Genomic DNA, 40,573 nt, shown 5'->3' with positions numbered 1-40,573 from the left:
GAAGTCCAGGGAAAAGTCAAGGTGGTGGAGATAGCTTATGTCGGAACCCATGAAAAAGCCCCATACTGATGAAGAAATAATCACGCTGAATTTGCGTGTTCGACGCAGTATTGCAGGCAAGATTAAACAATATGCTCAGTTTTTGGAAGACGAGGACAAGCCTGCCTATTCTGTAGCTGATGTTTTTCCTGAATATATGGACAAAAACCCCCAGATAGCTCTTCGGGCCTACAGAACCAGAGAGAGTTTGACGCAGAAGGAGCTGTCGCTTAAGACCGGAATTCCCCAGCATCAGACAAGTGAGATGGAAAACGGCAAAAGAGGGATTGGTAAAGAACGAGCCCGCAAGCTTGCCCAGGCCCTGAGTGTTTCTGATTATCGGTATTTCCTGTAACCTTGACTAGGACAAACAGCTTATGAAAAAAACCCTCATCACCGGCATAACAGTCCAGGACTGAGCATACCTGGCAGAACTGCTCCTGCACAAGAACTACACAGTCCACGGCATCAAGCGCAGGGCCTCAAGCTTCAACACTGACCGTGTGGACCACCTGTACCAGGATCCACACACTGAAAACAGAAACTTCATCCTGCACTACGGCGACCTGACAGACGCTACAAATCTGATCCGGATAATCCAGCAGGTGCAGCCGGACGAGATCTACAATCTGGCAGCCCAGAGCCATGTGCAGGCTTCCTTTGAGACTGCCGAATAAACCGCCAATGCCGATGCCCTGGGTACGCTTAGAATACTGGAAGCAATCAGACTTTTGGGCCTGACAGACAAGACCAGGTTCTACCAGGCCTCAACATCAGAGCTGTTCGGCAAGGCCGTGGAGACTCCCCAGACCGAGAAAACCCCTTTTTATCCAAGAAGCCCTTACGCAGCAGCCAAGCTCTATGCCTACTGGATTACGGTTAATTACCGGGAAGCTTATGGCATGTATGCCTGCAACGGGATTCTCTTTAACCACGAATCACCCATTAGAGGCGAGACCTTTGTAACCCGCAAGATTACCCGGGCAGCCGCCAGAATAGCCCTGGGCCTTCAGGGTACGCTTTATCTGGGTAACCTGGATGCCAAAAGAGACTGGGGCCATGCCCGGGACTTCGTGCGCATGCAGTGGCTGATGCTGCAGCAGGATGAGCCGGAGGATTTTGTAATAGCTACGGGAGAGCAGCACAGCGTGCGGGACTTCTGCGAACTGGCCTTTGCAGAGCTTGGGATTAAGCTCAACTGGGATGGGCAGGGCGTAAATGAAATGGGAAAGGATGAGCAGGGAAGAGTGCGGGTTCATGTCGATCCCCGCTATTTCAGACCTACAGAAGTGCAGTCCCTGCTTGGAGGCCCGGCCAAAGTCAGGGAAAAGCTTGGCTGGACCCCGGAGATATCCTTTCAGGACATGGTAAAAGAGATGGTTCTTCATGACCTAAGCCTTGCCAGGCGGGATAAGCTGTGCAATGACCACGGGTATGAAGTCTACGATTCGCATGAATAGAAACAACCTTTACTTCAGGCCCGGCGTTCAATAAGATAGCCTTATCTGAATTTAGGAGGCTACTTCAATGAGCATACGTCTGGAACTCGACAACGATCTGCAGGATGCCCTGCGCATACCCCCGGAAGAACAGGAAAGCAGGCTTCGCCGGGAACTATCCTTACGGCTTTATGAAAAAGGGCTTCTTTCTCTGGGAAAAGCCCGCCACATGGCTGGCATGGATAAGTGGGAATTTCTTTTGCTCCTGTCCCGGGAAGGCATACCCAGGCAGTACGATACAAAAGAGCTGGATCGAGACCTGTCTACCTTGGATTCTCTTCCATGAAGGCCATATCCAATTCGTCTGTTCTCATAGGGCTTAGCTCCATCGGCAGGTTAAGCATTTTGCACAACAGGTTTCCGCAAGGAATAATTGTTCCTTGGGCAGTCTGGGAGGAAGTGGTTGAAACCGGCCATGGTTTGCCTGGTGCTCAAGAGGTCGCCCGTGCAGAGTGGATTACCACCCAGCAGGTACAAAATAAGGTTTTCAGTCTTTCACTTCAGGTATCTCTTGACCGCGGAGAAGCTGAAGTTATTGCTCTGAATCAGGAAATCAACGCTGATATTTTACTGCTGGATGAAAAAAGTGCTCGAAGTATCGCTGTAAGACTGCAGTACACAGTTTTAGGCACAGTTGGTGTTTTGATCTGGGCCAAAAGAAACTCCCTGTTATCAAATCTATCCCAGGAACTGGATTTATTGCAACAAAAAGGTGGCTTTCGTCTCAGCAAGGATGTCTATGAACTTGCAATCCAAAAGGCAGGTGAGTAGTGATCAAAGATAGCCCGATGCTTATTGCTGGCATATCCGGTGCCATTATGGGGAATCATTTCCACTTAGTGGCCCGGATGCACCCTGATGATGAGATTTCCAATTCAGATGTCATCAAGAGGTGGCAGGACTATTACGGTGACAAGGTCGAGATACCTGCTGACCGGATGGCTGAGGTCAAGAAGAGGCTTTGCAGCCTTGGTGCCTATGCGAAGGACATCAAGCAGAACTTTACCCGGTTAAATGCCGCGTTAAATGCCGCGTAGCGGCCCCCGCACACCATCCTCCCTACCCCTTCATAGTACCTCATCATATATTTCCTCTCTCTATTTTTTTTGCTAAACCCATTGTCTGTGCGGGGATTTAACCGGGTGAACCCGGTTAAATGCTGCGGTAGCAGCACCCCGCACATCACCCTCCTTACACTTCATGTAATTCCTCATCATATGTAACCTCCTTCTATTTTTAGCTATCTCATTTTTGGTGCGGGGGATTTAACCGGGTGAACCAGGTATTACAACAAAAAGCACAGACGTCAGGGATTCTTCTGGGGTGGGCGTTTTAAAAGCATGATTGTACGGGCATATCTGGGCAATATTTTGGCTGAAAACCTGTATGCCCATGCTCTCCCCATATTTTTCTCTGAAAACCATTTCAGCTTCCAAACCCCCCTCTGGCGTAAGGGGTTATTTCCTCCCAGGTTAGGGGGCAATCCAAAAATTGGTTTAATCATAGATGGGGGTTGTTAGAACTTGGCCCCCCGCCCTTGAATTCAAAGCGGATATGGGGGAGGGGGTAGTAATGGGTATTGAGGGTATTGGACAGGGAAGGCTCAAAGCACTATCGTGAAACACGATGGTGGGAGTAATGGGCATGGTGGATATTAGACAGGGGACAGAGTGAGTACATTGGGCAGATTTTTTCTGATGAGTACATAGTGAGTACATGGCTTGAAAAGAGTAAGGGCTTACACCAAGATCGATGTAAGCCCTTGAAATTTATGGTGCCGAGGGACGGAATCGAACCGCCCACACGGGGATTTTCAGTCCCCTGCTCTACCGACTGAGCTACCTCGGCTTGTCCCCTTAAAGAAATAATTATTTATCTGAGACTGTTATTTTTTGCAAGTCTTTTTTTCCAAAATTTCAAATTTACTTTTATCCCGGCTCAGGTTATATAGCCTCATTAAGTTGTTCAAGCGTTCGAATTCAAGTCCTATCAGTTCAAGGTACGGGCTTGCAGGTCACCTTTTATCCGGAAAACACAATTGAGAAGGAGTGTGCAATGGTTTCCATAATCTGGCTTGGGTTATGTTATCTTCTGGGTTCGTTACCCTTTGGCGTCCTTGTGGCTACTAATTTCTGCCGGATTGACCCCCGGTATCAGGGCAGCAAAAACGTTGGGGCAACCAATGTGGCCAGGCTCTGCGGTTTCAGGTACGGAATCACGGTCCTTGTGCTTGACCTGCTCAAGGGCTTTATTCCGGTGTGGGTCGCCATGCAGTTTTCCACGTCTGTTATCTTTATCTCTCTGACCGCCCTGGCAGTAATAATCGGGCATATGTATTCGGTTTTTCTCTACGGCAAGGGAGGAAAAGGTGTGGCTACGACTGTGGGCGTGTTCCTGGCCCTTTCAACCACGGTTACTGCCTGGGCGTTGGGCATCTGCCTGGCCATCGTCTACCTGACCGGTTACGTCGCCCTGGGCTCACTGGCCCTGGTAACCGCAGCTCCGGTTCTGTTTCTGCTCACCGGCAACTTCGGCTATATCCTGGTATCGCTTATAATCATGGCCCTTGTTTTCTGGAGACATGAGGAAAATATCCACAGGGTGCTTACCGGACAGGAAAACAGCTGGCGTTGCAGCTCCTCCGAAGCAACAGTAAACTGATATTCTTTTTTTGATTACTACCTGTCAGGGGTCTGCCCGGAATCTAAGCAGACCCCTGACAGGCAGCTGTTTCCAAAATCCTGGTAGTCCATAGCCGTTCAGGGGTCCCATCACAGCAGGTTCTGGAAATCATCCTCCGCCCGGACGCCTGCCAGCCCCGGCAAAACCATTCAGATTGAGATTGACCCGCCGAAAACTTTTAATAGCAGCCAGAAAAGGTCTCCTGGATTGTATGTCGTAAAAATGGTAACGCTGGAAAAATTACCGGGAACAGGAGAAATTTGGGGGAATTATTGAGATGTCGGGGGTGGATGGCATGTCCTTTGAGTGGAGTACGAATGAGGCACTGGAACTGGCTGAAGGCTATGTGGAAGAGACCGGGCATCATGTCTTTTTGACCGGCAAGGCGGGTACCGGCAAGACTACTTTTTTGAAAAAGCTGCAGGAGACTTCCAGCAAAAGGATGATCACCACTGCCCCCACCGGGGTGGCGGCCCTGAATGCCGGTGGAGTTACTCTGCACTCCTTCTTTCAGTTGCCATTCGGGCCTTTTGTGCCTGGAAGCGAGGCCTTTGAGCGGGACCAGCAGCGCCGGTTCAGAATAAGCAGGGAGAAAAAGAATATCATCCAGAGCCTGGATCTCCTGGTAATTGATGAAATCAGCATGGTCCGGGCAGACCTGTTAGATGCCGTGGATGCGGCCCTTAGACGTCACCGCCGCAGTGATAAGCCCTTTGGCGGAGTGCAGCTGCTTATGATCGGCGATCTGCACCAGCTTTCCCCTGTGGCCAGGTCCCATGAATGGGAGCTTCTGCAGGGCTGTTACAATTCAGTCTATTTTTTCGACAGTCACGCCCTGTCCAGAACCAGGTTCATCAGTATTGAGCTTGAGCACATTTACCGGCAGTCTGATGACAGCTTTATCCGGATCTTAAACCAGGTAAGGGACAACAGGCTGGAACCGGAATCCATCCAGGCGCTTAATACCCGCTATGATCCGGACTTTGTCCCGGACACGGAGCAGGGCTACATTACCCTTACCTCCCACAACAAAAAGGCCGAAAATATCAATAAGTGCAGGCTGGAGGAACTTCCGGGACAGGAGTACCTGTTTTCCGCTAAAATATCGGGCGATTTTCCGGAACAGATATATCCAACAGCTGCTTCTCTTGTGCTCAAAAAAGGGGCCCAGGTCATGTTTGTGCGCAATGATCCAGGCCCGGAAAAACTCTACTACAATGGCAAGATCGGCAGGATCACCTCCATTTCCCGGGATGAAATTCAGGTTCTTTGTCCAGGGGAACCGGAACCGGTCAAAGTGGAACCGCTGACCTGGGAAAACATCAAGTATACCATAAATGAGGATACCAGGGAAATCCAGGAAGAGGTGGCAGGTTCATTTACTCAGCACCCCCTGAAGCCGGCCTGGGCCATAACCATCCATAAGAGCCAGGGATTGACCTTTGAGCGGGCCATCATAGATGTGCAGAATGTCTTCACCCACGGCCAGGTCTATGTGGCCCTGAGCCGCTGCAAAACCATGGAGGGAATGGTCCTTGGCTCGCCGCTTGCCGCCCGGGGGGTGGGCATGGATGAGGCTATCCTCGGCTTTGACCGCGAGATCAGACAGAATCCCCCCGGCAAAGAGCATCTGGATCAGGCCAGGGTCGCTTACCAGCAGCAGTTGCTGCTTGAATGTTTCGATATGGGTCGGCTTGAGAGCCGGCTGCAGTATCTGTTGAGTCTGTTCAAGGACAACAGCCGCCTGGTCCGGATTACAGGTGGTTGTGATATCAAGGAACTGGAAGGCCTTGCAGGTGAGGTCATTGAGGTAAGCCGGGTCTTTTTGCGGGAGCTTGGCGGTATTTTCAGCCCGGAGCGGCTGCCGGAATCTGACAGTTATATTCAGGAAAGGGTTCGCAAGGGATCCCGGTGGTTTCAGGGCAGGCTGGAAAACCTGGCCGGGCCCCTGGGGGATACCGGGGTGGAAACTGATAATGCTGAAGTAAAAAAGAGGATCGTCAATGCCCTGAACAACCTGCAAAAGGATCTGGCCGTCAAGCTGGCCGGGATTAAAAGCTGTGAGCAGGGCTTTTCTTCAGCCGGGTACCTGCAGGCAGTGGCCAGGGCGGAAGTGGAGTTTACACCCCGGAGCAGGAAAAAGCCTGAGGCTTCGGAGTGGACTGAATCGGACATCGCCCACCCAGAGCTTTTCCAGGCCTTGAAAAAATGGCGTCAGGCCAAAGCCAGGGAGCAAAATCTTGCCCCGTATCAGATACTGCATCAACGGGTGGCTGTCCAGATTGCAGTCACTCTGCCAGCGACCCGGGCCGAGCTGAAGAAGATACGCGGGGTGGGGGAAAAGACCATTGCCAGGTTTGGACAGGAACTTTTGGATATGGTCGCAGATTATCGCCGCAAACACGGCATAGAGAAGGTGGTCCTGCCGGAGAAGCCCGGTTCGCAGTCAAAAGAGCAGCCCAGCAAAAAGATTCAGGCAGGGGATACCAGGCAGGTGACCCTGGACCTGTTCAGACAGGGCCAGAGCCCGGACAGTATTGCCGAAAACAGGGGCCTGACCCGGTCCACCATAGACACCCATCTGGCCTACCTGATCCATCAGCAAGAACTGCGCATTGACGAGCTTCTTTCTTTTGAACTGCAAAAAAGTATTGAACAGGCCATTTCAGAGGTTCAGGGAAACTCCCTCAAGGACATAAAAGAAAAACTGGGTGATGAGGTCAACTACGGACAGATAAAAATGGTTCTGGCCCACCAGGGAACATTTATCCGTTGATGGCGGAAAACAGCCCAATATTAACCCTTGCAGTCTAAGCAGGTTTGCCATAGGTTCGATACATGCAAAAATCACCTCTCCCCAACGCAAAGCCCCTTCATGACGCAGCCCGGTACTGGGGAGCCGATCTGGTGGCTGTGGCGGACACATCACGTCTGGAAGGCATCGAAACGGATCCTTCGGATCTCCTGCAGGGTTACCCCCGGGCAGTCTCCATAGCAGTGCACCTGGCAGACGGGATCATGGACCACATCACCAGCAGGCCCACGCCGCTCTATGCCAGGCATTACCAGAACGTCAACGCCCTTCTTGATCATATTGCCATCCGCATCTCAGGCCTGCTGCAGTCCTGGGGTGGAAAGGCCCTGCCTGTCCCGGCCAGCCATATCCTGAGTGAAGAACGCTTTACAGCTGCCATATCGCACAAGGCCGTGGCCATTCAGGCGGGACTGGGCTGGCAGGGCAAACCTACGATTCTGGTTACTCCTCAGTTCGGCCCCAGGGTGCGCCTGACAACCGTGCTCACAGACCTGGTCCTGCCTGCGGGTAAGCCCATCAAGAATAAATGCGCCAAGTGCACTTACTGTGTGGAGGCCTGCCCTGCCGGGGCGATTAAAAATGCTTCTACGGCTTTGCACTATGACTTGCGTTCAGAGGCCCTTGATCTTGATGCCTGCGTTGGACAGCTCCGCAGCAATGAGCAGGAAAAGCACATCCCTCCATATCTCTGCGGCGTATGTGTCTCGGCCTGCCCGTGGGGCAGACCCAAAGGATCTGAAAAGCGCTGAGGGAAGAACCTATCAGGGGTTCAGGGTTGCTTCTTCTCAAGCAGAAACTCTCCTGCCCTGTACTCCGACCAGTAGATGTTCTCTCTGTTTGGAAGGTGAAAGCCCACATGCCCGCCGTACTCAGGGATTTCCAGAAAAAGATGATCATTTTTCGAGGCCTGTTCCAGGGGAAAACAGGAAGGAGTCAGAAAGGGATCGTCCCCGGCCTGGACCAAAAGGCTTGGAACACGGATGTTTTTCAAAAACTGCAGGCAGGACGCCCTGGCATAGTAGTCTTCCGCGTCCCGGAACCCGTTCAGGGGCGCTGTGTAACGGTTGTCGAAATCGTGAAAACTCCATGTAATATTCAGGCCCTTTGCATCAAAAATCCCGGGGAACATCTTTGCCTTCAGACGTATCTTCGCCCTGAGACTGCGCATGAAATGCATGACATAAATGCGGCTTACGGTTGAGTCCAGCCTGGCAGATGATGCGGATAAATCGCATGGCACGGAAAAGGAGCAGGCTGCCCGGACCTGGCAAGGGACCTGCCCGGGATCTTCGCCCAGATACTTGAGCAGTTGATTGCCTCCCATGCTGAAACCCACAAGGAAAACATTTTCATATCCCTGCCTGATTACATGGTGGATTACCGTGTCCAGGTCATCAGTCACGCCACTGTGATACAGGCGGGGCAGACGGTTGGGAGTGCCCGAACAGCCCCGGAAATTCATGCACACCGCGTCCATTCCCAGCCGGGTAAGATGTCTGGCCATGCCCAGAGGATATTTTTTGCGCGAATTTCCTTCCAGGCCATGACTTATGACCACGGCCGTCCTTTTATCTGAGCGCCGGCTCATATGCCAGTCAATATCCAGGAAATCCCCATCCGGAGTGTCTATTCTTTCCCGGTCAGGATCAGTGTGCGGTACAGGGCGAAACAGGGCGGGATATACAGTGTGGACATGGCCGTTTCTAAACAGGTGAACAGGTGTGTATCCGGGGCTTGGCAAAACTGGCATTATTTTATGGATAAGCTGTTAAACAGCTACAGCGTCTCTGATAATTGTAAAATCCAGCGTAACTATTCAGGGGGTGCCAGCAATCGCCACCGGGAATAGACTTGAAGCGTACTCCCCAGCCGTGAGCGGCAGAGCCGCCCGCCTGTCCCGTGAAACAAACGTAGTTTCAGCGTAGCTGGTTTCACTGGGATGTGCAACGAAGTTGCCCGTGCCAAAAAAATCTTCTTAGGCACGGGAAGCCTTCAGGCTTCTCACGGGTGCTCCGCACACACGGTTTTGAAGAATAAAAGATCCCCAGCAAGGCATTACCCGCCTGGAAGACAGGCAAATTGGCATATCTCCCCCCTGAAGAGTTACAATCCAGCTTTCCCAGCGGTCCTTTTTGAGTCCTCTCAGAGGCATCAATTATCTCTATGGATACAATTTTGCCATCTTTGCCGTAATCAATAACAACTCCGTTAATCTCTAAAGAATCCACAATGGGCTCCCCAGGGAGGAATTCTATATTCATCAGATCGTACTTTGAATCATAATCAATCTTCATACTGTTGTTCCTCTCAATATCTGGAGACCTGGGACGTAAAACAGCCTGTAATCACTGAAAGTTGATTGTCCTCTTCCTCGTATAGCAACCTGAGTAGATAACTACTGTCATCAAAAAAATATTTGCGTTGAGCTACAGCTCAACCCTTTGTCCTCTCAACCATTTGATCAGGTTTTTGTATAGTTTAAAAAACCATACTCTCTTCAACACCACGTTGGGCAAGCTTTTTTCGGGCAACAGGGATAATGGTAATGAGTAAAAGGCTCGCTGGACATGGACATCTCCTTCTCTCATATTTTATAAGCCAGACTCAAGCAGCATGCAAGGCCTTTCTTTCCCTGCGTCCAAAGCAGCGAAACAGGGAACCGAAAACAGTTCCTGATCCTTTATTCCGTAATGACCAAGCCACCCTTAATTTTGGCCTCAAGGAATGGAACGAGCTGGACCCCCAGGAGATTGTCCGCAAATACCAATTCCTGCATCCCTCAATTCCATCCAACTCTTGTACCCCTTAATCAAACTCCCGGCACACCCCTTGCATAAAAACCCCACAAAAAGTTCAAAGCCAAATAGCAACAACGCAAGGAGAAGCCCATGTTCAACGAATCCCCTTCAGCCGGACGCGGCCACGATCCTGAAGAACTCCTGGCCCAGGCCAGGCAGGCCTTGGACAACGAAGACTGGTCCACCGCCGTCAAGGTTTTGAACAGCATCCTATTACGCCACAAAAAAAACACTCCGCACGAGGCATATATACTGCTGTCCAGGGCCCTGCGCGGCCAGGACAAGCTGGACAGGGCGGAAAAAATTATCCAGCAGGGCCTTACAGGCTACCCGGACAGCATCAGCATGCTCACCGAGTATGCTGACATCGCCAGGATCAGGGAGGACTGGGCCGAGACCAAGGCCCGCCTGGACGTACTCAAGCAAAAAATTGACGCCCTCAAGGCCGCCTCGGCCCGGGCCTCTACCCCGCAACCTTCTCCTTCCAGTGAGCCTGAAGCTCAGCATCAGGAACAGCATCAGCCACAGACAGAACCGGAAATTTCTGCCCGGACCCGGACCAAGAAAATCATGTGGCTCTCCCCCATGTGCGCCCTGGACCGCCGCAGCGGAGCCGCCTGCCAGATGCGCTCCGTGCTCTGCACCCTGGCCGGAGCCGGATGGGACGCCTACGCCGTGAACATGACCCTGTGCGACGGCCAGGAGGAATACCCAGTGGGCAGCATCATCGGAGACAAGCGGGCTGTTCCGGAAAATTACGGCAAGGTGTTCAAGATCAAGCGTGACGGGGTCAAGCACAACATCTTCTATACCAGAAGCAGCTACGGCAAGAACCTGACCAAAGAGGAAGCCAGGGATTTTTTCCAGCACGCCAAAAGGGCCCTGGAGCAGATAAAGCCGGACGTGGTTTTGACCTACGGCAGTTCCAGCCTGTGCAAAGAACTCATCAAGGTGGCCCGGAAAAACTGCACAACCCTTATCTTTTACCTGGCCAACCCCAGCTACGATGACCCCGAACTTTTCCGTCCCTTTGACCAGGTTTTGGTGCCTTCGCAGTTTCAAAGCGATTATTACCAGGAAAAGATCGGCATCAAAAGCTCTGTCCTGCGCACCATGATCCCCGAGGGCAGCCAGATAAGCCCCCAGGAAGTTTTGTCCACCCAGGCCCCGCAGATGCGCAGGAAAGGATTTATCACCATGATCAACCCCTCCATGGCCAAGGGGGCCACCCTGTTCGCCAGGCTGGTGAGCACGGCCCTGCGCGAGCGTCCGGACCTGCTTTTCCTGGCCGTGGAAAGCCGCATGAGCAGTGATCAGTGGGCCGAAGCAGGTATCGACCTGGCCGGCATGAAAAATATCTGGTGGATCCCCAACCAGGAGGACGTGCGCACCATCTATGCCCGCACATCCATTCTGCTTTTTCCCTCCTTCTGGAACGAGGCCTCGGGCCGCAGCATCGCCGAGGCCCAGCTGGGCGGTATCCCTGTCCTGGCCTCCAACCACGCCGGCATGCCCGAGCAGCTGAACGGCGGAGGTTTTCTTTTTGATATCCCGGAAAAGTACCGCCAGAAATACAGCCGGGTGCCCTCCGAGGCCGAAGTCCGGCCCTGGCTGGACACCATATACCGGCTCATGGACGATGATGAGTTCTACCGGGACTCCACCAGGCGCGCCCTGGAATGCGGGGCCATGTTCCACCGCGATGTAATGCAAAAGGACATAATCCAGCGCTTCGAGTCCTTTGCCGACGGCGAAAACCTGCTCCCGCCCCTGGAGCCGGGACAGAAAACCCCGGCCCACACCCCTGTGCAAAGAGGGGAAAAACTCTCCCGCAACGCACCCTGCCCCTGCGGCTCCGGCAAAAAAGCCAAGAAGTGCTGCGGAGTGGAGACGGATAACCAGGGTAAGGCAACCGGTGCAGAACAAAAAGCTCCCCGGCAGCAGCTGGACCCACCGACCCCGGATCAGATCGTAAACAGCTCAGCCAACCGCCGACCTGAGCCAGAAGAAATAAGCCGGGAAATGCAGGAAATAAAAGAAGCCCTGGGATACAACCCGGATTTAACCGCCCCGGTCACTTTCAATGAAAAGATGGCCCGGCGCAGGCTCCTGGGCGAGGTCACGGACGCCGAAACTTTGCAGGACAGGTGGCAGGTGCGCCGGTGGGTGCAGGACCGCGCAGACGAAAGCGTCCTGCCTGAGGTTTACCAGGCTGTTTCCAGTGCAGACCAGATCAGCTGGGATGAACTGCCTGAAAGCTTTGCCATAAAGACCAGCTTCAACAACCAGGTACGCCTTATCCCGGACAAAAGCCGCATAAACCCCCGGGATGTAGAAAAGCTCTGCAGGCAGTGGTTAAACGGCCACGCAAAGACTGACGGAGAAACTCCTGGCAGGGCTGTGCAGCCGGTGGTCATGTTCACCGGGCTTTACCTGGACAGCCACGCCATGCTGCCCAGGTCATACGGATTTTTCGTATTCCACGGACAGTGCCGCTTCATCCAGGTGGATCACCCCTTTCCAGAGCCAAAGCGCACCCTTTACTCTCCGGACTGGGAGATTCTGCCCCTGTGCCTGGACCTGCCCCAGGGACCGGTTCAGGACAAACCGGAAAATCTACAGGAAATGATAGACCTGGCCCAGAAGCTTGGCCAGGGTTATGACTTCATGCGCGTGGACCTGTATTCTGTGCAGGGCAGGGTCTTTTTCGAGGCCGTGGACCTCTTCCCCGGGGAAGCCAGACAGCGCTTTTTCCGCCCCCGCGACCCGGACAGCACCTACGAACCTGACCAGTGGGCAGGAGCATTCTGGGAATAAGATTTGTTGGCACTCGAAGCCTTCAGGCACCCCTCTTCATCCGTGAGCGTCAAAGCCGCCCGACTGAATGGTTACGTGATGATCTACTAAGACGTTAGCAGGAGTCCCGTCAGAGGCCACAGACCACTCCACTCCACACATCAATATACAGGCCCGGAGTCCCGCACAAAGAGACAGGGGGTTAAGGGTTGTCCTGCTCCTGTTTCGGACGTCTGGATACTTAGTGTCCTCTGGGACCCCAGAAAGAAAAAGGGGTTAAGATTTTTACCTTAACCCCTTGAAATTTGTGGTGCGCCCGGCAGGATTCGAACCTGCGACCTACTGATTCGTAGTCAGGCACTCTATCCAGCTGAGCTACGGGCGCGCAAAGAAGAAAATATAAGTACTTTCAGGTAAACAAGTCAAGTTTTATTTTTTATTGTTCTCAGGAAAACCAAGATCCAGGTCAGGAAACTCTATCTCCTCTTCCACTCTCGCTCTCTGGCCGGTCCTGTTGTGGCCAGACGTTTCCGGATCATCCGCTTCCAGCTCCTTGCCCAGATCAAGGCTGAACTCTGTATCATCCCCTTTTGTCTCCCGGCTTTCAAAATCCATGGAAGAATGTTCCTCTTCATCTGACCGGCCGGATATTTCCATCCTGGAACCATCCAGAGCACCATCCCCGTAAAATTCTGCTTCTTGGGATTCATCTTCCTGACTGGAAAAATTCCAGGAATCACCCGGGGCCTGCACCCACTCTACATTGAAAATCCTGCGCTCTGCGGCCCAGTCGTAACCGCACTTGGGGCAGTGGTCCAAGTGATCAAAAGAGGTATAACTGCATTTGGTGCAAAACATTGGGTACCTCCTTTACCTGACTGAAGCACTGAATATATCAGCTGTTGTTTCCATCACCGCCCTTTCTTTTGGCCATTTCCTCTTCCCGTAAGGCCCGGCGAAGAACTTTGCCCACTATGGTCTTGGGCAGTTCCTCCCGGAATTCTATCTGCTTGGGCACCTTGAAACTGGCCAGCTTCTGCTTGCAGAAGGAGACAATATCCGCCCTGGTTAGCTCTTGGCCCTCTTTTGGCACCACGAACGCCTTGACCACCTCACCCCTGGTGGAATTGGGAATGCCCACAGTCACAGCTTCCTTAACACCTGGATGTTCGTAAAGAACTTCATCTATCTCCCTTGGATACACATTGTAACCTCCGGTGATGATCAGGTCTTTCTTGCGGTCTACTATATAAAAATAACCCTCTTCATCCATATAGGCAATATCCCCGGTATAAAGCCAGCCGTCCCGCAGGGTCTGGGCGGTTTCCTCCTGCTGATTCCAGTATCCCTTCATTACCTGAGGGCCTTTTACAATGAGCTCTCCGGTTTCATTGGAGGAAAGAGGTCCTTCTCCGCTGTCCATGTCTACAATGGCTGCATCGGTATCCGGAAAAGGCAGCCCTATGGAACCGATTTTGCGCTTGCCCCGCAGTGGATTGAAATGAGTGATGGGTGAAGCTTCGGTCAGGCCGTAGCCCTCGATGATCTCGGCCCCGGTGGTCTTGTTGAACTTCTCGATTGACTCTCTCGGTATGGGCGCGGACCCGGAAATGCAGTAGTCAATGGAGGACAGGTCATAACTGTCAATGTCCTTTTGCTGCAAAAGCGCCTGGAAAACAGCCGGAGCAGAGGGAAAAATGGTGGGTTTGATTTTGTGGATGGCCTTCAGGACATCCCTGGGGACAAACCTGGGGTACGGGGCCAGGGTGGCACCGATGGCCGTGGCGAAATTGACGCATACTGTCAGGCCGTAAATATGAAAATAGGGAAGCAGACCCAGTACAGTGTGCTCCCCCAGCTGTATATTGTGCAGCATGGACATGGCCTGGCGTACATTGGCGGCCAGGTTGTAATGGGTCAGCATGACCCCCTTGGACATCCCTGTGGTACCCCCTGTATACTGCAGTACAGCCAGGTCCTGCCTGGGCTCCGGAGTATATTTCAAAAAAACTTCACCCTTCTGGATAAGTGATGTCCAGGGAAGAATCTTTTCTTCATCATAAGGGATGTCGACTGCTTTTTTCTCCCGGTGCATCTTGAAACGATAAAGCCAGGTCAGCGGAAAACGCAGACAATCCGGGATGCTGGTCACAAAAACGCGCTCCAGGCCGAGCCTTGGCAGAAGCTCTGAAAGCTTGGGCCAGAGCATATCCAGGGTAATCAGAAACTTGGACTCAGAATCGCCGAAGTGGTGCAGGATCTCCTTTTCCATATACAAAGGATTGGTCATGACCACCGTGCCACCAGCCTTGAGCACTCCCCAGTAGGTGATGACTGTCTGGGGCAGATTGGGCAGCATAATGGCCACTCTGTCACCGGGACTCAAACCGTAGCTTCGAAGATTGGCTGCTACATTCTCTGTCAGTTCCTGGAGCTTTTTGTAATTTATCTTCCAGTTGTTGAAAATTATGGCCCTGCGCCGGGGATGCTTAGATGCTACCCGGTCCAGGTATTCATATACGGGTATATCTTCGTAATCCAGAGAAGAACTTACTTCACTGTCGTAGTATTCCAGCCAGGGTCTTGGTATATCCGTTTTAATCATGTATCCAGCCTTTTGTTTTTCAACAAAATTGACAGCAATTATTTATGAAGACAATACAGTAGACACCAAAAATTTGTAACCGATTGTATCTGTTTAGCGCTTTTAAGGAAAGCAGGGGACAGGCACCCCCGCACTTATTTTTCTGAAGGATGTTTGACGGAATTTTAAAAATAAGTGCGGGGAGAGCCAGTCCCCATGCCACATGCAAAGCGCTAAAAGATACTAACCGATAAAGAGATCCAATATAAGCAAGGGGATAACACAATTTCAGCCATGCAGGGGACGTCGGTCACCACCAACCGGAACAGCCTTCAGGCGTACTCTCCAGCCGTGAGCGGCAAAGCCGCCAGTGGGCAACGAAATTGTTAGTGCCAAAAAATTATGTTTATCCCGGGCAAACGGAGTCAGTCTAAAAAAAACAGCTTTTTAAATCAACTTAAACTTTCGTCCCTGAAAATTTCCTTTTTTCCCTGATGCCTGAATACTTTCATTGACAGGCACCAGGATCATCTGCAGAGTTCTGGCTTTAAAAAACAAAAAAGTTTGGATGGACAGGTCTTTTTAACCTTTACAATCAAGCAGCAGGTGTTATTTTGCTTTTTATTCCAGCAGGCTTTTTCGCCTCAAAACAAGGACCTCTCCTCGTGAACACACTTTATAAAAACCGGCAAACCTATTTTTTGGAGGAACAATGCGATTATATATCAAAACCTTTTTATTGCTGACTTTATTTTTTATTTGGTCCGGCAGCATTGCAGGGGCTTCCCTGCCGGAATTTTCAGATCTGGCTGAAAAGGCAGGCCCGGCGGTAGTCAACATAAGCACTGTGAAAAAAGTAGAAAGGCCTGAGATGGGGGATTTTTTCCGCGGTTTCCAGGATCGCGGGCACCCTTTTGAGGAGTTTTTTGACCAGTTCGAAAGATTTTTCGGTGAAAGGGAGCGTCAGCCCAGAGAGCAGCGTTCCCTTGGCTCTGGCTTTATCATTTCCCAGGACGGATACGTAGTGACCAACAATCACGTGGTTGAAGGGGCGGAGGAAATCAAGGCCACCTTCAGACTGGAAGACGAAGAAAAAACATTTGAAGCAGAGATAATCGGTACTGACCCTGAGACCGACCTGGCCCTTATAAAGATCAATACTGATATGGAACTGCCCACCCTGGAGTTCGGCAACTCCGAAGACATGAAGGTGGGGCAGTGGGTTGTGGCCATAGGCAACCCCTTTGGACTCAATCACACTGTTACCGCAGGAATAATCAGCGCCAAGGGGCGGGTAATAGGTGCCGGCCCTTATGACAACTTCATCCAGACCGATGCTTCCATCAATCCCGGCAACAGCGGCGGACCTCTTTTAAATATGCAGGGCGAGGTAATAGGGATCAATACGGCTATAGTAGCCGCAGGACAGGGAATCGGATTCGCCATACCCAGCACCATGGCTGAAGACATCATCAGCCAGCTTAAGACGGATCAGAAAGTCAGCCGCGGCTGGCTGGGCGTAACCATCCAGAATGTCGACCAGGATATCGCTGACGCCCTGGGCCTGGAGGAAGCCAGAGGTGCCCTGGTTGCCGGCGTAACTCCCGGCGATCCCGCTGAAGAAGCCGGCATGGAAGCCGGTGACGTTATTGTCTCCCTGAACGGCGACTCTGTTGAAGACTCTTCCGACCTTACCAGGAAAATTGGACAACTGGCCCCCGGTTCTGAAGCCACTGTTGGATTCTACAGAGACGGTGAGAAAAAAGATGTCACCGTAACCCTGGGGGAAAGAGACCTGGAAGGCCTGGCTGAACGTCCCGAACCGGAACCGGAGAGCGAAAAGGCTGACCTGGGGATGTCTTTTCGTTCCCCTTCACAGGAAGAGGCTGAGCAGCTGGGCTTAAGCGAGCCCCAGGGCCTGCTTGTAACCGAAGTTGAGCCAAGGTCCCCGGCCCACCGCGCAGACATCGCCCCGGGAGATCTGATCCTGCAGGCCAACGGTCAGAGGGTGGACAGTACCAATGATTTCTTCACCATCCTGGAAGAAGATGCCAAGCCCAAGCAGGTGCTCATGCTGCTGGTAAACAGGCAGGGGCAGAATATCTTCAGGACCATACCGCTCAGGGATTAACACCTGAAAACATATGACAGGCGGCATGTTCATCCGGACATGCCGCCGGCAAAGATAAAGCCCATGAGCAAAACCTACAGCATAAAGTCCGGCTGCAAGATAAATCTTTACCTGAAAATACTGGACAAACGCCGGGATGGATACCATAATCTGGATTCCATTTTTTATCCCCTGTCCAGGCCGGGGGATTATATCGATGTCATTCTTGTACCCGGCTCCGGGATCTCCCTGCGCGCCTGCCCCAAGAGCCTGGAAAAAAGCAGCAATATCCTTTTGAACACCTATAAGCTTTTTGCCGCAGCAACCGGATTTCGCCCCGGACTCAAGGTCTACCTGAGCAAAAACATTCCCGTGGGGGCCGGACTCGGCGGGGGCAGCTCCAACGCGGCTTCTTTTCTGCTTTTTCTCAACAGCTTAAACAGGGCCACCGCCCTTACCAGGGAAAAACTTTTTGAACTGGCTTCAGAGCTGGGGGCGGACGTGCCCTTTTTCATTTACAACAGGCCAGCCCGGGTCACGGGCAAGGGAGAAATCGTATCGCCGGTGCATATAGGCCTGCATGGACTGCACTTGCTTGTCATCTGCCCGGAAGTAAGCATAGATACGGCCAGGGCCTATCAGGCCCATGACCAGAAAACCAGGGACTCCCGCCCACCTGGTGACTCAGTATTGACAACCGGACCCTTAACAGATAATAGATCGCCTTTTGAACGGATAATTCTCAGCAACTGTTTTGAAAAAACAGTATTTGCTGAATATCCAGGGCTTGGAAGCATTAAGACACAAATGCTTCAGGCCGGTGCAAGCGGCTGTGTTCTGAGCGGCTCGGGGTCAAGCCTGTGCGCCTTTTTCCGCGAAAGAAAGTATCTTTCGCAGGCCTGCCACACCCTTGACCGTCAGAATGTTTCCTTTTACTATTCCAGAATCAACTGATGGGGCGTCGCCAAGCGGTAAGGCAACGGGTTTTGGTCCCGTCATTCGGAGGTTCGAATCCTTCCGCCCCAGCCAACAAAAAGGACCATGTCCATGCCTGGACACAGGGAACTGAAAATAATAACCGGCAACGCCAACCCTGAACTCGCCAGAGGAATATGTGACCACCTGGGAATGACGCTTAGTCCTACCCTGGTCTGCACTTTCAGCGACGGAGAAAGCAGGGTCGAAATCGGAGACAATGTCAGGGGTGATGACGTTTTCGTGGTTCAACCCACATGTGCCCCTGTCAATCACAATATTCTTGAGCTCTGTCTCATGCTGGACGCCCTCAAAAGGGCCAGTGTTGGCCGGGTTACTGCAGTGATACCCTATTACGGATATGCCCGTCAGGACCGCAAGGTCGTCCCCAGGGTTCCCATAAGCGCCAAACTGGTTGCCGACTTCATCTCCGTTTCCGGCGTAAACCGCATTTTGACTATAGACCTGCACGCAGGGCAGATTCAGGCTTTTTTCAATATCCCGGTGGACAATCTTTTTGCTGCTGAAGTACTTTTGACCTACCTGAAGCAGTTCGGGGATCAGGCTGTTGTGGTCTCCCCCGACGCAGGAGGTACAGAGAGAGCCAGGGCTTACGCCAAGAGAATCGGTGCGGAACTGGCTATAATCGACAAGCGCCGCGACACTCCCAATACGGCCCAGGCCATGCGGGTCATAGGCGATGTCAAAGACAAAGTGGCCATAGTCCTGGACGACATGATCGACACCGGGGGCACCATGATGGAGGCCTCCAAGGTGCTGTCTGAAAAAGGAGCCAGCAAAGTGCTTGCCTGTGCCACCCATCCGGTACTGTCCGGACCGGCCATCGAGAGGATGGAACAGTCCCACTTTTCCGAAATAGTGGTCACTGACACAATACCCCTGAGCGAAAAAGCCAGGGCCAGCGGGAAGTTCCAGGTGATTTCCGTGGCCAGCCTTTTAGCCAAGGCCATCCACAACATTCACACAGAGTCTTCTGTCAGCGTTCTTTTTTCGCATTAATAACCGGACGTTAAACACTTACAAATTAAAAATTTACCGGCAGGCAAAAACGGCCGGATCTGCATCAAGGAGCAAAATAAAAATGTCCGAACTTTACAATCTTAAAGTCGAAGTACGTAACGAAAAAGGCAAATCTGCAGCCCGGAAACTGCGCAAAAACGACTATGTACCCGGAGTCTATTATGACTCTTCCGGCGAGACTCTGCCTTTGAAGGTTAGAAACGGCCCCTTCTACAAGGCCTGGAACCAGGTGGGCACCACTAATGTTGTGGAACTGGAATATACCCACAGCGGAGAGACTCACAGGAAGCCATGCCTCATCTGGTCCATAGACCGCCATCCCTACAAGAAAGTATACATGCATGTTGATTTCTACGGTGTGGACCTGACCAAGGAAGTCACTATTGCCGTACCGGTGGAGGTCAAAGGCACTCCCAAGGGGGCGGAAGACGGCGGAATCATGCGCATATTCCGGCAGACACTGGACCTGACCTGTCTTCCGGCCAACATCCCCTCCCAGGTGACCATTGATGTCTCAAAGCTGGACATCGGGGACAATATTTACATTGAAGACCTGAAAATGCCCGCCGGAGCCAAGGTCACCTTTGAGGAAAACTTTGCCGTTGTCGGTCTGGTTCCGCCCATGCAGGAAGAACCCGAGGCTGAGGCTGAAGAAGGTTCGGAAGAAGAAGGTGCCCGGGAGGCTTCTGAAGAAGAGGCTGCAGAAGAATAGAGCCGGCCAGCTGACGAGCCTGTCCCTGGGAGCCCTGCTGATATTTTCCCGGCCATTTTTGCAGGGCAAGCCAAAAAAACACCAGCAAATACCATTTCAAGACCTGCATATTCATGTACGTTCTGCAGCACCTGCAGGGCTAAGGCTTTGACTTGACCGGGGGCTTCCATTCTGAAGTGTTTCTAACAAAGCTTCAAAGCAAAAGTGCTCTCCCTGGACCGCCCTTCAAAGGGGTACAGTCCAGGGAGTAAAAAACCTGTTTGCTGCAGATCGAACCCTGGGGAAAGGTCTAAGAGATTTTAAAACCGCAATGCCCAACCTGAACAATCCAGCAGGCCGGATAACCGGGCCAAGGCTGATAGCCGGGCTTGGCAACCCTGGCAACCGCTACAGAAATACCAGGCACAACATGGGCTTTCTGGTCCTGGATCACGCTATGGATTCTGCCCGGTGGGAGCCAGGGGAGCATGTCCGCTGTCTTGATGAAAAAAATGAGTTCACCCTTTGGGAGTGGACCATGCCTGAGGACCCGGCTGCAAGGTATCTGCTCAAGCCCATGACCTACATGAACCGAAGCGGAAAAGCCGTGGCCCGTGTGGCGGACCGGCTGAACATCCTGGCGGAGAGTATTCTGGTTGTGCATGATGAAGTGGATCTCCCTCTGGGCAGGGTCAAGCTCAAATTCGGCGGCGGTCTTGCAGGACACAATGGCCTGCGTTCCATAGCAGATCATCTTGGATCCAGGGATTTTGCCAGGCTGAGGATAGGCGTTGGTCGCCCTGAAGACCAGATTTCTCTTTCTGAATATGTGCTGCAGAAGTTTACTCCGGAAGAGCAGAATGACCTGAAAGACTCTCTGGACAGATCCGTAGCCGCCTTACGCCTTTTATTCACACACGGGAAACAGCCTGCCCTTCAGCACATAAATTCTCCTGGAGGCGACCAGGCACACAATATTTAAAAATTTGAAATCACTCATGGACTATTTAAACCCTTTGAGCTACAATCACTCCAACAGGCGAAGAAGAGGCTTTTACAGCCGTGAACCTCTGGGTTCCACTTCCAATCCCCTGTTCATTCCAAAATATGGACCTGCCGGCTGCGACCTGTTTTACCGCCCGGATCATTATCCGGCTACGGGAGATACAAGGCATCGCATGGAACCGAATCAGGTTTAGGAGGCCTAAAGTGTTTTCAGTTGGCGAACTGGTTGTCTATCCCGCGCAGGGCGTGGGAAGGGTTGAAAAGATTGAAGAACAGGACCTGGGCGGAGCCAAGGCGGTACTGTACATAGTACGCATTCTCAGCAACAACGTCACCTTGATGGTCCCGGTAAACAATGCTGACAACGTGGGTCTAAGACCTGTCAGCGGCAAGGGCCAGGGACAGGAAATTCTATCCTTCCTGGAGGATCGCTCGGATTTCACCGGCTACTCCGGGCAGAACTGGAACAGGCGTTACCGGGAATATTCAGACAAACTCAAGAGCAAAGACCTGCAGGATGTCGCCTATGTTCTTAAGGAGCTGTTTCTCATCAGCAGGGACAAAGAGTTGTCTTTTGGAGAGCGCAGATTGATGGAGCAGGCCATGGGGCTCATATCCATGGAGCTGTCTTATGCCCTGAGCATAGACCAGGAAGAGGCCAAGTCCAGGGTGGAGGCTCTTTTTGCAGACATCCTGAGTCCGGAAGTCCAAGAACATGATGACCAGGAAGATATTTAGGCTCTTTGCACAAATTTCAAACCAACGTGTTGTTTCATTTTCAAAGAAAGCCAGGAGGTTTTGCCCACGGAACATCCCAGTGTATTAAAGAAGAATACACGGGGCAGGCACGGAAAGGCAAGGAAGTTTTTAAAGAGTTTCGAAGCAACGCATCTTCCGTGAAATTCCGTGTATTCCGTGGGCAGTCTCTTTTGCCCCGAAGAGGCCGCTTTTTCAGCCTTCAGGACAGGCACACCACAATTATTTTTTATAAACAAGTACTTAATTTTATTGAAAACAATAAATGCACGGAACCAGGTCACTGCCAGCCATTTCCAGTTGTATTTTTGTGTTGATAATCGTTGAATAACGTTGTATCAAGCATTTTACCGGCCGGCATCCAGCAAGTAGAATCCTGTCACAACCTGCTGCAGGATGTATACATCTCTTTTTTACATTTGTTACGTGTTAAGTGCAGCTGCCGCCCAATATACCCTTTTTCAGGCCATGCATGCGCACCATTGATCTTTATTATTCTGCCCTTTTTATCCATCCAGACCAGGATGTCCTGATACCCTTACTATAAATTTTATAAGCGTGTCAGAATTATCAACAAACATATTCGGCAAAACATGCATCCGCAGCGCTAGATTTCACTGCAATGCGAGTTCATGCCGGACTATAAAGTTCATTGTTTCGTAACAGTTTATCCTTTTTTAATGAAAGCAGGGGACTTTTCCGCACTTATTTTTCTGATGAACAATTTTACTTGTTGGATATGGAAAAATAAGTTCTGGACAGCACCCATGCTACATGAAAATGGCTAACCTGTTACATTGATTCATTTATTTTATCTTTTTTACTTATTAATTATCTTTTCAGGAGAAGATGTTCATGAACCTATCGGACCTTAAAACCAAATCCATGAAAGAACTGATGCAGCTGTCCAAGGAGTACGAAATTGAAAATCCCAGCGGAATGCGCAAACAGGAACTTATTTTTGCCATTCTGCAGTCCTGCGCCTCTCAAAACGGTACAGTTTCGGGCGAAGGCGTTCTGGAAATTCTGCCTGACGGCTTCGGCTTTCTGCGCTCACCCATGTACAGCTATATGCCCGGGCCTGATGATATCTATGTATCACCATCCCAGATACGCAAATTCGGGCTGCGCACCGGAGACGTTGTTTCCGGACAGATCCGTCCCCCAAAAGAAGGCGAGCGCTACTTCGCCCTTCTTCGGGTCAACCAGGTCGGCTTTGGAGAACCTTCCGAATCCAAGAGCCTGGTGCTGTTTGACAACCTGACCCCTATTTACCCCGACAAGCGCTTTGTCCTGGAAAACGGTGCGGAAAACCTTTCTTCCCGGGTCCTGGACCTTTTAAGCCCTGTGGGCACTGGTCAAAGAGGACTGATTGTTGCTCCGCCGCGTACCGGAAAGACAGTGCTTCTGCAGTCCATTGCCAACTCAATCAATGCCAACGACCCGGACGTTTTCATGATTGTCCTGCTCATAGACGAGCGCCCCGAAGAAGTAACGGATATGGAAAGGACTGTCGATGCGGAGGTGGTCAGCTCCACTTTTGACGAACCTCCGCAGAGGCACGTGCAGGTGGCGGAAATGGTCCTGGAAAAAGCCAAAAGACTGGTGGAGAGGAAAAAAGACGTGGTAATTCTCCTGGACAGCATAACCAGGCTCGGCCGGGCCTACAACACCATCACCCCTTCCTCGGGCCGGGTTCTTTCAGGCGGACTGGACTCCAACGCCCTTCAAAGACCCAAGAGGTTTTTCGGAGCCGCCAGAAACATCGAAGAAGGAGGCAGCCTGACCATTATCGCCACCGCCCTCATCGACACCGGTTCACGCATGGACGAGGTCATTTTCGAAGAATTCAAGGGCACCGGCAACATGGAGATATACCTGGACCGCCATCTGGCCGACAAGAGGGTATTCCCGGCCATAGACATCAACCGCTCAGGCACTCGCAAGGAGGACCTGCTTCTGTCCGAGGACGTACTCAACAAGGTCTGGATCCTGAGAAAAGTGCTCGCCCCCATGAACAGTGTTGACAGCATGGAATTTCTGCTTGATAAGATGAAAGGAACCAAAAGCAACAGGGAGTTTTTGGACATGATGAACAAGTAGGCATCACTCAGGGCCGTGTGCCCTGAAAAAACCGCGGTCCTGCCCTGGGGACCGGGCAGAAGAACAATCCATGCAGACCCTAAAACGCCTGAAGACCTTTGTTTGTTTTTTTCTGATCCTGGCTTTGATGGTACCTGCTACGCAGGCCAAAGCCTTTATTTTCAGCGAGTTCACCATCACTGATGAGGCTGAACTGGGGACAAAGGTACACAGTCTTATCCGCAGCAACTACCATGTGGTCCAGGATCCGGAAATAACCAGCTACATTCAGGACATTGCCTCCCGCCTGGAAAAAGCAGCGCCTCCCCAGCCTTTTCCGTTGCAGGTGGACGTGGTTGAAGACAGATCTCTCAATGCCATGGCCACTGTAGCCGGATATATGGTACTTTTTTCAGGCATGATCACCAGAATGGAGACCGAATCCGAACTGGCCTCCATCATGAGCCACGAACTGGGCCATATTACCCAGAGGCATGTGGCCCGGAATATTGAACGTTCCCAGAAAATAAGCGCCGGCGCCCTGCTGGGCATACTGGCCGGGGCACTTGTGGGCGCTGAAGCCGGTGAAACCATGGCGGTGGGCTCCATGGCCGGGGCGCAAAGCGCCTTTCTAAGTTATTCCCGGGAAGACGAGCGCGAGGCTGACCATGTAGGTATGAACTACCTTATCGAGGCCGGCTACAATCCCAAGGGCATGGTTTCCGCCATGCAGAAAATCAGGCGTCTGCAGTTCTTCTCCGGGGGAGACATCCCCTCCTACATGAGCACCCATCCCGGCGTTGATGAGCGCATCAGCTATCTCAGGAACCGAATTGAGCGCCTTGATGACGAACTTCTAAAACGCGAGGACGACAACACCAGGCTCTACAGGGTCCAGACCCTGCTGCGGGCCAGGCACGATGACCCATCCAAGGCCCTGGAACACTTCCGCAAGCAATCAGAGCATGAATGCCTGGCCAACCTGGGCATGGGCATAGCCAACAGCCGTATGAACCGGGTGCGGGATGCCGAGCAGAATTTTGAAAAACTTCTGTCCATAAGCGACCAGGATCCCCTTTTTCTCAGGGAAGCCGGCCGGTTTTACTTTCAGTACGACCGCCTGGACAAGGCGGGAGAGCTTTTGCAGAAAGCGGCAATGCTCAATCCCGACGACAGCCTTGCCTTGCTTTTTTATGCCAGGGTCCTGGCGGAGAAAGGCGACACTGACACAGCCATAAGCTACTTCCGGGAAACTCTGAAAAAAATGCCGGAAAACTCCAGGGTCCATGAATTCATGGCCCGCACTTACGGGGAGCAGGGTGACAATTTTATGGCCCACACCCACATGGCCTATGCTCATATTTACAACAACCAGAGGAGCCGTGCAGACTTTCATATGGACAGGGTCAGGGCGGCGGCCCAAACCGCGGAACAGGAGAAAAAGGTCAAGGAACTGGAAAAAGCTTATGAACAGAGGGTGCAGTTCTGGAAAAAAACCTCATGAGGTTTTTTGAATACAAAGTACAGAATAATTAAGCAGTTGACTGACCAGCAAACAGGGCTTATTTTTTATTTAATTCTGTGATTTCTTGCAGTTACACCCTCTTGATCCTGAAAGCTTACTGCAGAATAATAGTTCTCTTTGCCGTCGGTTTACCAGCTCAATCATGTCAGCGCTTTTAAGGAAAGCAGCGGACAGGCACCCCCGCACTTATTTTTCTGAAGGATGTTTGACGGAATTTTAAAAATAAGTGCGGGGAGAGCCAGTTTCCATGCCACATGCAAAGCGTTAAACAGATACTATTTTGCCAAAACCGGCTTACAGTCTGCTTCCAACTGTCTGCCTGTAAACTCATCGACCGCAGTACCTTCGTTTACAACCATAGACAATTACGGCTTTTTAGGCTACGTTCGCCAACTTTAAGCTGCTGCACCGGTTGCATAGTCAGGCTGTGAGAATTTTTCCCTTAAACAACAGTAACTCATACTCAGGAGGAGACACATGTTATTGGAAACCATGATCTTTGCCATGGGGGCCGACCCGGAAGGCGGGGCAGGCAACCCCCTGGCAGCCTTTGTACCACTTATACTAATGTTTGCCATTTTCTATTTTCTGCTGATCCGTCCTCAGCAGAAAAAGGCCAAGGAACACCGCAATGTCTTGGCCAACCTCAAAAGGGGGGACAACGTTCTCACCAATGGGGGAGTGTATGCGCGCATCTCGGACATTCAAAACGATGTGCTCACCCTGGAGGTTGGCGACAAAACCACAATAAAGGCCAACCGCAATTATATTGCCGGACTGGCAGATCCGAACCAGGACGCAGTCAAAAGAGAGTAGACCGGGACCGTTGGAGGGCCTGGTCTGCTGAGAACAAAAAGCAACTATTCAGCATACCCTGCGTCTACTCTTATTCTAAAAATTGGGAGTCGGGTTCGGCATCGGCTTCCGGCTCGGAGAGCCTGCAGTTCGGAAGAGGGTTGAAATGGAAAACGAATGGCCAGGTCATGCGGGAAGTGCCCCTTAGACGTTTCGTTTCCCATCCCGATCCCGGACCTGACAAAAGCATTGCCATGGTGAATAGTTACAACAAAAAAACTAACTTCAGGACATTTACTAATGAAGGCCAACCTGCGTTGGAAAATCCCCATCATACTACTGGTGCTGCTCGTCAGCCTGGCTTTTTTTCTGCCCACTTTTTCTAAGGTTAAGGATTCCAGGATCGGTGAGTACCTTCCGGACAGGCAGCTGAACCTGGGCCTGGACCTGCAGGGCGGAATCCATCTCCTGCTCAACGTTGAGGTCGAAAAAGCCATGGAAAGATCTCTTTCCCAGGCCGGACTCGATATCCGTGACGATGCCAGAGAAAATCAGATCCATGTTCTAAGGCCCTCGGTGAACGAGGATACAAAGCTGGAGTTCACCCTGCTTCGCAGTGAGCAGCAGGGAGAGCTGGAGCAACTGCTCTCGGACAGGCATCCCAACCTGCAGATAGTGGATACAGAGGCCCTTGAGGACGACAGGATACGCTACATCATGGATTATGTCCCGGAACTCAAAGACGAGATGCATGAAATGACCATGGACCAGGCGGTGAAAACCATCCGCAACCGCATCGACCAGTTCGGCCTGGCCGAACCGGATATCCGGAAGCAGGAGGAAAACCGTGTTCAGGTCCAGCTTCCCGGCATGGATGATCCCGACAGGGCCATAGAAATCGTCGGCCAGACCGCCCACCTGGAGTTCAAGCTGGTTGACGAGGATGCTGATGTGCGCAGGGCAGAGGAAGACGGTGTTGTTCCGCCTGGAAGCAGGCTTTACTACCAGGTGACAGAAGGCCCCGACGACACTGAGAGCAAGCAGCCCATTGTGCTCAAGGACGACACCCTCATGAGCGGGGAACATATCACCAACGCCCACACAGCCTTTGACGAGCGCAACAACCCTTACGTCTCTTTGACCTTCGACTCCCGGGGGGCCAGCATATTTGAAAGGATCACCGGGGAGAACATCCAGGAAAGGCTGGCCATAGTCCTGGACGGAGAAGTATATTCCACTCCGGTTATCCAGGAGAGAATTTCAGGCGGCAGAGCAAGCATCACCGGCCAGTTCACCGTGCAGGAGGCCCATGACCTCTCTGTCGTCTTGAGGGCAGGGGCGCTGCCTGCTCCGGTGCATATCATGGAAGAAAGAACAGTGGGGCCTTCTCTGGGCCAGGAATCCATTGAGCGCGGGGTCAACTCAGCCCTCATCGGAGGCGCCTTAGTGGTGGCCTTTATAATCTTTTACTACGGCTTCGCCGGTGTTGTGGCCAATACAGTCCTGGCTTTGAATATAATCCTCATACTTGCCGGTCTTGCCGGATTCGGGGCCACCCTGACCCTGCCGGGAATAGCCGGCATAATCCTGACCATAGGCATTGCTGTAGACGCCAATGTGCTCATATTTGAGCGCATAAGGGAGGAGCTAAGGCGGGGGCTGTCTCCCAGGGCAGCTGTGCAGGAGGGTTACAACCGGGCCACTCTGACCATTCTGGACGCCAATGTGACCACAGTCATCGCCGCCATGATCCTTTACCAGTTCGGCACCGGGCCGGTCCGTGGATTTGCCGTGACCCTGACCCTGGGGATACTGGCCTCAATGTTTACGGCCATATTTGTATCCAGGGTGATCTTCGATATCTGGATCGCCAGCCGCAAACCACAGACAGCACTTAACATCTAACCCTTCAAGGCAGAACCATAATGGGTTTTCAGATAATCAGACCGGATACCAGCTTTGACTTCATGGGCAAAAGAAAGATTGCCCTGACAATATCTTTGGTCCTTTTGTTTCTGGGACTTGCTTCGCTTCTGGTCAAAGGGGGGCCGAGATACGGCATAGACTTTGCAGGCGGGGTGATTCTCCAGATCCAGTTTGAATCAGAAGTGGAAATGGGCAAGCTCGAATCCCTGTTGCAGGAGGCCCAGCTCCCGGGCATGTCCCTGCAGACATTCGGGGACCGCGGAGACAATGAATACCTGGTGCGCAGTTCAGCCGAGGGCTTGACCACCAGTGATGTACGGGAGCAGACACGCCAGGCCCTGCAGGCAGAATTTCAGGAGGACGAGTTCACTTTTCAGAGGCTGGAAATGGTCGGTCCCAGGGTGGGCGAGGAGCTCCGGGAAAATGCGCTGCAGGCTCTTTTCTTTGCCGTACTGCTCATATCCATTTATATATCCGGTCGCTTTGAGCACAAGTGGTTTATTGCCGGGTTCATGGCTGCAGGCCTGGGACTTGGGGTGTATCTGCTGAAAATCCTGGGGGCCCCCCTGGTCTTTCTCATCCTGGCCGCCCTTTTGATATCAATCATGTTCACATGGTATTTAAAGCTGAGCTTTGCCCTGGGGGCGGTACTGGCCCTGATACATGACGTACTCATTACTGTGGGAATTTTCTCGCTTCTAAACAAGGAATTCGACCTGAGCATAGTGGCCGCCCTGCTGACCATTATCGGCTATTCCCTGAACGATACCATTGTCATTTATGACCGCATCCGGGAAAACATGCGCAAGAAAATAAGCGAGTCTTTGACTCAGACCATCAATACAAGCCTGAACCAGACCCTGAGCCGGACCATTGTCACCTCCGGAACTACACTTATGGTAATTCTGTCCCTGCTCATCCTGGGCGGGGGCATAATCCACGATTTTGCCTTTGCCCTGCTGGTAGGTGTTCTGGTGGGAACATTCTCTTCTGTATTCGTGGCCAGTTCCATTCTCCTGAAACTGAGACCGGAAATCCCGGGAGAGGACGAAAAGGAAGAAGTAATTGACGTCAAGGCCAGGATGGATATGCGGGCTCAGAAAAAAGGCAGATGATTCAAGAATTATGGATTGGGATTCTGGGATTCAGGAATTGAGGGATTGAGGAATTCAAAGATTGTGAATTATGGATTAAAGGGTTAGATAAGGCCCAGGTTCACACGCTCTAATCCAAAAGGCTCCGGAATTTTTTAGTTCCCGGAGCCTTTTTTTAAGAAAGTATTTGCTGCTCTTTCCTGCCTCTGCAGTGCTGAGCCGTCAATTCTTTAATCCCTGAATCCCTCAATATCAAATCCCTCAATCTATCAATCAATATTTAAAACATATCCTTTTCTGTCTCGTCGATTATTTCCTCTATGCTGGCCTGCAGCTCCGCCGGCAGACCCATGATATCCACATTCATGAAACCGCGTACAATGGTTGAAGTCGCCTGCTCCTCGTCCAGCCCCCGGGCCATGAGATACTCGATTTCTTCCTGGGCAATCTTGCCCACGGCTGCCTCATGGGAGAGCTCTACACCTGGAACCGTGGCCTTTAATTCTGGAATGGCGTGAATAATACCCTCAGACAAAACAAGGCCCTTGCATTCCAGGTGACCCTTGGCAGGGGCGGTATTGCCCTCTATGATCCCGGGAGCGATTATGGTCCCTCCGGTGGTGATGGTTCTGGATATTATCTCTCCCCTGGTATCGGGGGCATTGAGCACTATCTTGTTGCCGGAATCAATATAGGATCCTTTTGGGGCTACGAGAATGGAGTTAAAGCTGGCCACGGCCCTTTCTCCGTTTAGAAACACCGCTGGAAAGGACTGTACAGACCTCACCGGGCGCAGCAGTATATAATTGCTGGCGAAAACCCCGTCTTCCTGGACTATGGCCACGGTGCGGGGCCGGACCATGACCTCGCTGCCCCAGTTGTGCACCATGGTAAAGGTGAGCTTGCCGCCCTTCTTGATATAGATCTCGGAGATGCCCAGGTGCAGGGCCGAGGTCACATCTGCCGAAGTGGTGCAGCCTGTTATGACATGCAGTTCCGAGTCTTCTTCCACAATAATTATATTGTGTACATTCTGGCCCACATTCTCACCCTTAATGAAAAGGCAGGACTGGACCGGATCTGTTATTTTGGCCCCCTTTTCAGTCCTGATGAAGTAACCTCCGTGCACCTTTTCCGCGGCGGCCCGGGTAAACTCGTCCTTATCCTTGTCCACGGCCTGCCAGTAATACTCAGGCAGGCCGTCATACTTGTCCAGAGCCTCCTTTATATCCAGGATCTCAACACCTTTCTGGCATGAACTGCAATGCACCTTGGAATGGTTGACATGCAGATATGAGCCGCTTCTCTGGGCCTCTGAAGTATCCACGCCGGCCATGAGCAGCTGTTTACGGTCTGCTTCGCTCAGCTGCCGCAGATCTTTGAGGGCCGGCTGTTCCTGCTGGTCAAAACTGTACCTGCCCAGATCCACCCGGGGCGTTTCACTTTCGTTTAGTTGAGACATCTTACACACTCCTTATATCCGTATTTGCTGATATGATCCAGAATATCTCTGGGCCTTGCAGTGCAGCACAGCTTTCCTTCGTAAAGCACCTGCCCCCTGTCCGCATTGATGTAATCCAGTATGTATCCGGTATGGGTTATAATCAGCCCGGATGTCTGATGTCTGGATTTGAGCTCTTTCATGGAAATACCGTTTCTGGGCTCAAGAGGACCGTCCAGAATCCCTCTTATGACCTTGCCGATAAGGTTCATGTTTTCCAGATCAACACCTGACTCCGGCTCGTCAAAAAGGACCAGCCCGGGATCCTGAGCCATGAGCTGCAAGAGCTCCGACCTTTTTATCTCCCCCCCTGAAAATCCTGCATTGATATCCCTGTCAAGAAGCTCTGTAAAATTGACCTCCTTGGCCATTTCGTCCACGTCAACCTCCCTGCCCCCGGCACACAGCTTGACCATATCCCTGGTCTTGAGTCCGTGAATCGTGGGAGGACGCTGAAAGGACATGCCGATACCCAGTCTTGCACGATCATAAGCAGGCATGTGGGTGATATCCTGGTCATTGTAGTAAATTCTGCCTTTCACGATTTCATAGCCGTCAAAACCCATGAGAGTCATAAGCAGGGAGGTCTTGCCGGACCCGTTGGGACCGAAAAGTATAAAGTTCTCTCCATCGCTTATCTGCAGGTTTATCCCCTTGAGGATCTCCCTGCCCCCGACCTTGACGAACAGATCTTCAATGGTAAGCATGACCACTCCTTAGTGTATAATTACATTGTTCAATGATGTTAAGTCAGCCTGGATATGGAAAAATTCTGCGCAGGCTACAGCTACTCCAGAAAAAATTCATCCTTTTTCTGAGCCTGATAACAATAATAACACCTTTTATTATCTTTGAAAAGAGGCAGCAAAATCATTCCGGCCAGAAAGCCTCCTGCATGGGCCCACCAGGCCACTCCTGACCCGGAGGAAAAAATACCCGCCCCGATGGCGGACATTATCTGGATAATAAACCATATCCCCAGAAAAATCACCGCCGGAATCCGGAACACAAAAACAGGGGGTATAAAGGTGAGCACCCAGGAGTGGGGATAAAGCAGAAAATATGCCCCCATCACCCCTGCCACTGCGCCGGATGCTCCCACTACAGGTATTGGCGAGGTCAGGTTGAAGATGATGTGTGTACCCAGGGCCGCCACCCCGCACACCAGGTAAAAGAGCAGAAACCTCAAGGAGCCCATGACATCCTCGATGTTTACAGCAAATATCCAAAGCATCCAGCTGTTTATGAGAAAATGCCAGAATCCCCCGTGCAGGAACATATAGGTTATCGCCGTGTAGAATCCTGCCTCTGGATAACCCATCCAGGCGGCCCATTCTGGCTGGGTGAATCTGGCCGGAACCAGGCCGTAGAGATGAAAAATCCTGTTCATCCCTTCCGGGCCAAGGCTTACTGTGTACAAAAAAACCAGGGCGTTTATCCCGATAAGGCCCATGACCATGTAAGGCCTGTACACATTGGGAATACTGTCTTTTAACGGTATCAAGGATTGCAGGCCATATTTTTAAAATGGTTATAATCCACGCCGGCTTTTTTTCTTCGAAGCCCCGTTAAAAGCCTTTGCAGTGCCGTCACCTGATCCATCAGCCCTTGAAAATCCCGGCTGTTGTCCACCACCATCTGGCAGCGCTTAATTTTTTCCGGCTGTGAAAACTGCATGGCATCCAGGCTCTCAAAAACATCCGGGCTCCACCCCCTGCTGGAACAGACCCTGTTTCTGCGCAGAAAATCCGGGCAGAACACCCCTACACTCAGGCAGTCACGGTCTCCGGCCATGCCGGATTCGAACCACAGGGGAATTTCAGCCAGGGCCAGACGCTTATCCGCGTGTTTCTCCCAGAACTCTTCAAGCCTGTGTCCCACCAGTGGGTGAATCAGGTGTGCAATCTCATCCATGAGCCCAGAGTCCTGCATAACTGCTGCAAGCAGCTTTTTTTTGTCCACCGGCTGGTCATCCTGTGGAGTAAAACGGTAACCGAAACGTTTCCTGAGTATAAGCCATCCGTCGCTGCCTGGCTGATACAGATCATCAACGCATTTGTCCGCGCTGAAGACAGGAAAACCCAGACTTCTGAAATATTCCAGCACACTGCTTTTACCGCATCCCGCAGACCCTGTAACGACTACTTTCTGACACTTCCTGACAAGCCACAGCAGGGTGCGTATGAAATCCCGGGGAGGCCTGCTGATAAATTCCAGCCATTGTCGGCTTACAGGATGCATGATCCCCAGGCACGATGAATGCAGCAACTGCCTTTTAGCCAGCCTGGAAAGAAACCTTTTTTTCCAGCCAAACCTGTCCCAATCTGTGCCGCCGTAAATCCTGTCCCCAAGCACGGGATGGTTCAAATGGGAAAAATGAACCCGGATCTGGTGCGTGCGTCCCGTAAATATCTGCACTTGCACAAGACTCCAAAGCCCACTGGGATCACGCTTCAGCACTTTATAGGCTGTTCTTGCGCTGCGTCCTTCTCTGCTTGGTGCCACCCTGGCCCTGCTCTGCTGGTCTCTGGCCAGGGGAACATTGATTATGCCTTCATCCTGTTTCAAGGCCCCGCAGACCAGGGCCAGATAAGTTTTATGCACGCGGCGTCCGGCAAACTGCCCGGCAAGGTCTTCTTTGGCCTCCTGGTTCAGGGCCGCCACCATGAGTCCGGTTGTATCCTTGTCCAGCCTGTGCACTATACCGGGCCTTTGTCTGTCCGTCATGAGCCGCAGTCCTGGGCAGGCATAAAGCAGGTAATGCACCAGAGTGGGAGCGGGGTCCGAGGAGGAAGGGTGTACGCTCAGGCCTGCAGGTTTATTTAAAACTACCATCTCCCGGTCCATGTATACAATGTCCAGCTTTCCGGCTACAGGCTCAAGATCTTCATTTTCCTCCCGGGCAAGAACCTGGACTGTTTGGCCTGCACTAAGCTTATGCGCCGGCTTCAGGCAGACAGTACCGTCAAGAAGGATATTACCCTTTCTGATCCAGTCCTGCACCCTGGACCTGGAAGGAGCGGGTCGGGGAATATTCTGCATCACCAGCCGGTCCAGCCTGGACCCGGCCTGGGACTCCTGAACCGTAAACAAAAGCTCTTCACCCAACTAACGGCTCCTGACAGAAAATATCGCCCTTTGCTGAAATATTCCCGGGTCTATTTTTCAAACTAAAGCACAACCTCTGTGCCGATACCGCCCCTGGTAAAAATCTCCAGGATGATGGAATTCTCCACCCGGCCGTCTATTATATGCGCCTTCTGCACTCCTTCTTCCACGCATTCCATGCAGCACTTGAGCTTGGGGATCATGCCCCCGGCCACCACTCCCGACTCCATCACCTGGGCCGCCTGCCTGCGGGTAAGGCTGGAGATAATCTCCCCGGAAGGATCCTGCACACCGGCTACATCGGTCAGAAGTATGAGCTTTTTGGCCTTCAGGGCCGAGGCCATGGCCCCTGCCACCGAATCGGCATTTATATTGTACGTCTCCCCTTCTTCATCCACTCCCACGGGAGCAATGATGGGAATAAAACCCCTGGCCTGCACCGCTTGAATAAGACCGGTGTTTATATTTACCACTTCCCCCACCTTGCCCAGATCGATGATCTCCGGTGGAGCGTCCTTGCGGTTTATGACCATCTCCATTTTGCGGGCCATTATGGTAGGGCCATCCTTGCCGGACAGGCCCACCGACCTGCCACCGCACTGATTGATCAGGCTGACGATCTCCTTGTTCACTTTTCCCACCAGGACCATTTCCACCACGTCCATGGTGGCCTGGTCGGTTATCCTCAGGCCTTCCCGGAACTGGCAGTCTATTTTGAGCTGTTCCAGCATACTGCCTATCTGGGGTCCGCCGCCATGGACAATGATTGGATTCAAGCCGATATACTTGAGCAGGATAATGTTCAGGGCGAAACTTTTTTTGAGGTTGGCATCGATCATGGCGTGACCGCCATACTTGACCACAACGGTTTCACCGTAGAACTCCCTGATGTATGGTAGGGCCTCAAGCAGAATTTTGGCCTTATTGGCTTCGCTTTCCATGCTGCTCCTGTATCCGGTATGCACGCCGGGCCATATTTTTGTAACTACTCAGCACCTGCGGACGAAAAGCCAGGGTCCGGGGGTTCGGCAAACTGGGTCCCGCACTTACTTTTCTATGTCCAACCAATTTTCAGAGCAAGATTTGCCAGAAAGTAAGTGCGGGATCTGAACGACGTAGGAAGCGTTAATCAAAACCGTTCAACGCCGAATTTGATTCAAAGCATCTTATAGGATATATCCTGACTATTAAACTCGTGTATAGGTTTTGATTTACGCTTCCTTGGAGTGAGTTTTTACGTCCTGTTTGCCGAATTTCCGGATCACTGGAACTCATTATCATTATGGCGAACAGTTAACATATTTTTATCTCTGGGATACCGCCCAGGACTAGAGTATATACCTGGTCAGGTCCCGGTCTTCCTGCACATCTTTTAGCTGCTCCCGGACATATTCCTTGTCCACGGTAATCTTTTGACCGGCCAGTTCCGGGGCCTTAAAGGACAGATCCTGCAGAAGCTTTTCCATGATGGTGTACAGACGTCTGGCCCCGATATTCTCAGTTTCATCGTTGACTTTCTGGGCGAAGGAGGACAGCTCTTCAAGAGCCTGGTTATCGAATTCCAGACTAATGCCTTCGGTCTCCAGGAGGGCCCTGTACTGCCTGGTGAGGGCGTTCTGGGGCTCAGTGAGAATACGGTAAAAGTCTTCGCCGGTAAGGGCGGAAAGCTCTACGCGCAGGGGAAATCTGCCCTGCAGTTCCGGAACCAGGTCCGAGGGCTTGGCGTAATGAAATGCCCCGGCGGCGATAAAGAGTATATGATCGCTTCTGACCATGCCGTACTTGGTGTTGACCACGCATCCTTCCACCACCGGCAAAAGGTCTCTCTGGACTCCCTCCCTGGACACGTCCGCTTTGGAGGATTTGTCGCTGGCGCATACCTTGTCTATTTCGTCGATAAATATGATCCCGCTTTGCTCCACGCGATCCTTGGCTATCTCGGTCACCTTGTCCATATCCACCAGTCGCTCGGTCTCCTCCTGAAGCAGGATCTCGTAAGCATTTTTTACTTTTACCTTCTTTGTCTTCTTTTTCTTGGGAAAAACACGGCTGAACATGTCCCGGAACTGCATCTCCATGTCCTCCATACCCGGCATGGACATGATCTCCACGTTGGAACCGGCCTGCACCTCCACCTCCACGGTGCGGTCGTTGAGCCGGCCGTCACGCCAGAGCTTGCGCAGCTTTTCCCGGGTCCTGTTTTCGTCGGCCTGAGACTGCTGGTCCTGCGAATAGCCATCGCCGGCCTGTCCTGTGGACTCCAGTTGAAAAGCGACCTGCTGCTGGCCCTGCCCCCCCTGCTGGCCTTCCGGGGCCTTTTTGGGCGGCAGAAGCAGATCCAGAAGTCTTTCCTCGGCATTGGCCTCGGCCTTGGCCTGGACCTTTTCGCGCTCCTCGGAACGAACCAGGTTGACCCCGATCTCCATAAGGTCCCGGATCATGGATTCAACATCGCGGCCTACGTAGCCCACTTCTGTAAACTTTGAAGCCTCCACCTTGAAAAACGGAGACCCGGCCAGCTTGGCCAGCCGCCTGGCCACCTCGGTCTTGCCCACCCCGGTGGGGCCGATCATGATTATATTCTTGGGGGCTATTTCCTCGCGCAGTTCCGGGTCCAGCTGCTGCCTGCGCCACCTGTTGCGCAGGGCGATGGCCACCATGTTCTTGGCATCCTGCTGGCCGATTATATACCTGTCCAGTTCGTGTACTATCTCTCTCGGCGTGAGTGTTGTGCTCATTAACTTAATTCCTTTCTAATCGATTTTTTCCGTGACGATATTATTATTTGTATAAACACATATCCGGGCTGCTATCTGCATGCCCTGATTGACTATGTCTTCAGCACTCAGCTCGGTATTGTCCACAAGGGCCCTGGAAGCAGCCAGGGCATACGGACCTCCGGAACCAATGGCTGCTATGCCGTCGTCCGGCTCTATCACATCACCTGTGCCGCTGATGATAAGGACATTCTCCTTGTCCGCCACCACAAGCAGGGCTTCCAGACGCCGCAGATACTTATCCATGCGCCATTCCTTGGCCAGCTCCACACTGGCCCGGAGAAGATTACCGCGATATTCCTCCAGTTTGGCCTCGAACCGCTCAAACAGGGTGAAAGCATCTGCAGTGGCTCCGGCAAAACCGGCCAGGACACTGTCCTTATACATGCGACGCACTTTTCTGGCCGTATGCTTCATGACTATGGACTGGCCCATGGTCACCTGACCGTCTCCAGCCATGGCGATCCGGCCGTTTTTTTTAACAGCCAGAATCGTAGTTCCTTCGAATGTCATATGTATGTTCTCCATGAAAACCTTTTATGATATTTAAAGCTGCACCTGCAAAAAGTCGAAAAATGAATAATTCAGGGTAACTGTTCAGCACATTTTGTGTGTACTCTTGTTCTGGCCATCGGTGTCGGGGTCGGGATCGGTATCGGCTTCCGGCTCGGAGAGTCTACAGCTCGGAGAGGTTCGACAGAAAACCGAAAAACAAAGTTGCGTGGGTCGTTCCCCAACAGCTTCGATACCGACACCGATTTCGATACCGACCCCGATAAAACCAATTATCATGGTGAATCTTACAATTCAGGAATCAATAAGCTACATAACTCTTTGTCTTTACTGCCTGCCCCGTGAAATAACTCCTTGGAGTTCCCGAAGGGATTTCACTGGGGACCTCTGACTTCTGATCTCTGATCTCTGACTACTGACCTCTTTAAACCCGGCAGGCTCAAACCTGCCCGGGATCCCCCGGAGGTTCAATGGCCTGTTTTTTCACATCCTCTGCCCTGGGCCAGGCCCGGATGACAGCCTGGACCAGGGTTGCCAGAGGAATGGCGAAAAAAACGCCCCAGAAACCCCAGAGACCTCCAAAAACAAATATGGCCGCAACAATCCCCACTGGATGGATGTTTACCACCTCGCCAAGAAGAAGTGGTGCAAGGACATTGCCGTCAAGGGCCTGTATGATGGCATAAGCTACTAGAATCCATACAAATTCTGAACCAAATCCCCATTGGAAATAAGCCACCAGGGCAATGGGAACCGTGACCACCGCAGCCCCGATATAAGGAATAAGCACGGACAGTCCTACTGCAAGGCTCAGCAGAACAGAATATTGCAGCCCGAAAAAAGAAAACACTGCAAAGGTTGCCCCCCAGACAATAATGATCTCCCAGGTCTTGCCGCGGATATAGTTGGAAATCTGGCGGTTAACGTCTTCCCAGACTTGAACAGCCAGGGAGCGTTCCCGGGGCAGGAACCTCGTAAACCAGGCCAGAAGCATCTCCTTGTCTTTTAGAAAGAAAAAAACCAGCAGGGGGACAATGATCAGATACACAAGTATGGTGATAAGCCCCACCACCGATGCCACGGAAATACTCAGTATCTGCTGGCCCAGCTGGGCCACTTCCGTACGCAGGGCAGAAATGACCTCCTGAATCTGTTCCTGGGAAACCAGGTGCGGATATCTTTCAGGCAGCTGCAGAAGGTGCATCTGGGCCTCGGAGATCATTGAGGGCAGCTGTTGCACCAGCTGGGTCACCTGCTTGATGAGCATAGGCACCAGCCAGAAAAAGCTGAAAAACATAATGAGCATGAACCCGAGAAAAACCAGGATAACCGCCAGCAGCCTGGGGATCCCGTATTTGGTCATCATCTTGACCATACCGTCCAGAAGGTACGCAATAACTAAGCCGGCGAAGAAAGGCAGAAGCATCTGGCCGAAAAAATAAACGACTCCGAAAAAAAACAGGAGCAGACCAACCAGGATCACAACCTGCTGGTTTCCAAAATGTCGTTTAAACCACTCTGCTATAAGGTGCATTCTTTTCCGGCCTTAAAAACGGGGATCAAACCCGGACAAATATCGCATGCAACACGTCCAATTCGCACCATTAACCTGTTCGCGCCCTGAATGCAACCAGCTGCATCAAACGATGCGTGCTAATCTTTTATTCTGCCCAGCAGCCAGGCCATGTTTTTACCCAGGTTGTACATGGTCTGCCTGCCTTCATCGTCTTTCTCCACTTCCCCGGGGTGCAGCCCAAGGCCATTATTCCAGTAACTGGACCCGGGAATAATCATCTGGTTTATCAGAAAAAAATGATTGATGGAGTTGAAAACGTGAATAGCCCCGGACCTGCGTACCGCCACCACAGCTGCCCCCACCTTTCGGGCCAGCATATCGCCGTTGGCTTTGGACACCAGGCCTGCACGGTCTATAAGGGACTTGATATTGGTACTTACATTGGCGAAATAAGTGGGAGAACCAAGTATTATTCCGTCCGCCTCCAGCATTTTGTCGATGTACTGATTGAGCATGTCGTCTTTGACGGAACAATGCCTGTCCTGGTTCTTGAAACATTTGGAACAGGCGATACAGCCCTGGATATGGCTGCCGCCCAGTTGAATGTGCTCGGTGGTGATGTTTTCCTGCTCCAGGGTATTTAAGACCATCCGGACAAGTCCGGCTGTGTTGCCGTCTTTGCGGGCACTGCCGTTAAACGCCACTACATGCATAACATTCTCCTCTAACTCTTGTTTTTTTATGAATAACCACTATCCAGCTGCTCGCAGGTTCCATCCCGGAACGAGCCCGGGTGAGGCCCTGGCAGCCGGCAAAAAACTTTTTACTCACGTACCCTGAAAAGGTAAGGATACTGGCAACAATCAAAGAAAATATCAAGGCTGGGGTAAGCACCAGAGCATCTCCTGCCCGGACCGTAAAGCATACCTTTTTCGTAACCATTCAGTGCCGGAATCGGCCTGGGGACAGTCCCGCACTTATTTTTCCAGCGCCAAAAGCTGAAAATGGTTCATCAGGAAAAAAATAAGTGCGGGACAGTCCCCAGGCCTTTTGCCAGTTATCAACATCGAGGACCCCCTGAATGGTTACCCTTTTTCTACCCGGAGATAAATTCAAACACCTGGTCCAGACCTGTATGTCTGGGAGGAATAAGATAGTTTTCCGGGGCATCTGGATAGACACGGAAAAAGGGATAGTCCCCTGGAGACCAGTTTTCCGGCCAGGACCGGGGAAGCTCAGGCACGCTGTATTCCTTGAATTCCCTGTCCGGGTTGTCCCTGGCGATTTTTCCCTTGAGCCTGCGTACACCCTCTACCGGGAATGTCGAATGGCAGGCGCTGCACACAAACCACTGGCTTTCTACATGAGGAAGCATCCTCCTGGCCCTTTCGGTCATCATCTTCAAAAGACCAATAAGACGTCTGTTTTCAATGTCCATGGGGTGCACCAGATCGGCCTTGGCTGCAACAAAAGCAACACGGCTCAGGCTTTTCTGCCAGAACTTCAGATACCGCAAAAGCATCGTCCCCAGATCAGAGCTGGGTCTCATTACCTCGAAGAGATCCAGCAGGATCTGGCGGTTGTCATTGTAGCGCCCCACCCCTCCGGCAAGCAGAGACGGTATATCCACAAGGACCACAAGTGAACCGGCCCTGGAAATCTTGTCAAAAACCGGCAGGGCTATTTGCTTTCTGTATATTTTATATTCCACGGCCAACTGTCTGGCCAGTTCCGGATTGTCCCGGCGGGCATTTCCAGGCAGGGGTGCAAACTGGCGGTTTTCAGCCAGGCCTGCAATCCTGCGGGAAGCAATCTCTTCCACGCTGCCGGGTTCAGCAGTACTGCCATGCTGGTCCAGTAAAAAGACCGAGGGAGTGACAAGGGGCTTGTAGTCCAGGATAAGCCGGGCCAGGGTCTCCCGGTATAGAGACAGAAGTATGTCCAG

33 protein-coding genes, 3 tRNA genes and 1 pseudogene are annotated in these 40,573 nt (G+C 51.9%); 21 read left to right on the top strand and 16 right to left on the bottom strand.

Going from position 1 to position 40,573, the window contains the following annotated elements:
- The first annotated feature begins 49 nt into the window (after positions 1–49).
- The 5 genes and pseudogenes from D5S03_RS00685 (at position 50) to D5S03_RS00665 (ending at position 2,575) form a co-directional block, all read left to right on the top strand.
- Positions 50–394 (top strand): helix-turn-helix domain-containing protein, encoded by a 345-nt coding sequence (locus tag D5S03_RS00685; RefSeq protein ID WP_208596448.1) that lies wholly within the window; start codon positions 50–52, stop codon positions 392–394.
- A gap of 70 nt (positions 395–464) precedes the next feature.
- Positions 465–1,499 (top strand): annotated as a pseudogene (gene gmd / locus D5S03_RS00680) (GDP-mannose 4,6-dehydratase).
- Between the two features lie 67 nt (positions 1,500–1,566).
- On the top strand, positions 1,567–1,824 hold the full coding sequence (locus D5S03_RS00675; protein WP_008871569.1) for a UPF0175 family protein: 258 nt from the start codon (positions 1,567–1,569) through the stop codon (positions 1,822–1,824).
- Positions 1,821–2,309 (top strand): PIN domain-containing protein, encoded by a 489-nt coding sequence (locus tag D5S03_RS00670; protein ID WP_008871570.1) that lies wholly within the window; start codon positions 1,821–1,823, stop codon positions 2,307–2,309. The genes D5S03_RS00675 and D5S03_RS00670 overlap by 4 nt, the downstream gene beginning before the upstream one ends.
- A complete protein-coding gene (locus D5S03_RS00665) occupies positions 2,309–2,575 on the top strand; it encodes a hypothetical protein (protein ID WP_040419297.1) in 267 nt (88 codons plus the stop codon). The genes D5S03_RS00670 and D5S03_RS00665 overlap by 1 nt, the downstream gene beginning before the upstream one ends.
- 735 nt (positions 2,576–3,310) lie before the next feature.
- On the opposite strand, the gene D5S03_RS00660 is transcribed toward D5S03_RS00665, so the two are convergent.
- Positions 3,311–3,386: transfer RNA gene (locus D5S03_RS00660), tRNA-Phe, on the bottom strand.
- A 207-nt stretch (positions 3,387–3,593) separates the two neighbouring features.
- Between D5S03_RS00660 and plsY the strand changes: the two genes are divergently transcribed.
- The 3 genes from plsY to D5S03_RS00645 all read left to right on the top strand — a co-directional run bounded on the left by plsY (position 3,594) and on the right by D5S03_RS00645 (position 7,784).
- Positions 3,594–4,199 carry a glycerol-3-phosphate 1-O-acyltransferase PlsY gene (plsY, locus tag D5S03_RS00655; protein ID WP_008871571.1) on the top strand — a complete coding sequence of 202 codons (606 nt, stop codon included), beginning with the start codon at positions 3,594–3,596 and terminating at the stop codon, positions 4,197–4,199.
- A gap of 298 nt (positions 4,200–4,497) precedes the next feature.
- On the top strand, positions 4,498–6,996 hold the full coding sequence (locus tag D5S03_RS00650; RefSeq protein WP_287042379.1) for a helix-turn-helix domain-containing protein: 2,499 nt from the start codon (positions 4,498–4,500) through the stop codon (positions 6,994–6,996).
- A gap of 62 nt (positions 6,997–7,058) precedes the next feature.
- A complete protein-coding gene (locus D5S03_RS00645; protein WP_008871573.1) occupies positions 7,059–7,784 on the top strand; it encodes a 4Fe-4S double cluster binding domain-containing protein in 726 nt (241 codons plus the stop codon).
- A 20-nt stretch (positions 7,785–7,804) separates the two neighbouring features.
- On the opposite strand, the gene D5S03_RS00640 is transcribed toward D5S03_RS00645, so the two are convergent.
- Entirely contained in the window at positions 7,805–8,785 is a 981-nt protein-coding gene (locus tag D5S03_RS00640) for a YheT family hydrolase (protein WP_008871574.1), read from the bottom strand.
- A 181-nt stretch (positions 8,786–8,966) separates the two neighbouring features.
- On the bottom strand, positions 8,967–9,329 hold the full coding sequence (locus D5S03_RS00635) for a DUF2283 domain-containing protein (protein ID WP_008871575.1): 363 nt from the start codon (positions 9,327–9,329) through the stop codon (positions 8,967–8,969).
- Positions 9,330–9,923: 594 nt separating this feature from the next.
- Between D5S03_RS00635 and D5S03_RS00630 the strand changes: the two genes are divergently transcribed.
- Positions 9,924–12,650, top strand: a complete 2,727-nt coding sequence (locus tag D5S03_RS00630; protein WP_287042378.1) for an ATP-grasp fold amidoligase family protein — start codon at positions 9,924–9,926, stop codon at positions 12,648–12,650.
- 287 nt (positions 12,651–12,937) lie between these two features.
- On the opposite strand, the gene D5S03_RS00625 is transcribed toward D5S03_RS00630, so the two are convergent.
- From D5S03_RS00625 to D5S03_RS00615, 3 genes are all read right to left on the bottom strand, one after another.
- Positions 12,938–13,014 (bottom strand) — tRNA-Arg (locus tag D5S03_RS00625).
- A 44-nt stretch (positions 13,015–13,058) separates the two neighbouring features.
- Positions 13,059–13,487: a hypothetical protein gene (locus tag D5S03_RS00620; RefSeq protein ID WP_008871577.1), complete on the bottom strand. Its 429-nt coding sequence runs from the start codon at positions 13,485–13,487 to the stop codon at positions 13,059–13,061.
- A gap of 37 nt (positions 13,488–13,524) precedes the next feature.
- Entirely contained in the window at positions 13,525–15,234 is a 1,710-nt protein-coding gene (locus D5S03_RS00615) for a long-chain-fatty-acid--CoA ligase (RefSeq protein ID WP_008871578.1), read from the bottom strand.
- Positions 15,235–15,925: 691 nt separating this feature from the next.
- Between D5S03_RS00615 and D5S03_RS00610 the strand changes: the two genes are divergently transcribed.
- The 12 genes from D5S03_RS00610 to secF all read left to right on the top strand — a co-directional run bounded on the left by D5S03_RS00610 (position 15,926) and on the right by secF (position 29,234).
- A complete protein-coding gene (locus D5S03_RS00610; protein WP_008871579.1) occupies positions 15,926–17,344 on the top strand; it encodes a DegQ family serine endoprotease in 1,419 nt (472 codons plus the stop codon).
- Positions 17,345–17,407: 63 nt separating this feature from the next.
- Positions 17,408–18,277: a 4-(cytidine 5'-diphospho)-2-C-methyl-D-erythritol kinase gene (ispE, locus tag D5S03_RS00605; protein ID WP_040419412.1), complete on the top strand. Its 870-nt coding sequence runs from the start codon at positions 17,408–17,410 to the stop codon at positions 18,275–18,277.
- Positions 18,278–18,352 (top strand) — tRNA-Gln (locus D5S03_RS00600). It abuts the gene before it with no gap.
- 18 nt (positions 18,353–18,370) lie between these two features.
- Positions 18,371–19,318: a ribose-phosphate diphosphokinase gene (locus D5S03_RS00595; RefSeq protein WP_008871581.1), complete on the top strand. Its 948-nt coding sequence runs from the start codon at positions 18,371–18,373 to the stop codon at positions 19,316–19,318.
- Positions 19,319–19,400: 82 nt separating this feature from the next.
- Positions 19,401–20,051 carry a 50S ribosomal protein L25 gene (locus tag D5S03_RS00590; protein ID WP_008871582.1) on the top strand — a complete coding sequence of 217 codons (651 nt, stop codon included), beginning with the start codon at positions 19,401–19,403 and terminating at the stop codon, positions 20,049–20,051.
- A 310-nt stretch (positions 20,052–20,361) separates the two neighbouring features.
- A complete protein-coding gene (gene pth / locus D5S03_RS00585; RefSeq protein WP_008871583.1) occupies positions 20,362–21,012 on the top strand; it encodes an aminoacyl-tRNA hydrolase in 651 nt (216 codons plus the stop codon).
- Positions 21,013–21,239: 227 nt separating this feature from the next.
- Positions 21,240–21,773 carry a CarD family transcriptional regulator gene (locus tag D5S03_RS00580; RefSeq protein WP_008871585.1) on the top strand — a complete coding sequence of 178 codons (534 nt, stop codon included), beginning with the start codon at positions 21,240–21,242 and terminating at the stop codon, positions 21,771–21,773.
- Between the two features lie 873 nt (positions 21,774–22,646).
- A complete protein-coding gene (rho, locus tag D5S03_RS00575) occupies positions 22,647–23,894 on the top strand; it encodes a transcription termination factor Rho (protein ID WP_008871586.1) in 1,248 nt (415 codons plus the stop codon).
- A gap of 70 nt (positions 23,895–23,964) precedes the next feature.
- The gene (locus D5S03_RS00570; protein ID WP_008871587.1) at positions 23,965–25,377 is read left to right on the top strand and encodes a M48 family metalloprotease; all 1,413 of its coding nucleotides are present in this window, start codon (positions 23,965–23,967) and stop codon (positions 25,375–25,377) included.
- A gap of 498 nt (positions 25,378–25,875) precedes the next feature.
- A complete protein-coding gene (gene yajC / locus D5S03_RS00565; protein ID WP_008871588.1) occupies positions 25,876–26,214 on the top strand; it encodes a preprotein translocase subunit YajC in 339 nt (112 codons plus the stop codon).
- A gap of 279 nt (positions 26,215–26,493) precedes the next feature.
- Positions 26,494–28,098 (top strand): protein translocase subunit SecD, encoded by a 1,605-nt coding sequence (gene secD / locus D5S03_RS00560; RefSeq protein WP_008871589.1) that lies wholly within the window; start codon positions 26,494–26,496, stop codon positions 28,096–28,098.
- Positions 28,099–28,118: 20 nt separating this feature from the next.
- Positions 28,119–29,234 carry a protein translocase subunit SecF gene (gene secF, locus D5S03_RS00555; protein ID WP_008871590.1) on the top strand — a complete coding sequence of 372 codons (1,116 nt, stop codon included), beginning with the start codon at positions 28,119–28,121 and terminating at the stop codon, positions 29,232–29,234.
- A gap of 259 nt (positions 29,235–29,493) precedes the next feature.
- Here secF and D5S03_RS00550 read toward each other — a convergent pair whose 3' ends face one another.
- The 10 genes from D5S03_RS00550 to D5S03_RS00505 form a co-directional block, all read right to left on the bottom strand.
- Positions 29,494–30,675, bottom strand: a complete 1,182-nt coding sequence (locus tag D5S03_RS00550) for a SufB/SufD family protein (RefSeq protein ID WP_008871591.1) — start codon at positions 30,673–30,675, stop codon at positions 29,494–29,496.
- Positions 30,663–31,421 (bottom strand): ABC transporter ATP-binding protein, encoded by a 759-nt coding sequence (locus tag D5S03_RS00545; RefSeq protein ID WP_008871592.1) that lies wholly within the window; start codon positions 31,419–31,421, stop codon positions 30,663–30,665. Before D5S03_RS00545 ends, D5S03_RS00550 begins: the two co-directional genes overlap by 13 nt.
- Before the next feature lie 80 nt (positions 31,422–31,501).
- Positions 31,502–32,218 (bottom strand): rhomboid family intramembrane serine protease, encoded by a 717-nt coding sequence (locus tag D5S03_RS00540; RefSeq protein WP_008871593.1) that lies wholly within the window; start codon positions 32,216–32,218, stop codon positions 31,502–31,504.
- Positions 32,215–33,822: a dephospho-CoA kinase gene (gene coaE / locus D5S03_RS00535; protein ID WP_008871594.1), complete on the bottom strand. Its 1,608-nt coding sequence runs from the start codon at positions 33,820–33,822 to the stop codon at positions 32,215–32,217. The genes D5S03_RS00540 and coaE overlap by 4 nt, the downstream gene beginning before the upstream one ends.
- 62 nt (positions 33,823–33,884) lie before the next feature.
- Positions 33,885–34,763 (bottom strand): acetylglutamate kinase, encoded by an 879-nt coding sequence (gene argB, locus D5S03_RS00530; RefSeq protein ID WP_287042377.1) that lies wholly within the window; start codon positions 34,761–34,763, stop codon positions 33,885–33,887.
- A gap of 387 nt (positions 34,764–35,150) precedes the next feature.
- On the bottom strand, positions 35,151–36,560 hold the full coding sequence (gene hslU, locus D5S03_RS00525) for an ATP-dependent protease ATPase subunit HslU (RefSeq protein WP_008871596.1): 1,410 nt from the start codon (positions 36,558–36,560) through the stop codon (positions 35,151–35,153).
- A gap of 15 nt (positions 36,561–36,575) precedes the next feature.
- Entirely contained in the window at positions 36,576–37,112 is a 537-nt protein-coding gene (gene hslV / locus D5S03_RS00520; RefSeq protein WP_008871597.1) for an ATP-dependent protease subunit HslV, read from the bottom strand.
- A 439-nt stretch (positions 37,113–37,551) separates the two neighbouring features.
- The gene (locus D5S03_RS00515; RefSeq protein WP_008871598.1) at positions 37,552–38,646 is read right to left on the bottom strand and encodes an AI-2E family transporter; all 1,095 of its coding nucleotides are present in this window, start codon (positions 38,644–38,646) and stop codon (positions 37,552–37,554) included.
- Positions 38,647–38,765: 119 nt separating this feature from the next.
- Positions 38,766–39,341 (bottom strand): flavodoxin family protein, encoded by a 576-nt coding sequence (locus D5S03_RS00510; RefSeq protein WP_287042376.1) that lies wholly within the window; start codon positions 39,339–39,341, stop codon positions 38,766–38,768.
- Positions 39,342–39,724: 383 nt separating this feature from the next.
- Positions 39,725–40,573 (bottom strand): YcjX family protein (locus D5S03_RS00505; protein WP_287042375.1); only part of this gene is annotated, 849 nt, incomplete at its 5' end.

Source organism: Desulfonatronospira sp. MSAO_Bac3 (assembly GCF_003838035.1).
In the GTDB taxonomy this organism is placed as follows: Bacteria; Desulfobacterota; Desulfovibrionia; order Desulfovibrionales; family Desulfonatronovibrionaceae; genus Desulfonatronospira; species Desulfonatronospira thiodismutans.
This window is presented reverse-complemented; position numbering and strand designations above follow the sequence as displayed.

Bases quoted from the DNA above. Each gene is read 5' to 3' on its own strand.
- D5S03_RS00590 (WP_008871582.1), top strand. From the start codon at position 19,401: ATGTCCGAACTTTACAATCTTAAAGTCGAAGTACGTAACGAAAAAGGC.
- hslU (WP_008871596.1), bottom strand. From the start codon at position 36,560: ATGAGCACAACACTCACGCCGAGAGAGATAGTACACGAACTGGACAGG.
- hslV (WP_008871597.1), bottom strand. From the start codon at position 37,112: ATGACATTCGAAGGAACTACGATTCTGGCTGTTAAAAAAAACGGCCGG.
- secD (WP_008871589.1), top strand. From the start codon at position 26,494: ATGAAGGCCAACCTGCGTTGGAAAATCCCCATCATACTACTGGTGCTG.
- secF (WP_008871590.1), top strand. From the start codon at position 28,119: ATGGGTTTTCAGATAATCAGACCGGATACCAGCTTTGACTTCATGGGC.
- D5S03_RS00545 (WP_008871592.1), bottom strand. From the start codon at position 31,421: ATGCTTACCATTGAAGATCTGTTCGTCAAGGTCGGGGGCAGGGAGATC.
- D5S03_RS00650 (WP_287042379.1), top strand. From the start codon at position 4,498: ATGTCGGGGGTGGATGGCATGTCCTTTGAGTGGAGTACGAATGAGGCA.
- plsY (WP_008871571.1), top strand. From the start codon at position 3,594: ATGGTTTCCATAATCTGGCTTGGGTTATGTTATCTTCTGGGTTCGTTA.
- D5S03_RS00630 (WP_287042378.1), top strand. From the start codon at position 9,924: ATGTTCAACGAATCCCCTTCAGCCGGACGCGGCCACGATCCTGAAGAA.
- D5S03_RS00515 (WP_008871598.1), bottom strand. From the start codon at position 38,646: ATGCACCTTATAGCAGAGTGGTTTAAACGACATTTTGGAAACCAGCAG.
- D5S03_RS00675 (WP_008871569.1), top strand. From the start codon at position 1,567: ATGAGCATACGTCTGGAACTCGACAACGATCTGCAGGATGCCCTGCGC.
- D5S03_RS00685 (WP_208596448.1), top strand. From the start codon at position 50: ATGAAAAAGCCCCATACTGATGAAGAAATAATCACGCTGAATTTGCGT.
- D5S03_RS00615 (WP_008871578.1), bottom strand. From the start codon at position 15,234: ATGATTAAAACGGATATACCAAGACCCTGGCTGGAATACTACGACAGT.
- argB (WP_287042377.1), bottom strand. From the start codon at position 34,763: ATGGAAAGCGAAGCCAATAAGGCCAAAATTCTGCTTGAGGCCCTACCA.
- ispE (WP_040419412.1), top strand. From the start codon at position 17,408: ATGAGCAAAACCTACAGCATAAAGTCCGGCTGCAAGATAAATCTTTAC.
- D5S03_RS00620 (WP_008871577.1), bottom strand. From the start codon at position 13,487: ATGTTTTGCACCAAATGCAGTTATACCTCTTTTGATCACTTGGACCAC.
- yajC (WP_008871588.1), top strand. From the start codon at position 25,876: ATGTTATTGGAAACCATGATCTTTGCCATGGGGGCCGACCCGGAAGGC.
- D5S03_RS00645 (WP_008871573.1), top strand. From the start codon at position 7,059: ATGCAAAAATCACCTCTCCCCAACGCAAAGCCCCTTCATGACGCAGCC.
- D5S03_RS00550 (WP_008871591.1), bottom strand. From the start codon at position 30,675: ATGTCTCAACTAAACGAAAGTGAAACGCCCCGGGTGGATCTGGGCAGG.
- rho (WP_008871586.1), top strand. From the start codon at position 22,647: ATGAACCTATCGGACCTTAAAACCAAATCCATGAAAGAACTGATGCAG.
- pth (WP_008871583.1), top strand. From the start codon at position 20,362: ATGCCCAACCTGAACAATCCAGCAGGCCGGATAACCGGGCCAAGGCTG.
- D5S03_RS00640 (WP_008871574.1), bottom strand. From the start codon at position 8,785: ATGCCAGTTTTGCCAAGCCCCGGATACACACCTGTTCACCTGTTTAGA.
- D5S03_RS00510 (WP_287042376.1), bottom strand. From the start codon at position 39,341: ATGCATGTAGTGGCGTTTAACGGCAGTGCCCGCAAAGACGGCAACACA.
- D5S03_RS00670 (WP_008871570.1), top strand. From the start codon at position 1,821: ATGAAGGCCATATCCAATTCGTCTGTTCTCATAGGGCTTAGCTCCATC.
- D5S03_RS00610 (WP_008871579.1), top strand. From the start codon at position 15,926: ATGCGATTATATATCAAAACCTTTTTATTGCTGACTTTATTTTTTATT.
- D5S03_RS00595 (WP_008871581.1), top strand. From the start codon at position 18,371: ATGCCTGGACACAGGGAACTGAAAATAATAACCGGCAACGCCAACCCT.
- D5S03_RS00570 (WP_008871587.1), top strand. From the start codon at position 23,965: ATGCAGACCCTAAAACGCCTGAAGACCTTTGTTTGTTTTTTTCTGATC.
- D5S03_RS00635 (WP_008871575.1), bottom strand. From the start codon at position 9,329: ATGAAGATTGATTATGATTCAAAGTACGATCTGATGAATATAGAATTC.